Raw genomic sequence first — 57671 nt, 5'->3', positions numbered from 1 at the left:
GACCTCGTCGACGAGGTAGATCTCCCACTCGGCGCCGCTCACAGGCAGAGTATAGCGGACGGTAAACCCCGGTTGCGTGAGCCGGAACGGCAGTCAGGTCGGGCGCCGGGCGGCGGACTGTTCCGCCGCCCGGCGACCCGGCTGCCGCGACCGCCCGTCCTACTGCTGTTGGACGAGGCGGAAGGACTGCGCGGCGGTGCCGTTGCAGGCGTACTGGACGAGTTGGACGCTGTCGGCGGTGGCGGCGCCGGGCACGTCCAGGCACTTGCCGCTGAGCCGGTTGACCAGCCGGTAGTAGCCGCCGCCCTCGGCGACCGCCTGCCACTGCTGGTTGTTCCCGCCGCTGTAGGTCCAGAGCTGGATCGGCGCGTTGTCGGCGGTGGAGACATCTCTGACGTCGAGGACCCGGGTGCTGTTGTTGCGGTTGTTCACCCGGACGAAGCCGCCGCTGGTCGGCTGGAGCTGGTACTGCTGGGCGAGGCTGCCGTTGCAGGCGTACTGCTGGACGGCGGTGCCGTTGGCGGTGCCGGCGGCGCGGGCGTCCACGCACTTGCCGCTGCCCCGGTTGACCAGGGTGTACCAGGCGGTCGGGGAGACCGGCGGGTCGGTGGGCGGGGGAGTGGTGCCACCGCCGCCGCCGAGCCAGAGCAGCCCGTCGATCAGGAACCGGTTCTGGACCTCGCTGGCGAAGGTGGACGACAGCGGGACGTTGTTGGCGTAGTCCATCGCGTTGTGCCCGAAGTTGGTGTAGAGCATCTTGTAGCTGGTGTTCGTCCAGATGATCGGGTAGTAGCCGCCGTACCAGGTCTGGTTCGGGTCGGTGCCGAGCGGGAAGCTGCTCGGGTCGACCGAGGCCAGGATGTTGATGTTCGGGTTGGTCCGCAGGTCGCGACTCCAGCTGTACCACTCGCTCACCGACGAGGTGAAGGTGGCGGGCAGGCGTCCGGTCGACGGGTGGTCAGGGCCCTCGACCCGAAGTACGGCGGTGGTCGGTCCCCAGGTGTTCGACTGGAACGCGCCGGTGCCGAGGAACTGGTTGTGGTACCAGTCCCAGGCGCCCGGGTTGTCGTTCCACGCCGAGACGTGGAAGCCGAGCCAGCCGCCGCCGCCCCGCATGTACTGCTCGAACGCGGGGCGCTGGGCGGCCGGCGGCAGGTCGTCCAGGAAGATCACCACCTGGTACTGGGCCAGGTTCGCGGCGTTCAGCCGGCTCCAGTCGGTGGTCGCGGTGTAGCTGAAGTTGTGTTGGGCGGCGATCTGCGGGAACCACTGGTTGGCTTCCCGGACGAAGCTGATGTGGGCCGCGTCCCAGGTGCCGTTGTAGAAGGCGATCACGTTGAAGGCCGGGGCGGCGGCCCGGGCCGGGCCGTGGGTGGGTGCGGCGAGGGCGGCCACCAGCGCCAGGCAGAGCGCGAGGAACTGGGCCACCTTCCGGGTCACGGTGGGGCGGGTACGGGCGATCATGGCGCGTCCTCTCGGCTGTCGCCGCGCCGGTGGGGGTGTGGGGATGGCGCGGCGATCGATGACACGCTATGGCGTACCGGATCTTGCGTCAATATCGGACTTAACCGAAGTGTGCAAGTTGCGAACTGTGTGGTAATCCCCGGACTAACTGTAACGAATGTTTACTGATGCTCGCACCGTACCCGTCCGGACCGCAACCATGATCGATGCCCCGTGGATGATCACAGCCGGATTGCCGGCGGATGACGACGGCAACCCGCGGTGACACGTGGGTGTCCGGCAGGCCGACCGGAGGTGGCGAAGATCCGCCATGTCCGTGCTCCGCCACCGGTCACGGCGGTCAACCGGCCGCCCGGCCGCCGAGAATCTCCGACGGCGGCGCCGGCCTCTCGGCGATCGCCCGGAGGAAGGACTCGTTCATGCTCAGACCCATACCCGGGACATCCCGCGCGGCGGCCGCGGCCGCCGTGGTCCTGGCCGCGCTGCTCGCCGTGCCCGTCGGCGCGGCCACGGCGGCGCCGGTGCCGGACGGCGGCACCACCGATCCACTGCGCAAGGTGGACCCGGGCGTGCTCGCCGCGGCGCGCTCCGGGACAGCCGCCAGCTTCTTCGTCGAGTTGGCCGACGAGGCCAGGCTTGACGACGCGGAGCTGGACCGCGTCGAGCGCTCCGCCGCCGGCCGGGCCGGGCGGGTCGCCCGCACCACCCGGGTCTACCAGACCAAGGTGGCGCACGCCGAACAGACCCAGCGCGGCCTGCGCACGCTGCTCCGGACCCGGCACGCCGACTTCACCCCGTTCTGGATCACGAACGTCATCGAGGTGACCGGCGGCCTGGACCTGCTCACCGAACTGGCCGGCCGTGCGGACGTCGCCCGGATCACGGCGGTCGGCGTGACGAAGCTGACGGAGCCGGTCCGGACCGCTGGCGCGGAGACCGACAGCGACGAACCCCTGCTCTGGAACCTCACCGCGACCGGCGCCGACAAGGTGTGGCGCGAGTACGGCACCCGGGGCGAGGGCGTTGTCGTCGGCAGTGTCGACTCCGGAGTGCAGTACGACCACCCGTCGCTGGTCCGGCAGTACCGGGGCAACAATCGCGACGGCACCTTCACCCACGACTACAACTGGTTCGACCCGACCGGATGGTGCCTGCCCGAGACGCCCTGCGACAACCAGGGGCACGGTACGCACACCGTCGGCTCGATGGTCGGCGACGACGGTGCCGGGCACGTCACCGGAGTGGCACCCGGCGCGACCTGGATCGCCGCGAAGGGCTGCGAGGCCAACTACTGCACCAACCCGTCGCTGCTCGCCGCCGGGCAGTGGATGATCGCCCCGACCGACCACAACGGGGAGAACCCCCGCCCGGAGATGTCGCCGGACATCATCAACAACTCCTGGGGCGGTCACGAGGGTGACCCCCACTTCTACGACACGATCATCGACTCCTGGGTCGCCGCCGGCATCTTCCCGGTCTTCGCCGTCGGCAACGAGGCCGAGGACTACCCCGACCCGTGCGGTACGGCCGGCCACCCGGCCACCAACCCGCGGGCGTACGCCGTCGGCGCGACCGACCCGGACGGCGTGATCGCCGACTTCTCCAGCCGTGGCCCCGGCCCGGACGGCGGAGTGCGGCCGGACATCACCGCTCCCGGGGTACGGATCCTCTCCACCCTGCCGGGCAGCACGTACGGATACATGGACGGCACCTCGATGGCGGCCCCGCAGGTCGCCGGCGCGGTCGCGTTGGCCTGGTCGGCGGTGCCGAACCTGCGCCGGGACGTGGCGACCACCCGCGAGTTGCTGGACCGTACCGCGCACGACGTCGACGACCTGCGGTGCGGTGGTACGCCGGCCGACAACAACGTCTACGGCGAGGGCCGGCTGGACGCGTACGACCTGGTGACCGAGGCGTCGACGGCGCAGCTCGGCGGGATCGTGGTGCACGCGGAACGGGACGGTAACCCGCTGGCCGGCTCCCGGGTCACCGTGACCTCCAACCTGGTCACCCGGACGGCGCGCACCGACCCGCGTGGCACCGTCCAGTTGGGTCGCGTCCCGGCCGGGGAGTACACCCTGACCGCGACGTTCTTCGGGCAGCGGACCCAGCGGCGCACCATCACCGTGGCGCAGACCGGCACGGTCAACCTGACCGTCGACCTCTCCGAGGCCGCCCCGTGGCAGCCGGTGCAGGGCCGGGTCACCGACCCGGCCGGCAGGCCGGTCGCCGGCGCCCGGATCACCCTCGCCGACGAGACCTTCCCGGGTTTTGTCACCGACGCCAAGGGCCGCTACACCGGGATGCTGCCCGAGGCCGACTACAACCTGCTTGTCGACTACGGGCGCTGGCTCGCTCCGAAAACGGTCGGGCTGACCGTGGACGGGCCGGAGACGGTGGACGTGACGCTCGCCGCCAAGACCGACAGGTACGGCTACGCCGCCGGGGTCACCGCCGGGAAGTGGGAGAACGGCGGCGCGGTGCTGGCCCTCACCGGCGACACCGCGAGCCGGCAGATCGACCTGCCCTTCCCGATGACCTTCTACGGCACCACGTACGACCAGATCACCGTGCACACCGACGGCTACCTCACCCTCGGCGCCGACAGCGCCGCGTCGGTCGGCGCCAACGGTCCGCTGCCCGCCCCGGCGGTGTCCGCCCCGGCCGTCTACGCCTTCTGGGACGACCTGGTGCTCGACCACGCCGCCACGGTGCGGACGAAGTCCACCGGGTCGGGGACGAACCGGCAACTGGTGGTCAGCTGGACCCGGGCCGCCCTGAAGAGCGACCCGAAGCAGCGGGTCGACGTCCAGGTGCTGCTCGGCGAGCGGGGCACCGTCACCGTCCGGTACCGCAAGCTCGGCACCGGTACGGTGGCGGCCGGCGGCTCCGCGACGGTCGGCATCGAGGACGCCACGGGACAGCACGCGCTGACGTACTCCCGGGACGAGGCGGTGCTCGACGAGGCGACCGCGGTCACCTTCACGGTTCCCGGCCGGGGTTTGCTGCGCGGCACCGTACGGGACGCCAACGACCGTCAGCCGCTGGCCGGCGCGACGGTGCAGGTCGAGTCGCCCGGCGCCCGGCAGCCGGCCACCTCGACCACCGACGCCGACGGCTTCTACCAGCTGGAGGCGCCGGCCGGGGCGGCCACGGTGACCGTGCTGCAGCCCGGGTACGACCTGCCGCCGGCCGCCGTCACGGTGGTCGAGGGCAGGGTGGTCAGACACGACGCGGCACTGCGTACGCCGCTGCTGCTGGCCAACCGGAGCGCGGTGTCGGTGAGTGTCCGGCCCGGACAGACCCGGACCGCGACGGTGACCCTGACCAACAAGGGGGACCTGCCGGCCAGCTGGCTGGCCCGCGAGATCAACTCGGCCACCCCGCCCGCCGGGGTACCCGGCAGGGTGCTGGGCTCCTTCCCGGTGAAGGACTTCTACTACGCATTCGGCGTCGGGTACCGCAACGGTGAGCTGATCGTCTCCAACTCGTACCTCTTCGGTCAGCTGCAGCGCTTCTCCACCGACGGCCGGGTGCTCGGCACGGGGGTACTGGACATCGGCGGCTGGCCCTCGGACATGGCGTACGTGCCGGGGCGGGACCTGATGTGCGCGCCGACGATGTCCTTCGTCGGGGAACTGCCGATCGCCTGCTTCGATCCGGACACCCTGGAGGTCGAGGAGACCGTCACCGGGTCGTGGGCCGGCAAGCTCTACTACGGGCTCGCCTACCGCGCTGCCGACGACACCTTCTATCTCAGCGGGGACGGGGTGATCCGGCACCTCGCCGGCCTGTCGCACCCGCAGCCCGGCGCGGTGCTGGGCGAGTGCACGCCGCCGGTGCCGTGGATGACCGGGCTGGCGCTCAACGAGAAGGAGAACGTGCTCTGGGGCATCAACCAGGACAGCAAGGAGTCGATCTGGGCGATGGACCCGGAGAACTGCCGGGCGCTCGCCTCGGTGCCGGACCCCGACCCGCGCCCGCTGACCGGTGCCGGGCTCGACCTCGACGACCAGGGCAACCTGTGGGTGCTCGGCAGCGGCACCGGCCGCCCCTACGCCAGCTCCGTCTACCACGTCGACGGCTCGCTGCCCGCGTACAGCGACGTGCCGTGGCTCTCCGTCGACGGCTCCGGTGAGGTGGCGGCGGGGGCCAGGCAGGCCCTGACCGTCACGGTCGACTCCACCGGCCTGGCGCCGGGCAGCTACGTCGGCACCGTGCTGGTGAGCAACAACGGTGCCAAGAGCCCGGCCACCCCGATCACCGTCTCGGTGACGGTCACCGGGTGAGTGTCACCACGACGCGGTGAGGACGGGGGGCGTCCGCCGAAACGGCGGGCGCCCCCGCACCGACGCTCAGAGCCAGTCGTGCCGGGCGACGAACCAGCCGAGCTGCATCCGGGTGGCGCTGCCGGTCACGTCCATCAGCTGGCGCAGCCGCCGCTGCACGGTCCGTACCGAGATGCCCAACTGGGAGGCGACCGCCTTGTCCGGCAGTCCGGTCATCATCAGCGACAGGATCCGCCGGTCGGTCGCGGTCGGCACCGTCCACCGGTCGACATCGTCGAGCACCGTGCTGGCCGGGGCGAGCCGCAGCGGCGTGGCCCGGTCCCACACCTCGCCGAAGAGCGCCACCAGCACCTCGACCCAGGTGGCGCCGTGCACCACCAACGCCCACGGCTCGGTGCTCTCGCTCCGGCCGGGAAAGGAGAGCAGAGCCATCCGGCGGTCGGCGACGGCGAGCTTGCCAGGTACGTTCACCGCGACCCGGGCCTGCTCGCCCGCGGCGATGAACTGGCCGATGTGCGCGGAGGCGCCGTCCCGGTCGAGTGCCCGTCGGTCGTAGACCACCCGGAACCGTACGCCCCGGCCCAGCAGTTCCCGCTCGGTCGGGTTGTCGTTGATCCTGGCCGCGTACGGCGGACACTCGAAGCCGAGCACCTCCTCCTGCGCGCCGCGCAGGAACTGCTCGAACGTCTCCATGATCGCGGCGACCCCGACCACCATCCGGACACCCTGGTCGGCCGGCTCCGCCGCGCGTCGCTGTCGCAACCAGTCCCGCAGGCCGGTCCGGGCCTCCTCCAGTTCGCGCACCCGCTGGGTGAGCAGCGCGTCGATCGCCAGGTCGGGCGGGGCGGCGTCGACCCGGTCGCCGGCCCGGCGGACCAGCCCGGCCCGGACCAGTTCGGCGAGCGCCGTCTCGACCTCGTCGACCCCGGTGTCGAGCCGCCGGGCGAGCGCGGCCGTGCTGCCCGGGCTGCCGCCGACCAACTCGAGGTAGACCTTCTCCTCCGGCTCGGTCAGACCGAACGCGCGCAGCACCGTGCCCACCACCCTCGAGGAGCCGGCCGTGACCCGGCCGGGTGGCGCGCCGACCGGGCGTCCGACCACGCCTGAACCACGGCCAAGCAGGGTAACCGGGCAGCCGGAAGCCAGCTCGGCCGGCCCACTGGGTGGTGACGGTCGTCTGGTCGGGTCGCGACGGGTGCGCCCGGCCCCGGGCTGGTCGGCGGCGGTGGCGGCTCCGTTCGTTCAGAGCAGGTCTTCGAGCAGGATCGGGAGTTTGCGGATCCGCCGGCCGGTCGCGTGGTGGATCGCGTTGGCGATCGCGGCCGAGACGCCGACGATGCCGATCTCGCCGACCCCCTTCACCCCGAGCGGGTTCACCACCGCATCCGGCACCTCGATCATGTCGACGACCACGTCCGGCACGTCGGCGTTGGTCGGTACCAGGTAGTCGGCGAGGTTCTGGTTGGCGTACCGGCCGGTGTGCGGGTCCATCCGGGTCGCCTCCAGCAACGCCTGGCCGACCCCCCAGAGCATGCCGCCCATCAGCTGGCTGTGCGCCGTCCGGCGGTTCAGCACCCGGCCGGGGGCGAAGACACCGACGAGTCGGCGTACCTGGATCCGGCCCAGGTCGGCGTCGACCGCGACCTCGGCGAACTGCGCCCCGAAGGTGTGCATCGCGTGGTCGCTGGTCATCGGCGACACCGGCATCCAGGTGCCGATGGCCTCGACGTCCGGCATGTGGTTGCGGTCCAGCAGCTGGTGGTAGGTCTCGCCGACCTCGGGCCGGTCCCGCCGGCAGAGCCGACCGTCCCGGACCACCACCTCCGCCGGGTCGGCGCCGTGCAGCGGTGAGCCCTGGTCGGCCACCGCCTGGCCGATCAGCTGGTCGCGCAGCTGGGTGCAGGCCAGGTGTACGGCGGCACTGGTCGCGCCGGCCCCGGCCGAGCCGACGGCGGCGGCGATGTTCGGCAGGTCGCTGCTGCCGCCGACGAACCGGACCCGGTCCACCGGCAGGCCGAGCGCGTCCGCGGCGACCTGGGTCATCGCGGTCAGCGCCCCGGTGCCGAACTCGGAGATGCCGGCCTCGACCACGCTGCTGCCGTCGCCGTACATCCGGGCCCGGGCCCGTTGCGGGCTGATCGGCGCGGCGACCGGGTAGGCGGCGGTGGCCACGCCGGTGCCGACCAGCCACTGCCCGTCGCGTCGGACACCGGGCCGCGGGTCGCGGTCGGCCCAGCCGAACAGTTGGGCACCGCGCTGGTAGCACTCCTTCAGGCCCTTGCTCGACCACGGTTTGCCGGTCTCCGGGTCGACGTCGGCGTGGTTGCGCAGCCGCAGCTCCAGCGGGTCGAGACCGACCGCGTACGCCAGCTCGTCCATCGCGGACTCCAGGGCGAACATCCCGGTCGCCTCGCCGGGTGCCCGGGTGAATGTCGGAGTGATGATGTTGCCCCGGACCAGCCGGTATCCACCGGCGTAGTTCGGGCAGGCGTAGGTGACCGCGGCCGACTCCAGGGACATCTCGGCCCAGTCGTCGAAGTGTGAGGTCAGCGAGATCTTGTCGTGGGTGAACGCGGTCAGCCGACCGTCCCGGCCGGCGCCGAGCCGGATCCGCTGCTCCTGCTCCTCCCGGTGCCCGCAGGAGTGGAACTCCTGCTCGCGGCTGAGTGCGAGCCGGACCGGGCGGCCGACCACCCGGGCGGCGAGCGCGGCCACCGTGACGTGCGGCCAGATCAGCGCCTTGGAGCCGAAGCTGCCGCCGACGTAGTGGCTGACCACCCGGACGTCGGTCGGTGGCAGGCCGAGCAGTTCGGCGACGCTGAGCTGGGTCGCCTTCGGCCCCTGGGTGGCGTCGTAGAGGGTGAGCCGGTCGACGTCGTCCCAGACCGCCGTGGTGGTCGACGCCTCGATCGGGTTGTGGTGGTTGACCTCGAACCGGTACGTCAGGTCGAGGGTCACCTCGGCGTCCCGCAGCGCCGCCTCCGGGTCGCCCCGGGGCGGGTTCCGGCCGGGGACCAGCCCACCGAAGATCTTCTCCGGCTCGTACGCCCGGTCCCGTCCGGCGTCCAGCAGGGTCAGCGACGGCGTCTCCGCGTAGCTGACCCGGACCAGGGTGGCGGCGTGCTCGGCGCGTTCCAGGGTGTCGGCGACGACGACCGCGACCGGCTGCCCGGCGTAGTGCACCACGTCGTCCTGCATCGGGAAGAAGCTCTGGCCGTGCGCGATCAGCCCGGCCAGCCCGGGGAAGAGTTTCGGTTGCGCCGCGATCCGGGGCAGGTCCAGATGGGTCAGTACGGCGATCACGCCGTCCGCCACCATCGCGTCGCGGCAGTCGATTCCGATGATCCGTCCACTCGGCACCTGCGCGCCGACCAGTACGGCGTGGGTCAGGTCGGGAAGGTTGACCTCGGCGGAGTAGCGGGCCGCCCCGGTCACCTTGGCCCGTCCGTCGACCCGGTCGAGGGTCGCGCCGATCGCCGGACTCATGACGTACCGCCTCCGTCCCCGCTGAGCATTCCCGGCGCCGTGCCGTCGTGGATCTGCGGGTCGCCGAGGACCATCCGCAGTGCCCGGACGATGGTCCGTCGAGCCAGCTCGATCTTGAAGTCGTTCATCCCGTACCCGACCGCGTCGGCGAGTTCCTCGGCGGCGGCGGCGGTGAAGGTCTCGACGGTGGCGGGGGCGCCGCGCAGCACCGCCTCGGCCCGGTGGGCCCGCCACGGTTTGGTCGCCACCCCGCCGAGGGCCAGCCGTACGTCGCCGATCGTCTGCCCGTCCAGGCTGACCGCGACCGCGGCCGAGGCGAGCGCGAACTCGTACGACTCCCGGTCCCGGACCTTCAGGTAGAGCGAGCGGGTGGCCATCGGGTTCGGCGGCACCTCGATCGCGACCACCAGTTCGCCGTGCGCGGTCGGGTGTTCCCGCTCCGGGGTGTCGCCGGGCAGCGGGAAGAAGTCGTCGACACCGATCCGGCCGGCCCCGCCCGGCCCCTGGGTCAGCACCACCGCGTCGAGCGCGACCAGCGCCACCGCGACGTCGGAGGGGTGGGTGGCGATGCACCGTTCGCTGGTGCCGAGGATCGCGTGGCCCCGGTTGATGCCGTGGACGGCGCTGCACCCGGTCCCCGGTTCGCGCCGGTTGCAGGGCGCCGCCACGTCGCGGAAGTAGCCGCAGCGGACCCGCTGCATGAGGTTGCCGCCCATCGACGCCATGTTCCGCAGTTGCGGGGAGGCGCCGAGCAGCAGGGCCTGGGAGATCACCGGGAACCGGCGGCGGATCGGCAGGGCCTGGGCGACCTCGCTCATCCGGGCCAGCGCGCCGATCCGTACCCCGCCGCCGGGCAGTTCCTCGACCTGGTGCAGCGGCAGGTCGTTGATGTCGACCAGCCGGCGGGCCGGGGAGACGTAGCTGCGTTGCAGGTCGACCTCGGTGGTGCCGCCGGCCAGGAAGGTGCTCGCCGGGTCGGCGGCGACGGTGCCGACCGCGGTGGCGACGTCGGCCACCCGGGAGTAGCGCAGCGGCCTCATCCGACACCCTCCACCGCCGACGGTCCGTCGCCGCCCGGACCGGTGGCGGGCCGGCCGGAGCCGCCCTCCGCCGCCGTTTCCGGGAGCCGGTTCGACGCCTCGTCGCGGACCTGCCGGATCGCGGCCCGGATGTTCGGGTACGCCGCGCACCGGCAGAGGTTCCCGCTCATCCACTCCCGGATCTGGTTGTCGTCGTCGGCGTGCCCCTCGGCCAGGAACGCCACCGCCGACATGATCTGACCCGGGGTGCAGTAGCCGCACTGGAACGCGTCGTTGCTGACGAAGGCCCGTTGCATCGGGTGCAGGTCGACGCCGCCTGCGAGGCCCTCGATGGTGGTCACCTCGCGGGACTCGCAGGTGATCGCCAGGGTCAGGCAGGCCAGCACCCGGCGCTTGTCCACCCAGACCGTGCAGGCCCCGCAGGCACCCTGGTTGCAGCCCTTCTTCGTGCCGGTCAGGTCGAGCCGGTCGCGTAACGCGTCCAGCAGGCTGACCCGGGGTTCGACGAGGACGTTGCGCGGGGTGCCGTTGACGTGCAGCCGGACCACCACCGAGTTCGGGCCCCGCACGACGGCGCTGTCGGCGCTGCGTACCGCGTCGGCGGTCTCCGTGTAGGACTTCACCCGATCACCCCGCTGAGGTTCGACGGTCGGTGCGGGTACGCCGCGCGGACCGGAACGGCCCACCCGGGCGGATCCGGGTGTTGCCCACACGGTACCGCCGATCAGGGCTTATCGGGCATACAACTCAAAAGGGCTGGGGGTTCGCCGGTGCCGTCCCGGCCCTCCGCTCGGCCCGCCACCAGCGGGCCCCGAGCACCGTGGCGGCGACCAGACCGAGCCCGGCCGGTGCCACCGCGAACCAGTTCACCTCGTCGGGCGAGACCACCGCCGCCCCCACCGCGGCGTAGCCGAACGCCGAGGGGGCCGAGGCCAGCACACTGCCGACCAGGAACGGCAGCAACCGGGCGCCGGTGGTGCCGTAGCCGTAGCTGACCAGCCCGAAGCCGCCGACCGGCAGCAGACGTACCGAGACCACCCCGAGCACGCTCTGCCGGGCGAACCAGTGGTCGAGCCGGGCCAGCCGGCCGCGTACCCGTTCGGCGACGAAGTCCCGACCGAGCAGCCGGCCGACCGCGAACCCGGCCCCGGCGGCGAGCAGCGCGGCGGCCAGCGTGTAGCCGGCCCCGCCCAGTGGACCGAAGACCGCTCCCCAGACCACGGTGATCGCGGTCCGGGGGACCAGGGCGAGCATCAGCACCGCGGCCACCGCCACGGCGACCACCGGGGCCAGCGGACCGAGCCGGTCCGCCAGCCCGGGCAGCCCGGCCAGGTCCGGCCGGGGAGCCACCAGCAGGCTCAGCCCGAGCAGCCCGAGCAGGCCGAGCAGCAGGGCGAACCGCGCGACCGACCGCTGTCGCAGCAGCCGTCGGACGCGCCCGATCACGCCCGGGCGGCGGCCAGCGCGGCGGCGCGTTCCGCCCGCAGCCGCTCCGACCAGGTGTCGTCCAGCGGCGGCAGTTGGTGCGCGCCGGTCGCCCAGCGCAGCAGCAGGTCGGCCAGGGCGGGGTTGCGGGCCAGCGCCGGACCGTGCGAGTACGTGCCGAGCAGCTTGCCCCGCCACGCCCCCTCGGTCGCGCCGTCGTTGCCGATGCCGGTGGTGACCCTGGCCAGCGGGGCGACCCCGGAACCCAGGTGGGTACGACCGCCATGGTTCTCGAAGCCGCTCAGCGGCGGCAGCCCGAGCCGGATGTCGATGTCACCGGCGAGCTCGCCGACCGCCCGGCTCGGCCCCCGGTCGGAGTGCAGGTCGAGCAGGTCCAGCCCGGCACACTTGGCGCCCTTGGCGAAGAACGAGCCGCCGAGCAGCTGGTAACCGGCGCAGACCGCGAAGACCACCGACCCCTGGGCGACCGCGCGGTGCAGCCCGCCGTCGGCGAGCAGCCGCTGCGCGCCGAGCGCCTGCGGACCGTCCTCGCCACCACCGATCAGGTAGATGTCGGCGGTGGTGGGCAGCCGCTGGTCGGAGCGGACCTCGATGGTCTCGACCGGCATCCCGCGCAGCTGGGCCCGGCGGGCCAGGATCAGCATGTTGCCCCGGTCGCCGTAGGTGGAGAGCAGGTCCGGGTAGATCCAGACGATGCGCAGCACACTCTCGGAACCGTGGTGCACCGGATATCCCCTGTCAGTTGACACGGTCCAACTCCGCTCGGATGTCCTGGAACGCCGTGTAGTTGGCGATCACCTCTAGCCGGCCCGGCGGCACGCTGGCGACCGCGTCCGCGAAGGCCCGCACGTGCTGGAACGGTACGCCGTTGACGTCGAGCCGGACCGCCAGGTCGTACGCCCGGTCCCCGGTGATCAGCACCTGGCGGCCGCGCAGCGGCGAGAAGTCGACGTCGAAGAGCCAGGAGGTGTCCAGTCCGTCGGGGTCCCGGGCGTTGATCGACAGCAGGGTGGGCGCCTCCTCGGCCATGTCGAACGCCTCGAGCCAGCTCGCCGGGTTCTTCGCCAGCAGCAGCCGGATGGTCCGCCCGTCCCGGTTCACCTGCGCGTACCGGCCGGCGACCGAGGCGACCCCGGCCAGCCGGGAGACCGCGTCGTTGGGGCGTACCCCGAACTCGGCCGCGACGGCGAGCGCGGTGGCCGCGTTGCCGAGGTTGACCCGGCCGGGCAGCTGCAGCACCACCTTGTGCCAGGCGCCGGCGGGGTCGAGCACCCCGTCGTCCTCGACCACCCACTGCGGCTCGGGCCGGCGCAACCAGCAGCCGGTGCACCACCACTGGTCGGACATCCGCTCGATCGGGGAGCCGCACTCGGGGCAGACCCAGGAGTCGTCGTGCCAGCGCTGGCCGGCGCTGAACCAGGTGACCGGGGCAGGGCGGACCGCCTCGCTGCGGTTCGCCGGCGGGGTCGCCGCCCAGACCACCATCGGGTCGTCGGCGTTGGCCACCACCCGGACCTGTGGGTGGCGCACCAGCGCGGCCCGCCACAGCTGCGCCATCATCGCCACCTCCTTGGCCCGGTCGAGCTGGTCCCGGGAGAGGTTGAGCAGGGCCACCACCCGTGGCTCGGTCGCCTCCAGGACCTGGGCCAGGTAGTGCTCGTCGACCTCCAGCACCGCGTACGGGGTGCTGCCCGCCTTGGCCAGCGCGGAGGTGTGTCCGGTCGGCATGTTGGCGCCGAACGAGTTCGTGGCGACCGGGCCGAGTACGCCGACCGCGGCGGCGGTCAGCCGGGTGGTGGTGGTCTTGCCGTTGGTGCCCGAGATCAGCGCGATGGCGCGGCCGGCGGCCAGGTGTGCCAGCAGATCAGGATCGATCTTGAGGCCGATCCAGCCGCCGATCACCGAGCCGTCACCCCGGCCGGCGGCCCGGGACAGGGCCGCCGCGGTGCGCGATACGGAGCTGGCCACCTTTGCCCGAAGGGGCATCTTCGCGTCCGTCACGCGAGCGAGGTTACCGGACGGCGCGGCGCGGCCGACCGTCGCACGAGGGACCCGTCCGGGGCGGGCGGCGGGTCGGGGTGCGGGTCGGGATCGGCCACCGGGTGTCGGCGACCGGGGTGGAGTGGGACCGGACGGGCCGTTTCCTCCACCTCGCGCCACCCGTCGGAAATTTTTCCTCCACTTCCCTCCCCGGCGGTCGTCACAGGCGGTCGAGGCGCCTGGGAAAAAAGGGGCGAAGCTGCGCGATTGACGCAGGGCTTGATGGTGTCGGATAACGGACCCGTGGGGCCGGGGTCCCGTTCCCCTCCACCTGACGCCACCCCGTCTGACGTGCGCTTTCATCCGGACATCGGGCGCGTTTCCCGGGCGATTCCGGTTGCGGGTGGAGGGAAGTGGAGTAGAGTGGGGCGCGATGGGGGGCCAGGAGGGCCCGCCGGCCCGGGGGGCAGCGGTGCCGCGAACACCGCTGAAAAGGGCAAGGGGGTTGGGCCGGTGTTTCTCGGCACGCACACCCCGCGCCTGGACGACAAGGGCCGGCTGATCCTTCCGGCCAAGTTCCGGGATGAGCTGGCGGGAGGTGTCGTGATCACCAAAGGGCAGGAGCGCTGCCTCTACGTCTTTCCGATGCCCGAGTTCCAGCGCATCGCCGGTCAGCTGCGCGAGCAGCCGATGACGCACAAGGCCGCCCGGGCCTACAGTCGGGTCTTCTTCGCCAGCGCGCACGACGAGATCCCGGACAAGCAGGGTCGGGTCACCATCCCGATCCACCTCCGGGAATACGCCGCGCTGGACCGGGACCTGGTGGTGATCGGAGCGAGCACCCGGGTCGAGATCTGGGACAAGCGGGCCTGGGAAACCTACCTCGCGGAGAACGAAGAGGAGTTCGCCGACATCGAGGAGGGGGTGCTGCCGGGCGGACTGTAGGGCGGCGCGTGCCGACTCCCGACGTACTGCGAGATCTCCACCCGCTCGAGGTTCCTGGCGCCTCTTCCCCGGTGCCAGGCGCGAACCGCCGGCAGGTCCGAAGGTCGGGCCCGGTGGGCAGAGCGGATGGGGATCTGGCGGTATGACGAGCAGGGGACAGACACCGGGCACGTCCGGACGAGACAGGGGTCAGTGGGGGGTCGACATGGGGGAGCTACGCGGTACGCACGTACCGGTGCTGCTTGAGCGGTGTCTCGAGCTGCTCGCCCCCGCGCTGGACCGTGACGACCGGCCGTCCGTGTACGTCGACGCGACACTCGGGCTGGCCGGGCACGCCGAGGCGGTGCTGGCGGCCCACCCGCGCACCGTCCTGATCGGACTCGACCGGGACACCGAGGCGCTCGCCCACGCGCGGGCCCGACTCGCCCGGTACGCCGACCGGATCCACCTGGTGCACGCGGTCTACGACGAGTTCGCCGAGGTGGTCGAGCGGCTCGGCTACGACGGCGTGGACGGTGTGCTGTTCGACCTCGGTGTCTCCTCGCTCCAACTCGACGCGCCCGACCGCGGGTTCGCCTACGCCCAGGACGCGCCGCTGGACATGCGGATGGACCAGACCACCGGGACCACCGCCGAGGAGGTCCTCAACACCTACTCGCACGGGGAACTCGCCCGGGTGCTGCGGGTGTACGGCGAGGAGCGGTTCGCCGGCCGGATCGCCTCGGCGATCATCCGGGAACGGGAACGGTCCCGGTTGACCTCCTCGGCCCGGCTCGCCGAACTGGTCCGGGAGTCGATCCCGGCACCGGCCCGACGAACGGGCGGACATCCGGCGAAGAGAACGTTTCAGGCTCTACGGATCGAGGTAAACCGGGAGCTGGCCGCGCTGGAGACGGCGTTGCCGGCCGCTCTGGACGCACTGTTCCCGGGCGGTCGTGCGGTGGTGCTGTCCTACCACTCGTTGGAGGACCGGATCACCAAACAGGTGTTCGCCGGCCGGGCCCGCAGTACGGGCCCGGTCGACCTTCCGGTCGAGCTGCCCGGCACCGGGCCGATGCTGCGGTTGCTCAGCCGGGGGGCTGAGCTGCCGGGCGAGACGGAGGTCGCGGCCAATCCGCGCGCCGCCTCGGTGCGGCTGCGGGCGGCCGAGCGGATCGACCCGTCCGACGACCGGACCCCGGCGACGACATCGAGGAGGACCGCCCGCGAACGGTCCCGCCGCGGTGCCGCGCCCGGGGCGTCGAACGGCTCGGAGAGAACTGAACGGGACCTGCCGCGATCGCCGGTCGACGGCGGCGGCACGACGGTACAGGGGGAGGGAACATGAACGTCAACAAGCGCGAGCGTCGGGTCGAACCCGACGTGACGCGCGGCGCTGGACAGCGCACACCGCGGTCGGGGGGCCGGACCACGGTGCAGCGGGCCGGACGTACGGGTGGCGGCCGGTCCAACGCGGCACCGGCGAGTCGGGTGCGGGGGGAACGGGAGTACCCGACGCAGGGTAGCGCCGCCCTGCGGGCACGGAACTGGGAGCCGTCGGTCGAGCCGGACCGGCCGGTACGGGTCTGGGACAGTTCGGCGGAGCGGCCGGAGCGGCCGGCCGAGTCCGGCTCCGCCACCCGGGCCGGCCGGCGGACCCGGCTGCGGGTCGCGCCACCGCTGCCGGTGGCCCGACCCCGGGTCTCCTTCGTGGCGCTGATCCTGGTGCTGGTGGTCGGCGGGATGCTCGGCATCCTGGTGGTCAACAGCAAGATCAACGAGAACGCGTTCCGTCAGGAACGGCTGCAGCAGCAGCGGTCCGTCCTGGACATCCAGCAGCAGGAACTGCAGCAGAAGATCGACGACGCGGAGGTGCCGGGCAACCTGGCCGCCCGGGCCCGCAAGCTGGGCCTGGTCGACTCGGGTCCACCCGCCTTCATCCAGCTGCCCGACGGCCAGGTGATCGGTGTGCCGCAGCCGGCCGGCGGCGAACCGGCGATCACCAGTCCGCAGGGTGCCGGGGGATAGTCGGTGGCCTCGCGGTCCGACGACCCGCGCCGGGACACCTCGGTGTCCCGGCGCGGCGCGTCACGTACCGGCGACGGCCGCAGAGCCGGCGCCGACGGCCGGGACTCCGGTGACGGATCCGGGCGGGACGGGGCCGGGTTCGCCGGCATCTCCGACGCCCGGGCCTACACCCCGCGCGGCCGGACCGTGCGGGACAACCCGGAACTGTCCCGGCGCTACCGCGGCGGTCCCGACGATCCGGTCGAGGTCACCGGGCGCCGGGGCGCCGCCGACCCGGGGCGGGGCCGGCGTACCCCACGCAGCAGCCGGTCCGGTGATCCGTTCCGGCCGGCGCTGCAGGTGCTCGACGGCGGCCGGGCCGGTACCCGGACCGTCCGCCGGGCCGCGTCCGGCACCGGCCGGACCGTCACCGCCCGGCCGGTCCGTGGTGACACCGAACCGCCGGCGGCACCGGCCCGGCGGCCGCGCGGCGACGGACCGACCCACGGCGGCGGCACCGGCGTACGTCGACCCCGACGCGGTCCCCGCAAGCCGCTGCGGCTGGCCGACTCGCACCGGCGGCTGCGCCTGGGCACCCTGCTCGCACTGGCCATGTTCACCACGATCGGCATCCGGCTGGTCGCGCTGCAGGTCGTCGACGCCCCGGAATACCAGGGCAACGGTCTGCGGGACCGGCTCCGTGAGGTGGTACTGCCGGCGCCGCGCGGCGCCATCTACGACCGCTACGGCGCGCCGCTGGTCCGCAGCGTCGAGGCGCGGTACGTCTTCGCCGACCCCACCCTGATCGAGGATCCGGCCCGGACCGCCGCCGCGCTGTCGCCGCTGCTCGGCATCCCGGTCTCCGAGCTGACCGAGGGGATGAAGCCGAAGAAGCGGCCGGACGGACGGGCCTCCCAGTTCGAGTACCTGGCCCGGGGGGTGGAGACCGCCACCGCCGAGAAGATCCTGGCGCTCGAACTGGACGGCATCGGCACCGGTCGGGACGAGCGCCGCGAGGTGCCCGGCGGTGACCTGGCCGCCAACCTGCTCGGCTTCACCAGCGACGACCTGCACGGCCTGGAGGGGCTCGAGGCGCGTTACGACGACCTGCTGCAGGGGGTCAACGGGAAGCGGGTGTACGAGGTCGGCAAGGGCGCGCTCGCGGCGGAGATCCCCGGTGGCTACAACCGGGTCACCAAAGCCCGGCCGGGCAGCTCGATCCAGCTGACCATCGACCGCGACCTGCAGTACGTCGTGCAGCGGATCCTCGGCCAGCGGATGCAGGAGGTCGACGGCAGCACCGGGGCGGCGCTGGTCCTCGACGTACGGACCGGCGAGGTCCTCGCCCAGGCCAGCTATCCGACGTACAACGCGGCGGACTGGAAGAAGTACAAGGCCGAGGACCGCGACGACGCGGCCACCAGCTTCGTGGTGGATCCCGGCTCGGTGCACAAGGCGATCGTCTTCGGCGCCGGGCTGGAGGAGGGGGTGATCACCCCGCAGACCGCCTGGCCGATCGCCAACGGCATCTGGAAGGGCGACCAGTACTTCGCCGACACCCATCCGGTCGGCGGTCGGAAACTGAGCGTGGCGGGCATGCTCGGCTACTCCTCCAACGTCGGCACCATCAAGATCGCCGACGCCCTCGGGGCCGAGAAGGTCTACCAGTACCAGCTCAAGTTCGGGCTGGGTAAGGCCACCGGGGAGGGGGTGCTCGGCGAGGCCTCCGGGCGGGTGCTGAAGCCGCCGACGGAGTGGAGCGGCTCGACGTACGGGTCGGTGCCGATCGGGCACAGCGTCGACGTCACGCCCCTGCAGATGGCCGCCGTCTACGCGGCGATCGCCAACAACGGCACGTGGGTGCAGCCGCACCTGGTCCGGGAGATCCTCCCGTCGGACGGCTCCCGCCGGGACGGCCCGGCCCCGCAGACCCGGCAGGTGCTCAGCCCGGCCACCGCCGCCGCCCTGCGGCAGCTGATGGAGGCGCCGGTGACCATCGAGGGCGGCACCGCCGGCAAGGCGGCCATCCCCGGTTACCGGGTCGCCGGCAAGACCGGCACCGGCTCCCGGGTGGTGGACGGCCGGTACGCCCCCGGCGAGGTCGCCTCGTTCATCGGGATGGACCAGGCGGACGACCCCCGGTACGTGATCGCGGTCTTCGCGCACACCCCACAGGGCGGCGGCGGGGACATCTCCGCGCCGGCGTTCAAGGAGATGATGGAGTACACCCTGCGCCACTACCGGGTGCCGTCGACCGGCACCGCGCCGCCGAAGTTCGTGGTCTATCCGCGTTGACCAGGCCGAACAGGACATCATCGGTAGGTGCGGGCAAACCACCGGGGCGGCTGTGCGGGGTGGACCCCCCGACGGGGTAGGGTCTGACGCCGTGCCCGGCAATCCCCGTCCCCAGGCCGTGACGCCGATCCGGCTCGCCGATCTTGCCGCGCGGGTCGCCGCCGGCCCCGCCACGCGGGCCGACCTGGCCAGCGCCGAGTTGCCGCCCGGCGGGGCCGAGGTGACGGTCACCGGGATCACCCACGCCAGCGGCGAGGTACGCCCCGGTGACCTGTACGCCGCGTTGCCGGGCGCCCGCCGGCACGGCGCCGAGTTCGTCCCGGCGGTGGCGGCGGCCGGTGCGGTCGCCGTACTCACCGATCCGGCCGGGGCGGCGGCGGCCGCCGAGGCCGGGCTGCCGGCCCTGGTCGTGCCGGACCCCCGGGCGGTGCTCGGCGAACTGGCCAGCGCGATCTACGGCGACCCGACCGCCGGACTGACCGTGATCGGGATCACCGGCACCGCCGGCAAGACCAGCACCAGCTACCTGATCGAGTCGGGGCTGCGGGCCGCCGGCCACGTCACCGGGCTGATCGGCACCGTCGAGTGCCGCCTCGGTGACCTGGTGGTGGACAGCGTCCGGACCACCCCGGAGGCCACCGACCTGCACGCCATGCTGGCCGCCGCCCGGGAGCGCGGGGTCACCGCGGTGGCGATGGAGGTCTCCAGCCACGCGCTGGTGCTGGGCCGGGTCGGCGGGGTGCGGTTCACCGTCGGCGGCTACACCAACTTCGGTCACGACCACCTCGACTTCCACGCCGACGTGGCGGACTACTTCGCGGCCAAGGCGCGGCTCTTCGACGGCCGGTGCGCCGCCGAGGTGCTCAACCACGACGACCCGGCGCTGCGCCCACTGCGTAAGCCGACGACGGTCACCTACTCGGCGGCCGGTGACCCGGACGCGACCTGGCGGGCGGAGCGGATCACCGACGTCGGCTACACCCAGACCTTCACCGCGTACGGCCCGGACGGGGTGGCGGTCGAGGCGGCGGTCGCGCTGCCCGGCCGGCACAACGTCGCCAACGCGCTGCTGGCGATCGCCACCCTGGTCGCCGCCGGGGTGGACCCGGCGGTCGCGGCGGCCGGGGTGGCCGCCTGCCCCGGCGTGCCCGGCCGGCTGGAACTGGTCGACGCGCCCGGCCCGGTCCGGGGCGTGGTCGACTTCGCGCACACCCCGGACGCGACCGTCGCCGCGCTGACCGCGCTGCGGGAGCTGACCGGCGCCGACCACCGGCTGATCTGCGTACTCGGCTCCGGCGGCGACCGGGACCAGGGCAAGCGGGCGTTGATGGGCGCCGCCGCGGCCCGGGGCGCCGACCTGGTGGTGGTGACCGACGACAACCCGCGCAGCGAGGACCCGGCCGTGATCCGGGCCGCGGTGCGCCGGGGGGCCGAGGAAGCCGGCACCCCGGCCCGGATCGTCGAGGTCGGCGGCCGTCGGGCCGCGATCACGGAGGCGGTCCGGCTGGCCGAGCCCGGCGACGTGGTCGCGGTCCTCGGCAAGGGGCACGAGCGGGGCCAGGAGATCGGCAACCGGGTCGAGCCCTTCGACGACCGAGTCGAACTCGCCACCGCGCTCGCCGCCCGGTTCGACACACTGGTGGAGCAGCGATGATCCCGATGACCCTGGCCGAGATCGCCGCCGTCGTCGACGGCCGACCGGTCGCCGACGATCCACGGCTGACCGTCACCGGTCCGGTCGAGTTCGACTCCCGCAAGGTACGCCCCGGTGGGCTCTTCGTGGCGTTCCCCGGGGAGAAGGTCGACGGGCACGACTATGCGGCGGCGGCGGTCGCGCAGCGGGGCGCGGTGGGCGTACTCGGCTCCCGGGCGGTCGACGGCGTGCCGATGGTGCTGGTCGACGACGCCCGGGTGGCGATGGGTCGGCTGGCCCGCGCGGTACTGGACCGGCTGCCCGAGCTGACCGTGATCGGGTTGACCGGCTCGTCGGGCAAGACCACCACCAAGGACCTGGTCGGCCAGCTCACCGCCCGGCTCGGCCCGACGGTGGCGCCGGCCGGATCGTTCAACAACGAGCTGGGGCATCCGTACACCGCGTTGCAGGCCAACGCCGACACCCGCTACCTGGTGCTGGAGAAGGGCGCCCGGGGGATCGGGCACGTCCGGTACCTGTGTGAGATCGCGCCGCCCCGGATCGCGGTGGTGACCAACGTCGGCACGTCGCACATCGGCGAGTTCGGCTCGGTCGAGGCGATCGCCCAGGCGAAGGGGGAGCTGGTCGAGGCGCTGCCGGCCGCCGGGCTGGCGGTGCTCAACGCCGACGACCCCCGGGTGCGGGCGATGGCGGACCGGACCGCCGCCCGGGTGGTGCTGGTCGGTGAGGCCGGCGACGCCGACGTACGGGCCGAGGACGTCACCCTCGACGAGCGCGGCCGGCCGTCGTACACCCTGGTCACCCCGAACGGTCGGGTGCCGGTACGGCTCGGGGTCAGCGGACGGCACCAGGTCGGCAACACGCTGGCCGCGGCGGCGGTGGCGCTCGACCTCGGCATGCCGTTGGCGGAGCTGCCGGAGGCGCTCGGCGCGCTGGTGCTGCCCTCGACCCGTCGGATGGACGTCTTCGACCGGGCCGACGGGGTGACGGTGATCGACGACTCGTACAACGCGAATCCCGGCTCGATGGCCGCGGCGCTGCACGCGCTCGCCGCGATGGGCCGGGGCCGACGTACGGTCGCGGTGCTCGGCTACATGGCCGAGCTCGGCGAGTTCGAGCGGGACGGTCACGCGCAGGTCGGTCGTCTCGCGGCCGAGCTGGGTGTCGACCGGTTGTTGGTGGTCGGTGAAACGGCCGCCCCGATCCGGGACGGAGCGGTGGCGGTGGCGGATTGGGGAGGAGAGTCGGTGCTGGTTACCGATCAGCAGGCGGCGATCGGGCTGCTGCGGCGCGAGCTGCGGTCGGGCGACGTCGTCCTGGTGAAGGGTTCGCGTTACCGCACCTGGGACGTGGTCGACGCGCTGCGTGAGGCGGCCGTCGGTCCCCAGGGGGGCGCCCGATGAGCCACGTGACGGACGTGTCGGTTCCGGCGGAAGGCGTCGCGGCGTGAGGGCGGTTGTCGTCGCCATCTTCGTGGCGTTCCTGATCTCGCTTTTCACCACACCGATCGCGATCAAGGTCTTCACCCGGTTGAAGGCCGGTCAGCCGATCCGGGCCGAGGGCCCGATCATGCACCAGGGCAAGAAGGGCACCCCGACGATGGGCGGGGTGGTGTTCATCGTCGCCACGGTGATCGCGTACGTCGCCGGTCACCTCGCCCTGACCACCCTGCCCCACCAGCAGATCGCCCAGGTCACCCCGACGATCACCGCGTTGGTGCTGCTGGGTCTGATGGTCTTCTCCGGTGCGGTCGGCTTCCTCGACGACTTCCTGAAGGTCCGCAAGCGCAACAGCGCCGGGCTGAACAAGCGCGGCAAGCTGCTCGGCCAGATGCTGGTCGGCGCGGTCTTCGGGGTGGTGGCGCTCTACTTCCCGAGCACCGCCGGGGTGACCGTCGGCAGCACCGCGCTCTCCTTCATCCGCGACATCAACGCGCTGGAGGTCGGCAAGATCGCCTCGGTGGTCATCTTCATCTTCGTGGTGATGGCGACGACCAACGGCGTGAACCTCACCGACGGTCTGGACGGCCTGGCCACCGGCGCGTCGGTGATGGTGCTCGCCGCGTACGCGCTGATCGCGTTCTGGCAGTACCGGCACTGGTGCGCGGACGAGGCGTACGCCGCCGGCGGGGCGTACTGCTACGTGGTCCGGGACCCGTTGGAGATCGCCCTGATCGCCGGGGCGGCGGCCGGCGCCTGTGTCGGCTTCCTCTGGTGGAACACCTCACCGGCCCGGATCTTCATGGGTGACACCGGCGCGCTCGGCCTGGGCGGGCTGATCGCCGGCATGGCGATGGCCACCCGGACACTGTTCCTCCTGATCATCCTCGGCGGGCTCTTCGTGATCATCACGATGTCCGTGGTGATCCAGATCATCTCGTTCCGGACCACCGGCAAGCGGGTCTTCCGGATGTCTCCGCTGCAGCACCACTTCGAGTTGGCCGGCTGGAGCGAGGTCAACATCGTCGTCCGATTCTGGATCATCGCCGGGATCGGGGTGGCGATCGCCCTGGCCCTCTTCTACAGCGAGTTCCTCACCGCGGTCAGCTGATCCTCCGGCCACTCCGGCCAGCGGACCGGCACCCCGCCGGCCGGACGCCCCCTCTCCGGTGCCCGGTGCCCGCCCGCCGGTCGGCGTCCCGTTCGCGGCCCGGCGCCGACACGCCGGTCGGGTGATTACCCGGCGGCGGGCCCGGGCAGCGTCGATGATGGGCGGAACCGGGAGGACGAAGGGGTGGCGCGGTGACGGACGAGGCGCCACGGCGACCGGCGGGGAACGGCGGCCCCGGCGGTGGGCGTGCGGGTGCGGGCGGCCCTGACAGCGGACGTGCGGGACCGGGCGGTGCCGACGCCGCAGCACCGTCGGCCGACGGCGGCGGCCCCGACGGCGGCGGAGGACGGGCGGGCGCCGGTGCGCGTACCGCCGGTGGCGTCGCGGACCCGGCCCGGACGGGCGGCGGCGATCCGGCGTATCCGCCGGACGGTTCCGGCGTCGGCCTGGCCGGCGGCCTGGCCGCGCTGCGTGGGCTGCTGGCCCGACCGCTCGCCTCCTACTACCTGCTGATCTCCAGCACGGGGCTGCTGCTGCTGATCGGCCTGACCATGGTCTTCTCGGCCACCAGCGTCCAGGCGCTCGCCACCGACGGCAACCCGTTCACGATGTTCGCCAAGCAGGCGCTGTTCGCGTTGATCGGGCTCGGCGCCTTCTGGGCCTGCCAGCGGCTGCCGGCCAGCACCTTCCGGTCCATCGCGCTGCCGACCCTCGGCGTCGCGGTGGTGCTGCTGGTCCTGCTCGACGCGCTGCACGCGCTCGGCAGACTCACCGGCAACGCCACCCTCGGCCCGTTCCGCGCCGAGCTGCTCTGGCTGGTCATCGGCCCGATCCAGGTGCAGCCCTCCGAGCTGGCGAAGTTCGGCCTGGTCCTCTGGGGTGCCGACATGATCGCCCGGAAGGGGGCGGCGCTGGGCTGGTGGCGGGAACTCGCCACCCCGCTCTTCCCCGCCGTCGGTCTGCTCTTCGTCCTGGTCGGCTACAACGACCTCGGCACCATGCTCTGCCTGCTCGCGATCGTCGTCGGTCTGCTCTGGGCGGCCGGGGTCCGCAAGCGGGTCTTCGCCGTGCTGTCGCTGCTCGGACTGGTCGGCGTCGGCCTGCTGGTCGCCGCCGCCTCGCTTGGCGCCGGCTCCGGCGAACAGGGCGAGCGGAACTACCGGCTGGCCCGGCTGACCATGTTCATCAACCCGCCGCCGCCCGACGAATGCGGCCTCGACGGCTGCTACCAGTACCTGCAGGCCCGGTACGCGATCGACAACGGCGGCTGGTTCGGCGTCGGACTCGGCAAGAGTGTGCTCAAGTGGGACTGGCTGCCCGCCGCGCACAACGACTTCATCTTCGCCATCCTCGCCGAGGAACTCGGGGTGGTCGGCTGTGCGGTGGTACTCAGCCTCTTCGCCGTGTTGACGTACACCGGGCTGCGGATCGCCCGCCGGGTCGCCGACCCGTTCCGGCGGCTCGCCGCCACCGCCGCCACCGCCTGGCTGGTCGGCCAGGCCGTGATCAACATCGGCGGGGTGGTCGGCCTGCTGCCGATCACCGGCCTGCCGCTGCCGTTCATCTCCGACGGCGGAAGCGCCCTGGTCGTGACGATGGCCGCGGTCGGCATGCTGGCCTCCTTCGCCCGCGCCGAACCGGAGGCGGCGCGAGCCCTGCACGCCCGTCCGGCGCCCCGATGGGTCCGACTAGTCTGGGCCCCGTTGCCGCCGCTTCCCTCGGCGCGCCGACGCGGGCCGCTGCCCGCCCAGGCCCGCCGGGAACCCGGATCCGAGACCGGAAAGCGGCGGGAGACCGGGGCCGGGCCAACGGGTGGCCGGGCGAGGAGAGGGCGCGCCGGTACGACGGCGGCCGAGAGGAGACGCTGATGGGTTCGCTGCGGTCGGTGGTGCTCGCGGGAGGCGGCACGGGTGGGCACGTCTACCCGCTGCTGGCGTTTGCCGACTGCCTGCGCCGACACGACCCGGGGGTACGCGTCACCTGCCTCGGTACGCCGAAGGGAATGGAGAACGACCTGATTCCCCCGCACGGCTACGATCTGCGGCAGATTCCGGCGTATCAGCTGCCCCGGTCCGTCAACATGAACCTGATGCGTACTCCGGACCGGATGTGGAAAGCTGCCCGGGCCGCCGGAAAGGTGATCGACGAGGTACGCGCCGACGTCGTCATCGGGTTCGGCGGCTACGTCTCGGTGCCCGCCTACCTCGCCGCCTGGCGTCGTGAACTGCCGATCGTGATCCACGAGGTGAACGTGCCGCCGGGCATCGCCAACCGGCTCGGCATGCGGTTCACCAAGAACCTCGCGCTCGGCTTTCCGCACCAGCCGCAGCAGGCCGAGTCGCTGCGCAACGGCCGGGTGGTCGGAGTGCCGCTGCGGCGCGGCATCACCGGACTGGACCGGATGGCCCAGCGGGCCGCCGCCCGGCAGCATTTCGGCCTCCACCCGGACCTGCCGACCCTCTTCGTGGCCGGCGGCTCGTCGGGGGCCCGGTCGATCAACCTGGCGCTCGCCGGGGCGGCCAAGTCGCTCGCCTACGCCGGAATCCAGGTGCTGCACGTGATCGGCGCCCGCAACGAGCCGGTCAGCATCCCCCGTGACCTGCCGGTGCCGTACGTGACGCTGCCGTACCTCTCCCAGATCGAACTGGGCTACGCCGCCGCCGACCTGATGCTGGCCCGGGGCGGCGCGATGACCTGTGCCGAGGTGGCGGCGGTCGGCCTGCCCACGGTCTACGTGCCGTACCCGCACAGCAACCAGGAGCAGCGACGCAACGCGTTGCCGGTCGTCGAGGCCGGCGGTGGCGTGCTGGTCGACGACTCCGAGATGACCCCCGCCTGGGTGGAGCAGAACATCATCCCGCTGATCCGGGACCCGCGGCGGCTCTACGCGATGGGTAATGCCGCCGCGGCGTACGGCCGGCGCGACGGCGACGAGGCACTGCTCGACTTCGTCTACGAGGCGGTGACCCGGTGAGGCGACACGACGACGTCACGGTGGGACGGATCCGGTCCCGGCGCGCTGACCCGATGCCCGGGTCCGACCGGCCGACGAGTGGAAGGCTGGGGTCATGAACACCGCGCAGTTCAGTCCGGTCGGCACCCTGGCCGCCGAGGACCTGGGCACCGTACACCTGATCGGGGTCGGCGGGGTCGGGATGAGCGGGTTGGCCCGCCTGCTGCTGACCCGGGGCATCCGGGTCTCCGGCAGCGAGCTGCGGGAGTGGCCCGCGCTGGCCGGGCTGCGGGCCCTTGGCGGCACCATCCACATGAGTCACGACGCGACCAACCTGGACGGCGTCGACACCGTGGTCTACTCGACCGCGATCCCGCAGGACCATCTGGAGCTGGTCACCGCCCGGGAACGTGGGCTGCGGGTGCTGCACCGGTCGGAGGCGCTGGCCGCGGCGATGACCGGCCGGCGGACCATCGCGGTCGCCGGCACCCACGGCAAGACCACCACCACGTCGATGGCGACGCTGATCCTGCAGCGGGCCGGCCTGGACCCGTCGTTCGTGATCGGCGGGGAGATCTCCGAGGTGGGCTCCAACGCCCACCACGGCAGCGGCGAGTACTTCGTCGCCGAGGCCGACGAGAGCGACCGCTCCTTCCTGCTCTACCGGCCGTTCGTCTCGATCATCACCAACATCGACGAGGATCACCTCAACACGTACGGGGACTACGCCGGTCTGGAGGCGGCCTTCGCCGACTTCGCCCGGCTGACCGACCCGGACGGGTTCGTGGTGACCTGCGCCGACGACCCGGGCACCCGGCGGATGGCCGAGGTGCTGCGCGCCGAGGGTCGGACGGTCTACACCTACGGCACGGCGGACGACGCGGACCTGCGGCTGACCGACCTCGCCTCCTCGGCCGCCGGGCTGCGCTACCGGGCGACGATGGACGGGGAGTCGCTGGGCGAGATCCGCCTCCCGGTCCCCGGCAGCCACCTCGGGCTGAACAGCGCCGCCGCGGTGCTCACCGCCCGCAAGCTCGGGATCGGGCTGGACTGCGTGGTCTCCAGCCTCGCCGCCTTCCCCGGGGTACGCCGTCGCTTCGAGCGCAAGGGCGCCGTCGACGGGGTCCAGGTCTACGACGAGTACGCGTACCACCCGACCTCGATGACCGCCGCGCTGAAGACGCTGCGGGAGGTGGCCGGCGACGGGCGGCTGATCGTGGTCTTCCAGCCGTACCGGGTCTACCGCACCCGGGACCTGCAGGCGGAGCTGGCCGAGGCGCTGGCCATTGCCGACGAGGTGCTGGTGCTGGAGGTCTTCGGCCCGGGTGAGGTCCGGGCGCCGGGCGAGGGCGGGGTCGCGTTGACCGACGCGATCGCCCTGCCGCCGGAGCGCAAGATGTTCGTGCCGTCCTGGGAGGACGTGCCGGCCGAGGTGGCCCGGCGGGCCGCCCAGGGTGACGTGGTGGTGACGATGGGCGCGCCACCGATCTCGCTGATGGGTGACGAGCTGCTGGCCGCGCTCGCCGACCGGCCGGCGGGCACCGGCCCGGACGTGGCGACCCCGCACGCCGGATGAGTCCTGGGTCGGGCGGCCGGTCCGGCGGCCCCGGTTCGTCCCGGGACCGGTCGGGGACCCCGTCGGCCCGACGCGGCGGTCCGGCCCCGGCCGGCCGGGCGCCGCGCCCCCGGGCCACCGGCGGCCGGGGCGGGTCGGCCAGGTCCGGTGCCCGGGGTGCCGAGCGGGGCTGGCGGCTGGTCCGGGCCGGTAGCGACGCCGTACCGCCGTCGGTGCGCCGGTTCACCCAGCGGGCCCGGCAGCGGCGGTTGCGTGCCGCGCTGCCGTGGACGGTGCTCGCCGGGGTGCTGGTGCTCGTCCTGGCCGGCGCCTGGCTGGTGTACGGGACGGCGGTCTTCGGGGTCCGCAACGTCCGGGTGGTCGGGGTCGCCCTGCTGACGCCGGAGCAGGTCCGGCAGGCGGTCGGGGTGAGCGGCGACACGCCGTTGGCCCGGGTCGACCTCGCGGCGGTCCGGGCCCGGGTCGCCCAACTGCCGCCGGTGGCCCGGGTGACGGTCTCCCGGGGCTGGCCGGGCACGCTGGTGGTCGAGGTGGTCGAGCGGACCCCGGTCGCGGTGGTGCCGCAGGACCGGCGGTTCCTGGTGGTCGACGGTTCCGGGGTGGTGTTCCAGACCCGGGCCGACCGACCGGCGGAGCTGCCGGTGGCCCGGGTCGCCAGGCCCGGACCGGAGGACGTCTCGACCCGGGCGGCGCTGGAGGTGCTGGCCGCGTTGACCCCGGAACTGCGGGAGCGGCTCGCCGAGGTGGTGGTGGAGGCGCCGGCCCGGATCACGGTCCGACTGCAGCGCGGTCGTACGCTGCTGTGGGGCGACTCGTCGCGCAGCGACACCAAGGCCCAGGTGGCCACGTCGTTGCTGGGTGAGAAGGGCGACACCATCGACGTCCGTACCCCGGACGTGGTGACGATCCGCTGATCCCGCGACGCGCCGGGGGTGGCCGCCCCGGGGGTGGATTGTGGGCGGGCGCGCCGACACGCCGCGCAGGTCCTTGGCTCCCGCCGCGCGTACGCATACGTTGCCCGGAGAGGATCAATGGTTGACATAACTGTAGACCTCTAGTAGAGGGTGAGGGTTACCCTTCGCCTCCTCGTACCGAATGGTTGTCGGCCTCGCCCCGGCCGGATCGCCGGGCGGGGTGGCGCCCCCCGCCGAGATCGAAGGAAAGGACCCCGATGACACCTCCGCACAACTACCTGGCGGTCATCAAGGTCGTCGGCATTGGTGGCGGCGGAGTCAACGCCGTCAACCGGATGATCGAGGTCGGGCTCAAGGGCGTCGAGTTCATCGCGATCAACACCGACGCCCAGGCACTGCTGATGAGCGACGCCGACGTCAAGCTCGACGTGGGCCGGGAGCTGACCCGGGGGCTGGGCGCCGGCGCCAACCCCGACGTCGGCAAGAACGCCGCCGAGGACCACCGCGACGAGATCGAGGAGGTACTCAAGGGCGCCGACATGGTTTTCGTCACCTGTGGCGAGGGTGGCGGCACCGGCACCGGCGGTGCGCCGGTGGTGGCCAACATCGCCCGTAAGCTCGGCGCGCTGACCATCGGTGTGGTCACCCGGCCGTTCTCCTTCGAGGGCAAGCGGCGTCAGGTCCAGGCCGAGGCCGGTATCGACGAGCTGCGCAACCAGTGCGACACGCTGATCGTGATCCCCAACGATCGGCTGCTCGCCCTCGGCGACCGGGGGATCAGCATGATGGACGCCTTCCGGCAGGCGGACCAGGTGTTGCTCTCCGGTGTGCAGGGCATCACCGACCTGATCACCACCCCTGGTCTGATCAACCTGGACTTCGCCGACGTGAAGAGCGTGATGAGCGGCGCCGGCAGCGCGCTGATGGGGATCGGCAGCGCCAGGGGGGACAACCGGGCGGTGGAGGCGGCCGAAGCGGCCATCTCCAGCCCGCTGCTGGAGCAGAGCATGGACGGGGCCCGGGGCGTGCTGCTCTCCATCGCCGGCGGCTCCGACCTCGGTCTCTTCGAGATCAACGACGCCGCCCAGTTGGTCACCGACGCGGCTCACCCGGACGCCAACATCATCTTCGGTGCGGTCATCGACGACGCGCTCGGCGACGAGGTACGGGTGACCGTGATCGCGGCCGGCTTCGACGGCGGCGCCCCGGCGTACAAGCCGGTCGACGCGGCGCGTAAGCCCGGGCAGCCGGCCGTGCCGCATGCGGCGACCCCGGTGTCGTCGCCGCCCGTCGCGACGCCGAGTCCGCAGCCGCGCCGGGTCCTCTTCGACGACGTGGACGTCCCCGACTTTCTCAAGAACGGCTCCTGACCACACGCGATGGCCCCACCACCCCTTCCGGCGCCGGACGCGCGCCGGGCGCAACTCGCGGAGAACCTGACCTCGGTACGGGCCCGGATCGACCGGGCCTGCGTCGCCGCCGGCCGGGATCCGGCCGAGGTCACCATGGTCGCGGTGACCAAAACGTACCCGGCTGACGACGTCGTGTCACTGGCCGGGCTCGGGGTCACCGACGTGGGAGAGAACCGGGACCAGGAGGCGGCCCCGAAGGCTGCCGAGGTCTCGGCGGCCGGGGTGGACGTCCGGTGGCACTTCGTCGGCCAGGTGCAGCGCAACAAGGCCCGTTCGGTGGTGCGGTACGCCGACCTGGTCCATTCGGTCGACAGCGTCCGGCTGGCGGTCGCCCTCGGTGAGGCGGCGGACCGGCACCGGGACCGGGACCGGCCGCTGGCGGCGCTGGTCCAGGTCAACCTGGACGGTGCCGCCGACCGGGGCGGGGCGCTGGTCGGCGGCGGTGACCGGGACCGGGAGGTCGGGGCGGTGGCCGCCGCGCTCGCCGGCCGCCCGGAGCTGCGACTGTCCGGGGTGATGGCGGTCGCGCCGCTGGACTGGGAACCGGAGCGGGCGTTTGCCCGGCTGGCCGAGGTGGCCGCCGGGCTGCGGGCCGACCATCCGGACGCCGTCGTGGTCTCGGCGGGGATGAGTGGTGACCTGGAGGCGGCGATCCGCCACGGCGCGACACATGTGCGGATCGGTAGCGCGTTGCTCGGAATGCGTAGCACGCTGCGGTAGCCTGACAACCGGACACCAAACTACATCAGTGTTGTTTGAGGCGGCATCCCCACTGTCGGGGGGCTGGGTGTGGCCGGATCAACGGCCGTGCCGGGGTTGACGTCTCAGGCCGGTGGGCACTGCAGTGTTCACGCGCGTGACAGTGGCACGGCACGGGGGTGTGTCGCAGGCGGCGGACGGAGGGGCGCGGCGATGGGTGCACTGCGCAAGGCGGGGGTCTGGCTCGGACTCGTGGAGGAGGACGACGAGCGGACCTACGACGACGGTGGTTACGAGAAGGGTGGCTACCGCGAGTCGCGCTACCGGCAGAGTCGGTACGCCGACGAGTTCGCCGACGACGACGACGAGCAGGACAGCCCGCCGCCGCCCCGGTCCCGGGTCGGTGAGCGCGGCCGGCTCTCCGAGCGCGGTGTGGGCCGCGGCACCGACCACGACCGGTCGGAGTCGGACCGTCCGGAGCGGACCGAGCGCGCCGAGCGATCGGAACGGACCGAGCGGGCCAGCGTCCGCTCGATCAGCCGCTCCGGTTCGACCGACGGGTCGAGCGGACTGACGTACCCCACCCGGGACAACCTCGCCCTTGCTCCGCAGGCCCAGGTGCGGGAGCGGGTGGTGCCGCCGGAGCCGGAGCAGCGCTACCAGATCACCACTCTGCACGTCACCACGTACCGGGAGGGGCGCACCATCGGTGAGCACTTCCGGGACGGTGTCCCAGTGATCATCAACCTCACCGAGATGGACGAGGCGGATGCCCGCCGATTGGTCGATTTCGCGGCCGGCCTGGCCTTCGGGCTGCGGGGTACGATCGAGCGCGTGACCAACCGGGTGTTCCTGCTCTCACCGGCCAATGTCCAGGTCACCGCGGAGGACAAGGCCAAGATCGCTGAGGGCGGGTTTTTCAGCCTGAGTTAGCCCAACCGAGGGATCACGTTGCTGAACATCCTGTTTCAGGTTCTCTACCTGGTTCTGTACGTCTTCCTTGTGGTGCTTTTGGCCCGTTTTGTCTTAAGTGCCGTCCTGCAGTACGGTCGCCGTTGGCAGCCGGGCCGGGGTGCGTCGGCCGGAATGGAGTCGGTGTGGAGCGTCACTGATCCGCCCCTCAAGGCGTTGAGGCGTGTGATCCCTCCATTGCGAATTGGTACCGTGAGCATCGACCTGGCCTCCCTTGTGCTCCTGGTTATCCTGTTCGTGCTGATGAGATTCGTGCTAGAGCCGCTGATCAGGTCCACGATTTGACCAGCGCGCTACGCGGCCGCAACTGACCCGAGGAGTTTCGATGCCGCTGACCCCGGCCGACGTCCACAACGTCGCCTTCAAGAAGCCGCCGATCGGCAAGCGGGGGTATGACGAGGAAGAAGTCGACGCTTTTCTGGACGAGGTCGAGCGCGAGCTCGCCCGTCTGATCGAGGAGAACAACGAGCTTCGCGCCCAGGTGGAGCGCGGCGGCCGCGGCGGCGCGCCAGCCGGGCCGGGCGCCGACCCGCGACTGGCCGCCGAGCTCAACGACGTCAAGGCCCAGCTCGACCGGGTGCAGCGCGACAAGGCGGCGGCCGAGCAGGCGGCCCGGGCGATGCAGGCCGAGCTGGAGCAGGTGCGGGCCCAGGGCGGTCCGGCGGTGACCGGCGACGGCGAGCAGCAGGCCCTGCGGGTGCTGATGATGGCCCAGCGGACCGCTGACGACCATGTCTCGGACGCCCGCCGGGAGGCCGACAAGCTGCTCTCCGACGCCCGGACCAAGGCCGAGGAGGTCACCCGGGAGGCGCGGGCCAAGGCCGACGCGCTGGAGCGGGACGCCCGCCAGCGGCACCAGGAGGCGATGGGTGGCCTCGACGCCAAGCGGACCGCGCTGCAGAAGCACATCGAGGAGCTGAAGCAGTTCGAGCGGGAGTACCGCACCCGCCTCAAGGCGTACCTGGAGAGCCAGCTGCGGGACCTCGACGGTCGCGGCCAGGGCCTCGAGGTGGAGATGACCCGGACCGACGGCAATCGGTCCGGCGGCTCCACCCCGGGTCTGGCCACCGCGGGCCTGGCCAACTCCTACGGCGCGGGCGGACGCTCCGGCGCGCTCGAGGCCGGTCGCTGACCCCGGTCGGCACCATGGTTGATTCCGGGTCGACAGCAGGGGCGTCGTCCCGTATGACAACTGGAAACGATGTGTCGGGGGTGAGCGGTGATAGTCGGCAGTCTGTTGCTCATCCTCGTCGCCGTCACGTTGCTCGTGCTCGGCCTGGCGATCGGGTCGAGTGGGCTGCTGATCAGCTCGATCGCGGCGAGTCTGCTGGCCGCGGTCGCGCTGGTGGTGGGGGCCCGGCAGGCCGCGACGGGTCGGGGCGGACTTGTCGGTGACGAGCCGTTCGGTGACGACGGAATGGCGGTGGGTGGCGACGGCGAGGTGCCCGGCGGGGCCCGCCCTCGCCGGCCCCCGACCAACACCCGGGTCGCGCCGACCGACGCCCGGGTGGCTGGCGGTCACTCCACCGGCCCGGCCGCGACGGTGCTGACCGAGCCACTACAGGTTCCGGTGCCCGCCCAGACGATCCGGTCCGGCGCGGCGCTCGACGACTCCGGCTGGCGGCAACCGGCCGGCGGGTCGGCGCCGACCGGCACCGGACCGGACGGGCAGTCGGCGGAGGACGATCCCGGCGACGAGCCGGCGGCACAGCGGGTCTCGCCGGTTGACGCGGCAGCGGTGGCGACGCTGACCGCCGAGGTGTACGTCGTCGACGGCCGGCCCCGCTACCACCTGGCGGACTGCCCCCACCTGGACGGCCGGCAGAGCGAACCACTGCCGGTGGGTGAGGCGGCCGAGCTGGGATTCACCCCGTGCGGCCGCTGCGAGCCGGCCAGCACGTTGCTCGCCGACGCGCCGCCACGCTGAGCCGGACGGAACGTCGATGGCCGAGGTGCCGACCACCGGTACGACCCTGGCCGGGCCGCCGTGACGGCGGCCGGCCCGCGCACCGTCGCGGTACGGGTCAAACCCGGTTCGTCCCGGGCCCGGGTCGGTGGCCGCTTCGACGGTCCGTACGGTCCGGCCCTGGTGATCGCGGTGAATCAGCCCGCGGTCGACGGCCGGGCCACCGAGGCGGCCCGGCGGGCGTTGGCCGAGGCGCTGCGGCTGCGCCCGGCCGCGGTGACGCTGCGCACCGGCGCGGCGAGTCGCGACAAACTCTTCGTGGTGGACGGGCCGGCCCAGGAGGTCGACGCGCGACTGCGCGAACTCCGGGACGGATCCGTTCGGTGACGGCGGGGCCCCGGGTGGGGCAGCCGTGACCGAGCGGCTCGACGCCGCCCTGCTGATCGGTGCGGCGGTGCTGCTCGTCGCGGTCGGCGCGGTCCGGGTCTCCACCCGGCTCGGGGTACCCAGCCTGCTGGTCTACCTCGCGATCGGGGTGGCCATCGGCGAGGACGGCCTGGGGATCCGTTTCGACGACGCCGAACTGACCCGGGCCCTGGGCTTCTGCGCGCTGATCGTGATCATCGCCGAGGGCGGGCTGACCTCCCGGTGGAGTGCGCTGCGACCGGTGCTCGGCGTCGCCGGCCTACTGGCGACGCTCGGCGTGGTGGTCAGCATCGCAGTCGTGGGCGTGGTGGTCCATTTCCTGCTCGGGGTGGACTGGCGGCTCGCGTTGCTCTACGGCGCGGTGCTCTCCTCCACCGACGCGGCGGCGGTTTTCGCCACCCTGCGCTGGTTGCGGCTGCCACCCCGGCTGGTGGCGACGCTGGAGGCCGAGTCGGGGATGAACGACGCCCCGGCGGTGCTGCTTGTCGTCCTGCTCTCCACCTCGACGTTCAGCGGACACGCCTGGTGGCAGGACGCTCTGCTGCTCGGCTACGAACTGGTGGTCGGGGTCGGCTTCGGGTTCGGTGTCGGGATGCTCGGCCGGTGGACCCTGCGCCGGGCCGCGCTGCCGTCCTCCGGGCTCTACCCGATCGCCGCGGTGGGACTGACCGTGCTCGCGTACGGGGTCGCCACGGTGCTGCACGCCTCCGGCTTCATCGCGGTCTACGTCGCCGGGGTGATCCTCGGCAACTCCCGGTTGCCGCACCGGCAGGCGATCCTCGGCTTTGCCGACGGCCTGGCCTGGATCGCGCAGATCGGGCTCTTCGTGCTGCTCGGCCTGCTGAGTGCGCCGTCCCGGCTGGCGGACGCGGTGTGGCCGGCGGTGGTCACCGGCCTGGCACTGGTCCTGCTGGCCCGACCGCTGGCGGTGCTGGCCTGCACGGTCTGGTTCCGGGCCGGTCCCCGGCAGCAGGCGTTCCTCTCCTGGGCGGGACTGCGCGGTGCGGTGCCGATCGTGCTGGCCACCATCCCGCTCTCCGAGGGGGTGCCCGGGGCGGTGCCGCTCTTCGACGCGGTTTTTGTCCTCGTGGTGATCTTCACGTTGTTGCAGACCGGTACGCTCGCCCCGGCGGCCCGCTGGCTGCGACTCACCGCCGCGGCCGAGCCTGCGGAACTGCGGGTGGAGACGGCGCCGTTGGAGCGGATGCAGGCCGATCTGTTGCAGTTGGAGATTCCGGCCGGGTCCCGGCTGGTCGGGGTGCACCTCGACGAGCTGCGGCTGCCGGTGGGGGCGTCGGTGACGCTGGTCGCCCGGGACGGGGTGGGATTCGTGCCGGCGTCGGACACCCGGTTGAAGGTCGGGGACAGCCTGTTGATCGTCGCCACCGCCCGGGTACGGGACGAGGTCGAGCGCCGGCTGCGGGCGATCAGCCGACGGGGTCGACTGGCCCGCTGGCTCGGCGAGTACGGCGAGGAGCGCGACGACTAACCCGCTGTACCTTTTGCCTGGTTGGTGGGTTATTTCCGGTGGAAAAGCGTAACATCGGTGCGGCATGTTGTCGGACGCCTGTACGTTCCGTATTCTTGCCAACCTCCGGAGTGTGCGGCGGGTCCGCCGCGCGCCCGTTTCTGCACTGGGGGACGCCATGGCCGAGCGGGCGAGGGCCGCAGGCGATATGACCGGTACATCCGGTTTGTCGTCGGTGGCCGGTGGCCCGAATCCGGCCGGTGGCCGCCAGCACACTCCCGGCGCTCCGGCGCCGGACGTGCCGGCGGCCTCGCCACCCGGCGTTTGTGCAGTCCGGCGTTGGCGACCTGTGCTGCCGACAGCATCCCACTGGTCGCACCCGCCGGAGCGACCGCACCGAACAGGTCCACCGGCTCCGTCGGGGTGACGGCGCGACGAACCTGTCCAGGCACGGCCGACCGCCGCGGGGTCCGCGGCTGAGGGAGCGACGATGGCAAAGCCAGCCGACACCAGGACCGCCGGCCGTAAGTCGGCACCGAAGACCGCGCGCAGCAGCGCCGAGACCGAGAAGATCCGGGCGGCCCTGGCAGCCCGCCGCGACGAACTGCGCGGCGAGTACGATCAGACGCTGAGCGAGATCACCGAGCTGCAGCGCGAACGGCTGACCGACTCGGCCGGGGACGACCAGGCCGACACCGGCACCAAGACGTTCGAGCGGGAGCAGGAGATCTCCCTCGCCAACAGCATCCTGGAACGCATCACCCAGGTGGAGCGCGCTCTGGAGCGGCTTGACGAGGGCAGCTACGGCTGGTGCGAGCGGTGCGGCAACCCGATCCCGGTGGAGCGGCTCGCCGCGTTCCCGTCGGCCACCCTCTGCGTCGCCTGCAAGCAACTGGAGGAGCGCCGGTGAGCGGTCCGGGGTCGTGACCGGAGGAAGGGACTCCTGCTGAACATCGACGACGAGCGGACGACCGAGGCGCGGCCGGCCGGGGCCGACCCGGAGGGACCGAACCGACCGCGCGTACGGCGGCTCGCCGTCTCGGTGCTGGTCGGTGCCGCCGTACTGGCCTGGCTCGCCGACCTCGGCACGAAGCACCTCGCCCTGGCGACGCTCGCCGACCGGGAGCCGGTACGCCTGCTCGGCGGCGCCGTCTACCTCACCCTCACCCGCAACAGCGGCGCGGCGTTCAGCCTCGCCTCCGACCACACCTGGGTCTTCCCACTGGTCACCGCCGTGGTGATCGGCTGGATCGGCTGGCTGGCCGGCAGACTGCGTTCGCTGCCCTGGGCGATCGCGCTGGGACTGGTGCTCGGTGGTGCGATCGGCAACCTGACCGACCGGATCTTCCGGGCCCCCGGCGTGTTCGTCGGGCACGTGGTCGACATGGTCAGCCTCTTCGACCCGTACGGGCGGGTGTGGCCGATCTTCAACCTCGCGGACAGCGCCCTGGTCACCGGGGTCTGCCTGGCGGTCCTGCTGGAACTGACCGGTCGGCAGCGCGACGGGACCCGGATCCGGGCCCGCCGGGCTGCCCCGGAGAACGCCCCGGACGCGGCCGTGGCCCCGGGAACCGACGCCGACCGACGGGACGACCAGGCATGACCTCTGCGTACAACGCCGGACAGGTACGTCCGGCCGGGGAGACCCGTACCCTGCCGGTGCCGGAGGGACTTGACGGGATGCGGCTGGACCAGGCGGTCTCCCGACTGCTCGGGCTCTCCCGGACGACCGCGGCGGCGCTGGTCGAGGCGGGCGACGTAACCGTCGACGGGACCGCCCGGCCCAAGTCCGACCGGGTGGCCGCCGGTTCCTGGCTCGAGGTGGTGCTGCCCGCACCGGCCGCGCCGCCGACGGTCATCGCCGAGACGGTCCCCGGACTGCGGGTGATCCACGCCGACGACGACATCGTGGTGGTCGACAAGCCGGTCGGGGTGGCCGCCCACCCGAGCCCGGGCTGGACCGGCCCGACCGTCATCGGCGGGCTTGCCGCCCTCGGCCACACCATCGCGACCAGCGGTGCGGCCGAGCGGCAGGGGGTCGTGCACCGACTGGACGTCGGGACCACCGGGGTGATGGCGGTGGCCAAGAGCGAACGGGCGTACAGCCTGCTCAAGCGGGCCTTCAAGCTCCGCGAGGTGGAGAAGCGGTACCACGCGGTGGTGCAGGGACACCTCGACCCGCTGCGCGGCACCGTCGACGCGCCGATCGACCGGCACCCGACCCACGACTACCGGTGGGCGGTGATGGCGAGCGGGAAACCGAGCATCACCCACTACGACACGTTGGAGGCGTTCCCGGCGGCGAGCCTGCTCGACGTACGACTGGAGACCGGCCGGACCCACCAGATCCGGGTGCACCTGTCCACCCTGCGGCATCCGTGTGTCGGTGATCTGACGTACGGGGCGGATCCCACCCTGGCCACCCGGCTCGGCCTCAGCCGACAGTGGCTGCACGCCCGCGAGTTGGCGTTCGCACACCCCGGGACGGGTGAGCCGGTTCGGTTCGTGAGCGACTACCCTGACGACCTGGCACATGCACTTCGCATCTTGCGCGATTGACCGCCAGCCAGCCGACGAGGGGAAGTTCCGCCCGTGCGCCCCGGTGACCTGTTGCGTCAGTTGGACCGGCAGCTGCTGCCGCCGCTGGCCCGTGGCCTGACCCGGCTCGGACAGGGGCCGCTGCGCCTGCGGCTGCGGCTGTTGACCAGTGTCGCGCTGCTCTGCTCGGTGGCCGTACTGGTCACCGCGGTCTGGGCGGCGGACCGGCCGCCGGCGATCGACCCCACGCTCGGCGACGTCACCCGGGTCGGGGTGGTGCAGGGCGAGTCCATCCCCGGCTACGTCGCGGCCAGCCGCGGCGAGCTGGCCGCGCTGATCGCGGCACCGCCGGCCGGCGCGGCGCCGCGGCCGTACGCGCTGGTGACCCTCGCCGCCTACCTGGCTCCGGACCGCTTGCCGCCGGTCCTGGCCGGGGTGGAGATCTCCGAGGTGTACGCCCGGCTGTGGCGGCCGGGCAGCCAGACCCAGATCGTGCGTATTCCGGCGCTCCGCCTGCCCGACGACGTGACCGCAGGGATGCTGGAGGTCGCCGAGCGCAAGGACCAGGAGGTCCGGGACTACCAGGAGCGCAGTGCGGCGGTGGTCGGCGACAGCCCGGACGCGCAGGAGCTGCGCCGGTTCTACGACAGCGGCGCCCGGGTCGCCTCGGACGAGGCGATCGCCTACCGGTCCGGCTGCTCGTGCGTGTACGCGGCGGTGGTCCGGGGCGAGCCGGCGGCCCTGGGGCGGGTCGCCGCCCGGGCGGGTGTACGGGCGGTGGACCCGGCGCCGGAGGTGCGCCGACTGGACCGGACCGTCTTCACCCCGCCCCTGCCGGAGCAGGAGGACGTGGTACGTCCGCCCGCCGACTCGAGCATGCCACCGGCGCCGACCGCCCCGGGCGATCCGACCGGCCCGGTGTTGCCACCGGCCGGTTCGGCGGCCTCGGACGGCGTGCCCGGGGCACCGGGCGGTGCGCTGGATCCGTCGGCGAGCGGTGCTCCGGCCTCCGGCCCGCGACCCGCCCCGTCGTCCACCGCGCCGGCCCCTGACCCGGTCCACACCCCGCCGGCCAGCCCGGAGGGCGGGACCGGCACGACCGGGCCAGAGGAGCCGGCCACCGTCCCCAGGGACGGCGGCAGTCCGGGCACCCCACCCGACGGGTCGCCGGGCAACCCGGAGAACGGGTCCTCGCCGGACAGCGCCGGACCGGCCGGGGATTCGCCGGCTCCGCGGCTGGGTGACGCGCCGAGTGGGAACGCACCGAGCGGGAACGCACCGAGCGGGGAACCGTGAGCCGGTGACGGCCAGCGGGGCTCCGGCGGCGACGGCCACACCGATGAATGGGTGCGTGCCGCCGGTGGCCCGAATAGGGTTTGCTTCGTAGCCTGTCAGGGCGGGGACCGAGGGCGCTGGGAGGGCGAGCCGTGGACGGCACGGAGACCGGCTGGGGCCGGCCGGCGGAATCAGCACCGCGGTGGCGGGCGCTGCTCGACCGGGCCCTGCACGGCAGCCGCACCGACGAGCACCAGGTCCTCGACGAGCGGTCCGGGCCGGGGGCGGCCGGCGGTGGGTTGACCGGCGGAGGTGGGGCGGGCGGCCCCGGCCGGTCCGGCCGCACAGCACCGCCGGGCGATCCCGGCTATCCGTCCGGTTACGGTCCGCACGGCGGACCGGAACGGCCCGGAGAGTCCCGGTACGCCGCGTTGGAGAACGGCTACCGGCACGACTCCTTCTTCGGACCGGAGCCGGGGCGACCGGCCGAGGCCGGTTGGTCCGACCCGGGGTACCGCCCGGAGCCCGGCTATCCGGCCGCCCCGGCTCAGCGCCCCGATCCCGGATACCGGCCCGAGCCGGGCCGGCCGGCCGACGGCGGTCACCCCGGTGAGTCCCGGTATGCCGCGCTCGGCACCGGCTGGCGGCCGCCCGCTCCACCGCCGCCGCCGGTCAACCCGCCGAGCGGTCCGCCGCCCCTGCCCCGCCGCCCGCCGCCGCAGTCGGCCGCGCCGGCCCTGCCGTACCGCGGCCGGCCGGACGAGGCGGGCCTGCCGCACCGGGGCGTACCCGAGGATCCGGGTCCGGCCCGACGGAGCGCGCCCGAGGTCGCGGCCCCGCCCGGCCGGGTCGTCCCGGCGCCCCGGGCCGCCCTGACCCCACCGCCGGCCGCCCTGACCCCACCGCCGGCTGTCCCGGTCGAGCCGGCGTTCCGGCCGGCTCCGACCGAACCGGCGTTCCGGCCCACGCCCGCCCGTCCGGCGCCCGGTGCGGCCCCGGTCGACCCCCCGGCCCGCTACGGAACGCCGGAGACCGGCTACGCCAGGTCGCCGGTACGGCCCGCCGTCGACCCGGCGCCACCGGCCCGGGCCGGATGGCCGCGTCGGCAGCCCGACGCCGAGGTGGAACGGGCGATCGGCGTCCTCAAACGCGACCTCGGCTCGCCCCGGGTGCTGGCCTTCGCCAACCCCAAGGGCGGTGTGCACAAGACCACCGCGACCGTGCTCGCCGCGGCCACCATCGGCGGGGTACGCGGCCGGGGCGTGCTGGCCTGGGACGACAACGAACTGCGGGGCACCCTCGGCCTGCGCGCCGGCAGCGCCCGGCACGCCCGGACGATCCGGCACCTGGTCGCCGAGCTGATGGAGATCGAGGTCCTGCCCGGCAACCAGCTGACCGAGCGACTCGACGACTACCTGCGGCACGCCTCGGACGGCTCGTACGACGTCCTGGCCGGCGAGGAGAGCCCCCGGTTCGCCCAGCGGCTCGACCAGCACACCGTGAAACGGGTGCTCGAACTGCTGCGCCGCAGCCACGACGTGATCTGCGTCGACACCGGCAACAACGTGGAGAGCTCGAACTGGCAGACCGTGCTGCGCGCGGCGGACCAGCTGGTGGTCACCACCGTGCCCCGGGAGGACGCGGCGTTCACCGCCGACTGGATGCTCGACCTGCTGCACGAGATCGGGATGGGCGAGCTGGTGGAGAACGCGGTGACCCTGCTCTCCTGCCCGACGCCGGGGCAGTCGCCGCTGCTGGAGGACCTGAAGCGGCACTTCGCCACCCGGACCAGGGCGGTGGCGGTGGTGCCGTACGACCCGGCGCTGGAGACCGGTTCGTCGATCGAGTACGCCCAGCTGCAGCAGGAGACCCGGGACGCCTGGCTGCAGGCCGCCTCGATGATGATCGAGCCGTTCGCCCGCTGATCCGCCCACCGGGCGAGTCGGTCTGGAGGCGGGGAGATCAACGGACTAGGCTCGGGGACCGGCGGTCGCGCCGTCGGGGGGACCCGCCGGGCTGGTGGGCACCGGGCCGTCGCCGGCTGCAAGGGGGGCATCGGAGCTGCGCCGACGCGGGTGCGTGGGCGCGGTTGCCGTACCGTGCCCGCAGCCGGGGAACGTGTCCTGACGGGTGCCCGCCGTACGACCGACGGTCGCCGGGTGACCGGAGACCCGGTCGGCTGATCGGCCGATGCCGGGCCGGCCGGTGGCCGCGCGAGGGGAAGGGGGGCCCTGGGTGTCTGACTCGTTCGTGCACCTGCACAACCACACCGAGTATTCGATGCTCGACGGTGCGGCGCGGCTCAAGGAGCTGTTCGCCGAGACCGGTCGGCTGGGCATGCCAGCGCTGGCGATGACCGACCACGGCAACCTGTACGGCGCGTACGACTTCTTCAAGCAGGCCACCGGAGCCGGGGTCAAGCCGATCATCGGAGTCGAGGCCTACCTCACGCCGGGGACGGACCGGCGGGACCGGACCCGGGTGCGCTGGGCCGACGGCGGCGGGAACGACGTCTCCGGCGGTGGCGCGTACACCCACATGACGATGTGGGCCGCCGACGCCGAGGGACTGCGCAACCTGTTCCGGCTGAACTCCCGGTCGAGCCTGGAGGGCTACTTCTACAAGCCGCGCGCCGACCGGGAACTGCTGCACGAGTACGGCAGGGGGCTGATCGCCACCACCGGCTGCCCCTCCGGCGAGGTGCAGACCTGGCTGCGGATCGGCAACTTCGACAAGGCGTGCGAGTCGGCGGCCGAGTTCCGGGACATCTTCGGGGCGGACAACTTCTACCTCGAGTTGATGGACCACGGTCTCGACATCGAGCAGCAGGTCCGGCAGGACCTGATCCGGCTCGGCAAGCGGCTCAACCTGAAGCCGGTCGCCACCAACGACCTGCACTACACGTACGCCAAGGACGCGGACGCGCACGAGGTGCTGCTCTGTGTCCAGTCCGGGTCGACGCTGGCCGACCCGAAGCGGTTCAAGTTCGACTCCCAGGGCTACTACCTCAAGTCGCCGGCCGAGATGCGCGCGCTCTGGGACGCCGAGGTGCCCGGCGCCTGCGACAACACCCTGGAGATCGCCGAGCGGATCGGCGACTACGCCGAGGTCTTCGCCTCCCGCAACCTGATGCCGCAGTTCCCGATCCCCGAGGGGGAGACCGAGGAGTCGTGGCTGCGCAAGGAGGTCGCACGCGGGCTGGAGCGGCGCTTTCCGAACGGGGTGCCGGACGACCGTCGGCGGCAGGCCGAGTACGAGCTCGACGTGATCATCAAGATGGGCTTCCCCGGCTACTTCCTGGTCACCGCCGACCTGATCGCGTACGCCAAGCGGGAGGGGATCCGGGTCGGGCCGGGTCGTGGCTCGGCGGCCGGTGCGCTGATCGCGTACGCACTCGGCATCACCGAACTCGACCCGATGCAGCACGGTCTGCTCTTCGAACGGTTCCTCAACCCCGACCGCGTCTCGATGCCTGACATCGACATGGACTTCGACGAGCGTCGGCGCGGCGAGATGATCCGCTACGCCACCGAGAAGTACGGCGACGCGCGGGTCGCCCAGATCATCACGTACGGCACGATCAAGGCGAAGGCGGCGATCAAGGACGCGGCCCGGGTGCTCGGCTACCCGTTCGCGATGGGTGACCGGATCACCAAGGCGATGCCACCGGCGGTGATGGGCAAGGACATCCCGCTCGGCGGCATCTTCGACCCGTCGCACCCGCGCTACCCGGAGGCGGCGGAGTTCCGCCAGCTCTACGACGGCGACGGCGAGGTCCGCAAGGTCGTCGACACGGCCAAGGGTCTGGAGGGGCTCAAGCGGCAGTGGGGGGTGCACGCGGCCGGGGTCATCCTGTCCCGGGACCCGCTGGTCGACGTCCTGCCGATCCACAAGCGGGAGCAGGACGGCGCGATCATCACCCAGTGGGACATGGGTGCCTGCGAGACCATCGGCCTGCTGAAGATGGACTTCCTGGGCCTGCGCAACCTCACCATCATGGACGACGCGCTGGACGCGATCCGGGAGAACCGGGGCGAGGAACTCGTCCTGGAGGACCTGCCGCTGGACGACAAGGCCACCTACGACCTGCTGGCCCGGGGTGACACCCTCGGGGTGTTCCAGTTCGACGGCGGGCCGATGCGGGCGCTGCTGCGCTCGATGGCGCCGGACAACTTCGAGGACATCTCCGCGGTCGGTGCGCTCTACCGGCCCGGTCCGATGGGCGCCAACGCGCACAACGAGTACGCCGACCGCAAGAACAACCGCAAGCCGGTGGTGCCGATCCATCCGGAGCTCGCCGAGCCGTTGAAGGAGATCCTGGGCGACACCTACGGGTTGATCGTCTACCAGGAGCAGGTCATGGCGATCGCGCAGAAGGTCGCCGGGTACTCGCTCGGCGCCGCGGACCTGCTCCGCCGGGCGATGGGTAAGAAGAAGAAGGAGATCCTCGACAAGGAGTTCAAGCCGTTCTCCGCCGGCATGAAGGAGAAGGGGTTCTCCGACGCGGCGATCAAGACGCTCTGGGACATCCTCGTCCCGTTCTCCGACTACGCGTTCAACAAGGCGCACAGCGCCGCGTACGGGGTGGTCTCCTACTGGACCGCGTACCTGAAGGCGAACTATCCGGCCGAGTACATGAGCGCCCTGCTCACCTCCGTCGGTGACGACAAGGACAAGTCGGCGGTCTACCTCGCCGAGTGCCGCCGGATGGGCATCAAGGTGCTGCCGCCGGACGTCAACGAGTCCAACGCCCGGTTCGCCGCCGTCGGCACCGACATCCGGTTCGGTCTGGCCGCGGTCCGCAACGTCGGTGCCAACGTGGTCGAGTCGATCCGCCGGTCCCGCAAGGAGAAGGGCGCGTTCACCGACTTCTACGACTACCTGCGCAAGGTCGACGCGGTGGCCTGCAACAAGAAGACGATCGAATCGCTGATCAAGGCGGGGGCGTTCGACTCCCTCGGGCACACCCGCAAGGGGCTGCTGGCCGTGCACGCCGACGCGATCGACTCGTTCATCGCGCTCAAGCGCAACGAGGCGGTCGGCCAGTACGACCTCTTCGGCGACGCGTTCGGCGGCGGGGGCGAGGCCGCCGGCGGTGGCGGCATGGTGGTGACGCCGCCGATCCCGGACGGCGAGTGGGACAAGACCGACCTGCTCACCTTCGAGCGCGAGATGCTCGGCCTGTACGTCTCCGACCACCCGCTGTTCGGGGTCGAGCACGTGCTGGCCAACGCCGCCGACATGCCGCTCTCCGCGCTCGCCGAGGAGGGGAACGTCGCGGACGGGCAGGTGGTCACCCTGGCCGGCATCCTCTCCGGGGTGCAGCGCCGGATCACCAAGCAGGGCCGGGCCTGGGCCTCGGCCACCCTGGAGGACCTCGGCGGTGCGGTCGAGGTGCTCTTCTTCCCGAACACCTACGAACTCGTCGGGCAGTACATCGCCGAGGACGCGATCGTGGTGGTCAAGGGTCGGGTCGACCGGCGCGACGACCAGCCCCGGCTGATGGCGATGGACCTGTCGATGCCGGAGATCACCGCCGCCGACGAGGTCAAGCCGGTGGTGCTCGCCCTGCCTCCGTCCCGCTGTACCCCGCCCCTGGTCGAGCGGCTCCGCGAGGTGCTGACCAGCCACCCCGGCTCGGCGGAGGTGCACGTCAAACTGGTCAACGGCTCCCGGGCCACCCTGCTGCGGCTCAGCCCGATGCGGGTGGCGCCGACCACCGCCCTGATGGCCGACCTCAAGGCCCTGCTCGGCCCGAGCGCCGTCGCCGGCTGAGGGTGTCAGGGAACGGCCGCTCCGCGCAGCGGGGCGGCCGGGACTGACACCCTCGGGTCGGTTTCGCCGGACCGGACCGCCGACGGTCGGTCGTGCCTGAGAGGATCATCGGGTGAGTCCGGCAACCTCTCATCCCGCCGACCGGTCCGGCGGCGACGACGACCGTCCCGCCGCCGCTGCGGCTCCGTCCGCCTCATCCGCACCGCCGGCCGGTGGCGACGGTGTGACCGGCGGCGAGCCGTCCGACGGGCCGCCCACCACCGAACTGTCCGACGCCCCGCCGGCCGCCGAGCCGTCCCGGCGGCGGTTGCGCGGCGTCGCCGTCAACCTCGGGGTGTTCCTGGTGTTGATCCTGCTGGGCCTGCCGTTCGGGCTGGTCTGGTCGGCGGTGTCGCCCGGGGTGCCGGTGCTGCAGACCGAGGACGGTGCGATCCTCGCCGAGCCGTCACCGGAGGGGTTCATCGCCGCCGACGGGTGGTTCACCCTGCTCGGCTTCGGGCTCGGTGTCCTGGTGACGATCGCTGTCTGGGTGCTGCTCCGCCGGCACCGGGGACCGCTCGGCATGGTCGTGGTGGTGCTCGGCATGCTCGGTGCCGCCCTCGTCGCCTGGCAGGTGGGGCGGCACATCGGGCTGGCCGGGTACGAGCGGATGCTGGAGACCGCGCCGGCCGGCACGAACTTCACCAAGCCGCCGGACCTGCAGGCCGGTCAGTTCTACGAGGCGCTCGGTTTCATCCCGGCGATCCAGGACCTGCTGGTGCCGGCGTTCGGCGCGGTGCTGGTCTACACCCTGCTGGCCGGCTGGTCGCGCTATCCGGGTCTGCGACCCGAGGAGGAGCCGCCGCCGTGGACGCCGGACCTGTCGCCGGTCAGTTCGGGCTCAGCGGTACCGCCAGCTCCGCCAGCGGCACCGGGACCGCCCGGACCTGACGCAGCAGAGCCGCCTCGCGGTTGAGCAGGCGCAGTTCGGCGCGGAGCCGTCCGGCCGTGTCCGGGGTCGCCAGCAGCCGCTGCCGGTCGCCGAGGGTCAGCGCGGCGGTGGCCGCCACCAGGTGGGACAGCACGGTCGGGTCGTCCGGCAGCTGTTCGGCGATCTCCTCCGGGTCGTCCCGGACCAGGGCGAGGTACTGCCGGAAGACCGCGAGGACCCGGGGAGCGAGTTGGTCGGCGGCCTGTTCCTGACCGGTCGGTTCGGGCAGCCAGTCGACCTCGGCGGTCAGGTACGGCGTTTCCCCCTGGGTGACGTCGTTGATCCGGAACCGGCGTCGTCCCACCGTCACCACGTCGAGCCGGCCGTCCGGCAGCTCGGTCACCTGACGCAGTTCCGCCGTACAGCCGATGTCGTGCAGGGTGACCAGCGACGTCCGGCCGCCCGGTTCGGCGGCCGCCCGGTCCGCCGGGGTCCCACCCCCGAAGCCGGGAGCGACGGCTCCGCCCGGGCCGACCCCGCCCGGGCCGACCCCGCCCGGGCCGACGGTGCCGGGGCCCGGGCCACCGGCGACCGGTGCCGGGCCGCCGCTGCGGATGGCGACCACACCGAACTCCCGGGGCGTACCCTCCGGAAGGTCGGTCAGGTGTCGGATCAGTGCGAGATAGCGCGGCTCGAATATGTGCAGCGGCAGCACCAGACCGGGAAAGAGCACCGTCTCGAGCGGAAACACCGGTAGCCGCGCACCCACCGGACGAGCCTAACCGGTCCCGGTCGCCCTCGGCCGTACGTGGTTCGGCTGATCCGGACCCGGCTTCGGCTGACCACACCGCCGGCCGAACGGCGGGTACGTGGCCCGGCTCACCGTCCCGCCCGCTGGACGCAGCCGCTGCGCCGGCCGGTGCGACGAATAGACTGCCAAGGGTGTTGAACCGGATCGACCTGCGCGGCGGGTGGCGTGATCCACGCGCCCTGCTGCCCCGTGCCCAGCTTGACGTCTCCGTCGCGGTGGAGAAGATCCGCCCGCTTGTCGAGGCGGTCCGCGAGCATGGGTTCACCGCGATCCGGGACGCCACCCAGCGCTTCGACGGCCTGCTGCTGGACCGGCTGCGGGTGCCGGCCGGGACCATCGCCGAAGCCGAGTCGACGCTGGAGCCGGAGGTCCGGGAGGCACTGGTCGAGAGCATCAGCCGGGCCCGGCGGGTGCACGCGGACCAGCGGCGGACCGACGTGGTCACCGAGGTCGTGCCGGGCGGCGTCGTCACCGAACGCTGGGTGCCGGTCGACCGGGTCGGGCTGTACGTGCCTGGTGGCCTGGCCATGTACCCGTCGACCGTGGTGATGAACGTGGTGCCGGCCCAGGCCGCCGGGGTCCGGTCGCTGGTGGTGGTGAGCCCGCCGCAGCCGGAGAACAACGGCCTGCCCGACGCCCGGGTGCTGGCCGCCTGCGCGCTGCTCGGCGTCGACGAGGTCTACGCGGTCGGCGGGGCGCAGGCGGTGGCGATGCTCGCCTACGGGGCGGCGACCGACGCCGACGGCACCGGACACTGCGACCCGGTCGACATGATCACCGGCCCGGGCAACATCTGGGTCACCGCCGCCAAACGGCTGCTGCGGGGTGTGGTCGGGATCGACGCCGAGGCGGGTCCGACCGAGATCGCCGTACTGGCCGACGAGACGGCCGACCCGGTGCACGTCGCCGCCGACCTGATCAGCCAGGCCGAGCACGACCCGCTGGCGGCGAGCGTGCTGGTCACCCCGTCGGTCGAGCTGGCCGACTCGGTCGACCGGGAGCTGGCCCGGCAGGTTCCGGAGACCAAACACACCGACCGGATCAACACCGCGCTCACCGGCCCGCAGAGCGGGGTGGTGCTGGTCGACGACCTGGCGGCCGGGCTGCGGGTGGTCGACCTCTACGCCGCCGAGCACCTGGAGATCCAGACCCGGGACGCCCGCGAGTGGGCACTCCGGGTACGCAACGCCGGGGCGATCTTCGTCGGGCCGTACGCGCCGGTGTCGCTCGGCGACTACTGCGCCGGTTCCAACCACGTGCTGCCCACCGGCGGCTGCGCCCGGCACTCCTCCGGGCTGTCGGTGCAGTCGTTCCTGCGCGGCATCCACATCGTGGAGTACACCGAGGCGGCGCTGCGGGACACCGCCCGGCACGTGGTGACCCTGGCCCGGGTGGAGGACCTGCCCGCGCACGGCCAGGCGGTCGCCGTCCGGTTCGCCGCGCCCCCGCCGGCCGCCGAGGGGGCACCGGCGTGACCTCGCTCGACGACCTGCCGATCCGCGACGACCTGCGGGGGCGCAGCCCGTACGGCGCGCCGCAGCTGGACGTGCCGGTGCGGCTGAACACCAACGAGAACTCGTACCCGCTGCCCGAGTCGGTGGTGGACGCGATCGGCAAGGCGGTCGCCGCCGAGTTGCGTGACCTCAACCGCTATCCGGACCGGGACGCGGTGGCGCTCCGCGCCGACCTGGCCGACTATCTCGGGCACGGGCTCGGCGTCGGCAACGTCTGGGTGGCCAACGGCTCCAACGAGGTGCAGCAGCAGCTGTTCCAGGTCTTCGGTGGTCCGGGACGGACCGCGCTCGGCTTCACCCCGGCGTACTCGATGCATCCGCTGCTCGCCACCGCGACCGGCACCGCCTGGCGGGACGGTCGGCGGGACGCCGACTTCGGGCTGACCGTCGCGCACGCCGTGGCGCAGGTCCGGGAGCACCGCCCTGACCTGGTCTTCCTCTGCTCGCCGAACAACCCGACCGGGACGGCGCTGGATCCGGCGGTGCTGGACGCGGTGCTGGCCGAGGCGCCCGGCATGGTGGTGGTCGACGAGGCGTACGCGGAGTTCGCCCGGCCCGGCACGCCGACCGCGCTCGCCCTGCTGCCCGGCCAGCCGCGGCTGGTGGTGACCCGGACGATGAGCAAGGCGTTCGGTTTCGCCGGCGGACGGCTCGGTTACCTCGCCGCCGACCCGGCGGTGGTCGACGCGGTGCAGCTGGTCCGGTTGCCGTACCACCTGTCGGCGCTCACCCAGGCCGCCGCCCGGGCGGCGCTGGCCCACCGCGACACCCTGCTCGGCACCGTCCAGGCGATCAAGGAGCAGCGGGACGGGATCGTCTCCGGCCTGCGGGCCCGGGGCCGGACGGTGGCCGACAGCGACGCGAACTTCGTGCTCTTCGAGGTCGGCGCCGACCAGCGGACCGCCTGGCGGGCGCTGCTCGACCACGGTGTGCTGGTCCGGGATGTCGGCCTGGCCGGCTGGCTGCGGGTCACCGCCGGCACCCCGGAGGAGACCGACGCCTTCCTCGCCGCCCTGGACGCCTGGGCGGCCGCGCCGGCCGGATCCGGTGTGGGGGCCGGTGCCGGCGGTCCCGAATGACGCCGAGCCGGCCCGTCCTGTCATGCTGAAGCCGCGCAGTCGCGAACGAAAGGTCCTACCGTGAGCAGAACCGCCCGGGTCGAGCGGACCACGGCCGAGACCAAGGTCCTCGTCGAGCTGGACCTCGACGGCACCGGTAAGGCCGAGATCAACACGGGGGTCGGGTTCTACGACCACATGCTGAACCAGATCGCCCGGCACGGCGGCTTCGACCTGACCGTGCAGACCGTCGGCGACCTGGAGATCGACGCCCACCACACCGTCGAGGACACCGCGCTCGCCCTGGGGACCGCGTTCGACCAGGCGCTCGGCGACAAGGCCGGCATCCGGCGGTACGGTTCGGCCACCATCCCGATGGACGAGGTGCTGGTCCGGGCCGCGGTCGACCTCTCCGGCCGCCCGTACGTGGTGCACGACGAGCCGGCGCTGGCCCCGTACATCGGGCCGGTCTATCCGACCAGCATGACCCGGCACATCTGGGAGTCGTTCGGCCAGTCGGCCCGGCTCACCCTGCACGTCTCGGTGCTGCGGGCGGCCCGCCCGGGCGGCCACCCGGACGCGCACCACGTGGTGGAGGCACAGTTCAAGGCCGTCTCCCGGGCGCTGCGCGAGGCGGTGTCGATCGACGTACGCGCCGGTGGCGCGATTCCCAGCACCAAGGGGCTGCTCTGATGGGCGCCGTACTGCCGGTGCTGCTGTTCGCCCTGGGCGGGGTGCTGATCGGCGGGGCGTGGTCGATGCACCGCCAGGGCGCGTCCCGGGGCGCTCTCCTGCTGGTCGGCACGCTCGCGGTCCTCGCCACCGCCGGTGGGGTGCTGTGGCTGATCCCCGGGGGCACCTGATGGCTCCCGCGCCGAACGTCGTGGTGTTGGACTACGGCTCCGGCAACCTGCGCTCCGCACAGCGCGCGGTGGCCCGGGCCGGTGCCGAGGTCACCGTCACCGCCGACCTGGCCGCGGCCTCGGCCGCGGACGGTCTGGTGGTGCCCGGGGTGGGCGCCTTCGCCGCCTGCATGGCCGGGATCGAGGCACTACGGGCCGGTCCGGTGATCGCCGAACGGGTCGCGGCCGGCCGCCCGGTGCTGGGCATCTGCGTCGGCATGCAGATCCTCTTCGAGTACGGCGAGGAGCACGGCGTGGTCACCAAGGGGCTCGGGCTGCTGCCCGGCGCGGTGACCCGGCTCGCCGCCCGGCGGGTCCCGCACATGGGCTGGAACACCGTACGCACGCCGGCCGACTCGACGCTGTTCGCCGGACTGCCGACCGACTCGCGCTTCTACTTCGTCCACTCGTACGCCGCCACCGAACTGTCCGCCCTGACCGGGGCCGGGGCGCTGGTGACGACGGCCGAGCACGAGACCCGGTTCGTGGCGGCGGTGGAGCGGGGGCCGCTGTCGGCGGCGCAGTTCCACCCGGAGAAGTCCGCCGACACCGGCCGGGTACTGCTGACCAACTGGCTGGGGACCCTGTGAGCCGGGAACGGGCCCGCCGCCGGGCCGAACGGGAGGCCGAGGCCGAGCGGGCCCGGGCCAGACGGGCCCGGGTGGTGGCCCGGCGCCAGCGTCGTCGGGCGCTGCTGCGCCGCCTCACCCCGCGGCTGCCGGACCGGCGTACGGGTCGGCTGTACGCCCGGCGCAGCCGGGGCGAACGGGCCGGGGTGGTGGTCCTCGCCCTTATCGCGATCGGTGCCATCTGGCTTTTTGTCGACGACCTTGCGCTGCGGCTCGGCCTGATCATCCTGTTGCTGCTGGCCCTGCCGGCGATCGTGGTGATCGCGTTGGGCCGGCGCACCTGACCACCGGCCCGGCGGGGTGTCAGCCGCGGGTCCGGGCCACTGTTCCATCCGAGAAGAGGAGATCCCGTTGAGCCTCACCCTGCTCCCCGCCGTCGACGTGGCGGACGGTCAGGCGGTCCGCCTGGTCCAGGGCGCCGCCGGCAGTGAGACCAGCTACGGCGACCCGCTGGAGGCCGCGCTGGCCTGGCAGTCCGACGGTGCCACGTGGATCCATCTGGTCGACCTGGACGCGGCGTTCGGCCGGGGCTCGAACGCGGAACTGCTCGCCGAGGTGGTCGGCCGGCTCGACGTACGGGTGGAGCTCTCCGGCGGGATCCGGGACGACGAGTCGCTGCGGGCGGCGCTGGCCACCGGGGCGGCCCGGGTCAACATCGGCACCGCCGCGCTGGAGGACCCGCAGTGGTGCGACCGGGTCGCCGCCGAGTACGGCGACCGGGTGGCGATCGGGCTGGACGTGCGGGGCAGTACCCTCTCGGCGCGGGGCTGGACCCGGGACGGCGGTGACCTCTTCGAGGTGCTGGAACGGCTGGACAAGGCCGGTGCGGCCCGGTACGTGGTCACCGACATCACCAAGGACGGCATGATGCGCGGCCCCAACCTGGACCTGCTCCGGGACGTCTGCGCCCGTACCCCGGCCCCGGTGATCGCCTCGGGCGGCGTCTCCACCCTCGACGACCTGCGGGCGCTGGCCGGCCTGGAGTCGATCGGGGTGGAGGGCGTGATCGCCGGCAAGGCGCTCTACGCCGGGGCGTTCACCGTCGCCGAGGCGCTCGCCGTGCTGGCCGGGGCGGAGGCGTCGTGACCACCACCTCGCCGGACAGGTGCGACGCATGACGGTCGCGGTGCGGGTCATCCCCTGCCTGGACGTGGACGCCGGCCGGGTGGTCAAGGGCGTCAACTTCGTCGACCTGCGGGACGCCGGGGACCCGGTCGAGCTGGCCGCCGCGTACGACGAGGCCGGTGCGGACGAGCTCACCTTCCTCGACGTCACCGCCTCCTCGGACGACCGTGGCACCATGCTCGACGTGGTACGCCGCACCGCCGAGTCGGTCTTCATCCCGCTCACCGTCGGCGGTGGGGTACGACAGGTCGCGGACGTCGACCGGCTGCTGCGGGCCGGTGCGGACAAGGTGGGGGTGAACACCGCCGCGATCAACCGCCCCGAGCTGATCGCCGAGATCGCCGAGCGCTTCGGCCGGCAGGTCCTGGTGTTGTCGTTGGACGTCCGACGGTGCCCGGCCGGGGTGACCACCGACAGCGGCTTCGAGGTGACCACCCACGGCGGGCGGCGGGGCACCGGCCTCGACGCGGTCGGCTGGGCCGCCCGGGCGGCGGAGTTGGGCGCCGGCGAGATCCTGCTCAACTCGATGGACGCGGACGGCACCAAGGCCGGCTTCGACCTGGCGCTGATCGGGGCGGTGCGGCGGGTGGTCGACGTGCCGGTGGTGGCCAGTGGCGGGGCGGGTACGGTCGCGCACTTCCCGCCGGCGGTCGCGGCCGGTGCCGACGCGGTGCTGGCGGCCAGCGTCTTCCACTTCGGCGAGCTGCGGGTCGGCGAGGTCAAGGACGCGCTGCGGGCCGCCGGTCACCCGGTCCGCTGAGGTCGCCGTCGGTTCGTCGACCCGGCCTGCCGGCGTGGCGCCGCTGGCCCGTCCCCTGCCGGGATGGTGGTCACGGCCCGTTCTCCGGTGACCGGCGGGGCATCGGCAGGGTGAACCGGGCCGCGTACTCCTGCACCGCCGCGTGGTGTTCGTCCTCCTCGAGGATCCAGTCGTGGTCTCCGGGGGCGTGCCGGCGGGTCAGTACCCCGTGCACGGTCTCCACCGCGGTGCCGACCCCGCCGTGCGGCCTGGTCCGCCACAGCCGTTCGCCGGCCGTGGTGACCCGGAACCAGCCGTCGGAGACGGTGACCAGGCCGGCGCCGACCAGCCGTCGCACCGCGGCCTCGATCTCGTGTCGGGCCGGGATGGCCCGGTTGAGGTGTTCGGCGGTGGAGAGCACGTCGGCGAGGCGGACCCCCTCCGGACGTCGGGTGGTGCTCGACCGCCGGTGCCGGCCGGCACCGCCCGCGATCACCAACGAGACGAAAATCCAGGCGTCGGACCACCGCCATCCGTCATCCCCCATGGGAGAGATGATGCCGTGTGGTGCCGGTCGACGGGAAGGTCATCAGTCGTTCATTCTTCTCCGGTCAGTCCGATTCACTGTCCATTGCGGACGATCTGTGCCGACTCTGTGGCGCGGGGTCGTCGTGTCGCGCCGTGGTGTCAGACCGTTGCCGCGTCGACTTTCTCCGTGGTCGGCGGGGCGGCTCCCGGCGTGGTCGGCGGGGCGGCTTCCTGCGTGGTCGGCCGGGACCCGGCGACGTCCGTGGGCGGCACGGTGAACAGCGGGATGAACAGGTGCACCAGTGGTCCGATGCCGACCGCGTACACCACGGTGCCGATCCCCACTGTGCCGCCGAGCAGCCAGCCGGCGGCCAGCACGGTCACCTCGATCACCGTACGGACCACGCGGATCGAGTGGCGCGGGTGCCGGGCCACAAAACCGGTCATCAGGCCGTCGCGTGGCCCGGGGCCGAACCGGGCGCCGATGTAGAGGCCGGTCGCCACTCCGTTGAGCAGGACACCGGTGACGAGGAAACCGATCCGGGCGGGGAGCGGGGAGACGGTCGGCAGCAGCCACAGGGCGACGTCGACCGCCACCCCGATGACCAGGACGTTGCTGACCGTGCCGAGCCCCGGACGTTGCCGCAGCGGGATCCAGATCAGCAGGACCAGTACACCGACGACGATCGTGACGGTGCCGATGGAGGCGCCGACGAGTCGGGAGAGTCCCTGCTGGAAGGCGCTCCAGGGGTCCAGGCCGAGCGTCGACTCGATCATCAGCGCCATGCTCAGGCCGTAGAGCACCAGGCCGGCGTAGAGCTGTCCGAGCCGTCGGAGCAGTCGGTCGGGTCGGTTGCCAATCCGTGTCATGCATGCCACTCTGAGGGCCAATCTGGGAGGTATGAAGGACCAATCAAGGAGATGTGGTTATGACTGGACTGGTCCGTGGCCCCCATCTGGCTCGGATGCTCGGCCAGTGGCACTCCCTGCCCGGTCGGCGACGCGACCCCGACTACGCCGCGCTCGCCGGGGCGGTACGGGGACTGCTCGCCGACGGGCGGCTGCCGCTCGGCGTACGCCTGCCGGCCGAACGGGAACTGGCCGAGGCGCTGCGGGTCAGCCGTACCACGGTCACCGCCGCCTACCGGTCGCTGCGGGAGACCGGGCACCTGACCAGCCGGCGCGGCGCCGGCAGCTGGACCACCCTGCCAAATGGCCACCGGGTGGGCAGCACCGGCATGTTGACCCCGCTGGAGGACCTGGACGTGATCGACCTCGGCTGCGCGGCACTGCCCGCGCCGGTCGAGCTGGCCGACGCCGCCCGGGCCGCCGTCGAGGACCTGGCCTGCTACCTCGGCGGCGCCGGATACCACCCGACCGGCATCATCGAACTGCGTACGGCGGTCGCCGAGCACTACACCGGACGGGGCCTGCCGACCAGCCCCGAGCAGATCCTGGTCACCAACGGCGTGCAGCACGCCCTCGACCTGGTACTGCGACTCGCGCTGCCGCCCGGAGCCGGCGTACTCGTGGAGTCGCCGACCTATCCCAACGCGTTGGCCGCGCTGGCCGCCCGCCGAGCCCGGATCACCACCCACGGCCTGGACGCCGGGGGACCGGGCTGGGACGCCGACCTGCTGCTCGGCGGCCTGCGGCAGACCCGGCCCCGGCTGGCGTACCTGATCCCCGAGTTCCAGAATCCGACCGGTCACCTGATGCCCGCCGACCTGCGGGAGCGGGTGGTGGCCGCGGCCCAGGCCGCCGGCACCGACCTGGTCGTCGACGAGTCCTTCGTGGACCTCGCCCTGGACGGCGTCGAGGTGCCGCCGCCGACCGCCGTCTTCGACCGGCACTCGCGGGTGGTCACCATCGGCGGGATGAGCAAACCGTACTGGGGAGGTCTGCGGATCGGCTGGATCCGCGCCTCGGCGCCGCAGGTGCAGCGGCTGGCCGCCACCCGGGTCGGGGTCGACATGGCCGGCCCGGTGCTCGACCAGCTCGTCGCGGTACGCCTGCTCGCCGCCGCCGGGACCATCGTGCCGGCCCGGCGGGCGCAGCTGGCCGCCCAGCGAGACGCCCTGCTGGCCGTGCTCCGGGCCGAACTGCCGACCTGGCGGGTACGGCCCCCGCAGGGCGGGGTCACGCTCTGGGCCGAGCTGGACGGGCCGATCGCCAGCGCGTTGGCCCGGGCCGCCGAGGAGGTCGGGGTACGGATCGCTCCCGGACCGAGGTTCGGCCTGGACGGCACCATGGAACGGTTCCTCCGGCTGCCGTTCACGCTGCCGCCGGCCGACCTCACCGAGGCGGTACGCCGACTCGCCGCCGTTCGGTACGACCTCGACCGGGTCACCCGTCCACACTGGCGGGAGCCGGCGGTGATCGCCTGACCGCCGTGCCGGATCAGCGGCGGCCGTGCCGGATCAGCGGCGGCCGTGCCGGATCAGCGGCGGCCGGCGTCAGGCGTCGGTGCCGCCCGGTGCCGGCTGCCAGACCCAGTCCTGCCGGTCGTAGAGCCGGGTGAATCCCACCCGGAGCAGGTTCTCCAACGACTGGTGGCGTTCGCCCGCCGCGGGCCGGCCGGTCTGCACGACGAGTCGGCGGCAACCGGCCTCGGCGGCCGCTCGGGCCCGGGCGGCCGTCAGGGCCGACTGGGCGCCCCGGCCACGGTGGCTCTCCCGGGTGACCGCGCTGTTCAGCCCGCCGACCTCGCCGTTCAGGAACAGGTTGGCCGCGGCCACCATCTGATCGCCGTCCCAGGCCGCGAACGCCCGGAAGTCCGGCTGCCCGAGAGTGGCCCGGAACAGGGTGTCGAAGTGCTCGGGCATCTGGAACACGGTGTACAGCAGGCTTACCCACTGTGCGAAGTCGGCCGCTCCGACCGGTCCGATCCGCAGGTCGGTGCGGGCCGGTGCGATGTCGCCCACCGCGCAGCCGAGCTGCACCGTGAACGCGCCCGGGGTGAGCCCGTACGCGGCGCGGATCTCGTCCCAGTCCGGGGGAAGCAGGTCGGGGGCGATCTGGATCCGCGCCGACGGGCTGCCCTGGTCACGGTGGAACTCGATCACCTTGTCGAGCACGTCCCGGGTGACCGGCTCGGTCACCCCGAGCCCGAGGGTCTTGTTCCAGTAGCCGGCCATCGGATCGTTGCGGGTGACCCAGGTGAACGCCCCGCCGATGCGGGTGGTGCTGATGCCGAGGGCCTGCCGGGTGCGCTCCGGCGCCAGGGCCACCATCCGGTAGTTGCACTCGGCTTCGGCGGATTCGGCCAGGGCGGCGAGATTCTCTGCTGACATGGGTGGTTCCAGGGGGCGTCGAAGGGCCGGGGCGGCCCGGGCGGACTGTGCTGCCGTCGACAACCGACCGGGTGGCGGCCGGATCTGTGGGCGACGACGTCCGTCATGGAACCCGGTGATCCCTTTCCTGACCAGCCCGGGGAGGGGCAGGTGTGAGCAGGATCTACGTACCCGTGAGTAGCTGGTCGGGGGTCAGGCCGGGTAGCCGTCCCGGGCGATCAGGTCCAGGCGGGGCAGCCGCAGCCGGGCCGCTCGGGGTGCCGGCAGGGACGCCCAGACCACCTTGCCGTCGGTGCCCGGCAGCACCCCCCAGCCGGCGACCGACCGGGCCACCAGGTCCAGTCCGCGCCCGCGCAGCGCGGGCGGTGTCGCCGCATCCTCGGCTCCGTCGGGCGTGGTGGCGATCCGGGGTACGCCGTGGTGCCGGTCGGCGACCGCGATCCGAAGTCGTTGACGGTGGTGGGAGACGGTGACGTCGATCTCCGTACCGGCGTGCTCCACGGCGTTCGCCACCAGTTCGGAGACGACGAGCTGGGCGTCGTCGGTCACCTCGGACAGACGCCACCGGTCGCAGCAGTCCCGGACCAGGCGCCGGGCGGTGGCCGCCGCCTGCGCCGCCGGGGCGAGCCGCTGGTGGGCCCGCCGGACCCCCGGTGGCACCGGGTACGGCCGGAGTCGGCTGAGTGCCTCGGAGAGTCGTGGATAGAGCCGGACCCGGCGGGTCGGCAGTCGACGCAGCGCCCCGGTCAACGCCGACGCCGGGGCGCAGACCAGTACGGTGATGCCCCGTCGGCAGGACTGTCCGAGCATGACCAGGGCCGGCAGCACGGTCGGCAGCAGACCGTCCGGGGTGACCCGGGTGCAGTCCAGCGCCACGTAGGGCGGGTGGTGCGCGGTGCAGGCCTCGAACGCGCGCTGCAGGGTGTACACCTGGGCCAGACTCCACCGGCCGGCCATGGTGATCACCAAGGCGCCGGTTTCCACGTGTGCCGCCACCATGGTCGTCATCCTGGGAACCCCCTCGCCGCCCGCCCGGGCGACCACCGGCTCGTCGGTCGCTCGGATGCTGCCTCTGGTCTTACCCCGGCGAGCGGCGGACGATTCCGGGTCGGG

48 protein-coding genes and 2 pseudogenes (1 of these 50 running past the window's edge) are annotated in these 57671 nt (G+C 73.0%); 36 read left to right on the top strand and 14 right to left on the bottom strand.

Annotated elements, in window-relative coordinates; all coding sequences use genetic code 11:
- Together ABGB05_RS28435 and ABGB05_RS28430 are read right to left on the bottom strand one after the other, a co-directional pair.
- A pseudogene (locus tag ABGB05_RS28435) lies at positions 1-42 on the bottom strand (type II toxin-antitoxin system RelE/ParE family toxin); it reaches 323 nt to the left of the window's first position.
- A gap of 117 nt (positions 43-159) precedes the next feature.
- Positions 160-1464, bottom strand: a complete 1305-nt coding sequence (locus ABGB05_RS28430; RefSeq protein WP_347656983.1) for an RICIN domain-containing protein — start codon at positions 1462-1464, stop codon at positions 160-162.
- Between the two features lie 419 nt (positions 1465-1883).
- Here ABGB05_RS28430 and ABGB05_RS28425 point away from each other — a divergent pair, with 419 nt between their 5' ends.
- Positions 1884-5753: a S8 family serine peptidase gene (locus ABGB05_RS28425; protein WP_347656982.1), complete on the top strand. Its 3870-nt coding sequence runs from the start codon at positions 1884-1886 to the stop codon at positions 5751-5753.
- Between the two features lie 66 nt (positions 5754-5819).
- Here ABGB05_RS28425 and ABGB05_RS28420 read toward each other — a convergent pair whose 3' ends face one another.
- The 7 genes and pseudogenes from ABGB05_RS28420 to ABGB05_RS28390 all read right to left on the bottom strand — a co-directional run bounded on the left by ABGB05_RS28420 (position 5820) and on the right by ABGB05_RS28390 (position 13711).
- Positions 5820-6854 (bottom strand): helix-turn-helix domain-containing protein, encoded by a 1035-nt coding sequence (locus ABGB05_RS28420; protein ID WP_347656981.1) that lies wholly within the window; start codon positions 6852-6854, stop codon positions 5820-5822.
- Between the two features lie 141 nt (positions 6855-6995).
- Complete coding sequence (locus ABGB05_RS28415) at positions 6996-9239, bottom strand: xanthine dehydrogenase family protein molybdopterin-binding subunit (RefSeq protein WP_347656980.1); 2244 nt, start codon at positions 9237-9239, stop codon at positions 6996-6998.
- Positions 9236-10279, bottom strand: coding sequence for a xanthine dehydrogenase family protein subunit M (locus ABGB05_RS28410; protein ID WP_347656979.1), 1044 nt, complete (start codon positions 10277-10279; stop codon positions 9236-9238). The genes ABGB05_RS28415 and ABGB05_RS28410 overlap by 4 nt, the downstream gene beginning before the upstream one ends.
- A gap of 116 nt (positions 10280-10395) precedes the next feature.
- Positions 10396-10848 (bottom strand): annotated as a pseudogene (locus ABGB05_RS28405) ((2Fe-2S)-binding protein); the annotation flags it as partial.
- A gap of 178 nt (positions 10849-11026) precedes the next feature.
- Positions 11027-11725 (bottom strand): VTT domain-containing protein, encoded by a 699-nt coding sequence (locus ABGB05_RS28400; protein ID WP_347656978.1) that lies wholly within the window; start codon positions 11723-11725, stop codon positions 11027-11029.
- Positions 11722-12450: a glutamine amidotransferase gene (locus ABGB05_RS28395; protein WP_347656996.1), complete on the bottom strand. Its 729-nt coding sequence runs from the start codon at positions 12448-12450 to the stop codon at positions 11722-11724. The genes ABGB05_RS28400 and ABGB05_RS28395 overlap by 4 nt, the downstream gene beginning before the upstream one ends.
- Before the next feature lie 13 nt (positions 12451-12463).
- Positions 12464-13711 (bottom strand): MurT ligase domain-containing protein, encoded by a 1248-nt coding sequence (locus ABGB05_RS28390; protein ID WP_347656995.1) that lies wholly within the window; start codon positions 13709-13711, stop codon positions 12464-12466.
- A gap of 507 nt (positions 13712-14218) precedes the next feature.
- On the opposite strand from ABGB05_RS28390, the gene mraZ reads away from it, so the two are divergent.
- The 26 genes from mraZ (at position 14219) to ABGB05_RS28260 (ending at position 46004) form a co-directional block, all read left to right on the top strand.
- Positions 14219-14650, top strand: a complete 432-nt coding sequence (gene mraZ, locus ABGB05_RS28385) for a division/cell wall cluster transcriptional repressor MraZ (RefSeq protein ID WP_331215757.1) — start codon at positions 14219-14221, stop codon at positions 14648-14650.
- 205 nt (positions 14651-14855) lie between these two features.
- Positions 14856-15977, top strand: coding sequence for a 16S rRNA (cytosine(1402)-N(4))-methyltransferase RsmH (rsmH, locus tag ABGB05_RS28380; RefSeq protein WP_347656977.1), 1122 nt, complete (start codon positions 14856-14858; stop codon positions 15975-15977).
- Positions 15974-16657, top strand: coding sequence for a hypothetical protein (locus tag ABGB05_RS28375; protein WP_347656976.1), 684 nt, complete (start codon positions 15974-15976; stop codon positions 16655-16657). Before rsmH ends, ABGB05_RS28375 begins: the two co-directional genes overlap by 4 nt.
- A gap of 3 nt (positions 16658-16660) precedes the next feature.
- The gene (locus ABGB05_RS28370) at positions 16661-18931 is read left to right on the top strand and encodes a penicillin-binding protein 2 (RefSeq protein ID WP_347656975.1); all 2271 of its coding nucleotides are present in this window, start codon (positions 16661-16663) and stop codon (positions 18929-18931) included.
- Positions 18932-18983: 52 nt separating this feature from the next.
- Positions 18984-20585: a UDP-N-acetylmuramoyl-L-alanyl-D-glutamate--2,6-diaminopimelate ligase gene (locus ABGB05_RS28365; RefSeq protein WP_347656974.1), complete on the top strand. Its 1602-nt coding sequence runs from the start codon at positions 18984-18986 to the stop codon at positions 20583-20585.
- Positions 20582-21988 carry a UDP-N-acetylmuramoyl-tripeptide--D-alanyl-D-alanine ligase gene (gene murF, locus ABGB05_RS28360; protein WP_347656973.1) on the top strand — a complete coding sequence of 469 codons (1407 nt, stop codon included), beginning with the start codon at positions 20582-20584 and terminating at the stop codon, positions 21986-21988. Before ABGB05_RS28365 ends, murF begins: the two co-directional genes overlap by 4 nt.
- A 43-nt stretch (positions 21989-22031) precedes the next feature.
- A complete protein-coding gene (gene mraY, locus ABGB05_RS28355) occupies positions 22032-23135 on the top strand; it encodes a phospho-N-acetylmuramoyl-pentapeptide-transferase (protein WP_347656972.1) in 1104 nt (367 codons plus the stop codon).
- 458 nt (positions 23136-23593) lie between these two features.
- Entirely contained in the window at positions 23594-25003 is a 1410-nt protein-coding gene (locus tag ABGB05_RS28350) for a putative peptidoglycan glycosyltransferase FtsW (RefSeq protein WP_347656994.1), read from the top strand.
- Positions 25003-26109 (top strand): undecaprenyldiphospho-muramoylpentapeptide beta-N-acetylglucosaminyltransferase, encoded by a 1107-nt coding sequence (murG, locus tag ABGB05_RS28345; protein WP_347656971.1) that lies wholly within the window; start codon positions 25003-25005, stop codon positions 26107-26109. Before ABGB05_RS28350 ends, murG begins: the two co-directional genes overlap by 1 nt.
- 94 nt (positions 26110-26203) lie before the next feature.
- A complete protein-coding gene (gene murC / locus ABGB05_RS28340) occupies positions 26204-27664 on the top strand; it encodes a UDP-N-acetylmuramate--L-alanine ligase (RefSeq protein ID WP_347656970.1) in 1461 nt (486 codons plus the stop codon).
- Positions 27661-28578 carry an FtsQ-type POTRA domain-containing protein gene (locus ABGB05_RS28335; RefSeq protein ID WP_347656969.1) on the top strand — a complete coding sequence of 306 codons (918 nt, stop codon included), beginning with the start codon at positions 27661-27663 and terminating at the stop codon, positions 28576-28578. The genes murC and ABGB05_RS28335 overlap by 4 nt, the downstream gene beginning before the upstream one ends.
- 257 nt (positions 28579-28835) lie before the next feature.
- Positions 28836-29948, top strand: a complete 1113-nt coding sequence (gene ftsZ, locus ABGB05_RS28330; protein WP_347656968.1) for a cell division protein FtsZ — start codon at positions 28836-28838, stop codon at positions 29946-29948.
- Positions 29949-29957: 9 nt separating this feature from the next.
- Positions 29958-30710 carry a YggS family pyridoxal phosphate-dependent enzyme gene (locus ABGB05_RS28325; RefSeq protein WP_347656967.1) on the top strand — a complete coding sequence of 251 codons (753 nt, stop codon included), beginning with the start codon at positions 29958-29960 and terminating at the stop codon, positions 30708-30710.
- Between the two features lie 192 nt (positions 30711-30902).
- Positions 30903-31622: a cell division protein SepF gene (gene sepF / locus ABGB05_RS28320; protein WP_347656966.1), complete on the top strand. Its 720-nt coding sequence runs from the start codon at positions 30903-30905 to the stop codon at positions 31620-31622.
- Between the two features lie 18 nt (positions 31623-31640).
- Positions 31641-31946, top strand: coding sequence for a YggT family protein (locus ABGB05_RS28315; protein ID WP_347656965.1), 306 nt, complete (start codon positions 31641-31643; stop codon positions 31944-31946).
- Between the two features lie 40 nt (positions 31947-31986).
- Positions 31987-32793: a DivIVA domain-containing protein gene (locus ABGB05_RS28310; protein WP_347656964.1), complete on the top strand. Its 807-nt coding sequence runs from the start codon at positions 31987-31989 to the stop codon at positions 32791-32793.
- An 87-nt stretch (positions 32794-32880) separates the two neighbouring features.
- Positions 32881-33588 (top strand): hypothetical protein, encoded by a 708-nt coding sequence (locus tag ABGB05_RS28305; protein WP_347656963.1) that lies wholly within the window; start codon positions 32881-32883, stop codon positions 33586-33588.
- A 60-nt stretch (positions 33589-33648) separates the two neighbouring features.
- Positions 33649-33954: a DUF167 domain-containing protein gene (locus tag ABGB05_RS28300; protein WP_347656962.1), complete on the top strand. Its 306-nt coding sequence runs from the start codon at positions 33649-33651 to the stop codon at positions 33952-33954.
- Between the two features lie 25 nt (positions 33955-33979).
- Positions 33980-35482 (top strand): potassium/proton antiporter, encoded by a 1503-nt coding sequence (locus ABGB05_RS28295; protein ID WP_347656961.1) that lies wholly within the window; start codon positions 33980-33982, stop codon positions 35480-35482.
- A 469-nt stretch (positions 35483-35951) separates the two neighbouring features.
- Complete coding sequence (locus ABGB05_RS28290; RefSeq protein WP_347656960.1) at positions 35952-36371, top strand: TraR/DksA C4-type zinc finger protein; 420 nt, start codon at positions 35952-35954, stop codon at positions 36369-36371.
- A gap of 42 nt (positions 36372-36413) precedes the next feature.
- The gene (gene lspA, locus ABGB05_RS28285; RefSeq protein WP_347656993.1) at positions 36414-37064 is read left to right on the top strand and encodes a signal peptidase II; all 651 of its coding nucleotides are present in this window, start codon (positions 36414-36416) and stop codon (positions 37062-37064) included.
- Positions 37061-38020, top strand: a complete 960-nt coding sequence (locus tag ABGB05_RS28280) for an RluA family pseudouridine synthase (RefSeq protein WP_347656959.1) — start codon at positions 37061-37063, stop codon at positions 38018-38020. Before lspA ends, ABGB05_RS28280 begins: the two co-directional genes overlap by 4 nt.
- A gap of 33 nt (positions 38021-38053) precedes the next feature.
- Positions 38054-39295: a hypothetical protein gene (locus ABGB05_RS28275; protein WP_347656958.1), complete on the top strand. Its 1242-nt coding sequence runs from the start codon at positions 38054-38056 to the stop codon at positions 39293-39295.
- A 131-nt stretch (positions 39296-39426) separates the two neighbouring features.
- A complete protein-coding gene (locus ABGB05_RS28270; protein WP_347656957.1) occupies positions 39427-41199 on the top strand; it encodes an AAA family ATPase in 1773 nt (590 codons plus the stop codon).
- 310 nt (positions 41200-41509) lie between these two features.
- Entirely contained in the window at positions 41510-45049 is a 3540-nt protein-coding gene (gene dnaE, locus ABGB05_RS28265) for a DNA polymerase III subunit alpha (RefSeq protein WP_347656956.1), read from the top strand.
- Between the two features lie 112 nt (positions 45050-45161).
- Entirely contained in the window at positions 45162-46004 is an 843-nt protein-coding gene (locus ABGB05_RS28260) for a DUF2567 domain-containing protein (RefSeq protein WP_347656955.1), read from the top strand.
- On the opposite strand, the gene ABGB05_RS28255 is transcribed toward ABGB05_RS28260, so the two are convergent.
- Positions 45919-46674, bottom strand: coding sequence for an LON peptidase substrate-binding domain-containing protein (locus tag ABGB05_RS28255; RefSeq protein WP_347656992.1), 756 nt, complete (start codon positions 46672-46674; stop codon positions 45919-45921). The two genes, ABGB05_RS28260 and ABGB05_RS28255, sit on opposite strands and share 86 nt — an antisense overlap.
- A 227-nt stretch (positions 46675-46901) precedes the next feature.
- Between ABGB05_RS28255 and hisD the strand changes: the two genes are divergently transcribed.
- The 8 genes from hisD to hisF all read left to right on the top strand — a co-directional run bounded on the left by hisD (position 46902) and on the right by hisF (position 52758).
- Entirely contained in the window at positions 46902-48245 is a 1344-nt protein-coding gene (gene hisD / locus ABGB05_RS28250; protein ID WP_347656954.1) for a histidinol dehydrogenase, read from the top strand.
- Positions 48242-49363: a histidinol-phosphate transaminase gene (locus ABGB05_RS28245; RefSeq protein WP_347656953.1), complete on the top strand. Its 1122-nt coding sequence runs from the start codon at positions 48242-48244 to the stop codon at positions 49361-49363. The genes hisD and ABGB05_RS28245 overlap by 4 nt, the downstream gene beginning before the upstream one ends.
- Positions 49364-49423: 60 nt before the next feature.
- Positions 49424-50035, top strand: a complete 612-nt coding sequence (gene hisB / locus ABGB05_RS28240) for an imidazoleglycerol-phosphate dehydratase HisB (protein WP_331215783.1) — start codon at positions 49424-49426, stop codon at positions 50033-50035.
- Positions 50035-50205, top strand: coding sequence for a hypothetical protein (locus ABGB05_RS28235; protein ID WP_347656952.1), 171 nt, complete (start codon positions 50035-50037; stop codon positions 50203-50205). The genes hisB and ABGB05_RS28235 overlap by 1 nt, the downstream gene beginning before the upstream one ends.
- Complete coding sequence (hisH, locus tag ABGB05_RS28230) at positions 50205-50834, top strand: imidazole glycerol phosphate synthase subunit HisH (RefSeq protein ID WP_347656991.1); 630 nt, start codon at positions 50205-50207, stop codon at positions 50832-50834. Before ABGB05_RS28235 ends, hisH begins: the two co-directional genes overlap by 1 nt.
- Positions 50831-51157, top strand: coding sequence for a hypothetical protein (locus ABGB05_RS28225; protein ID WP_347656951.1), 327 nt, complete (start codon positions 50831-50833; stop codon positions 51155-51157). The genes hisH and ABGB05_RS28225 overlap by 4 nt, the downstream gene beginning before the upstream one ends.
- A gap of 67 nt (positions 51158-51224) precedes the next feature.
- Positions 51225-51959, top strand: a complete 735-nt coding sequence (gene priA / locus ABGB05_RS28220; RefSeq protein WP_347656950.1) for a bifunctional 1-(5-phosphoribosyl)-5-((5-phosphoribosylamino)methylideneamino)imidazole-4-carboxamide isomerase/phosphoribosylanthranilate isomerase PriA — start codon at positions 51225-51227, stop codon at positions 51957-51959.
- Positions 51960-51987: 28 nt separating this feature from the next.
- The gene (gene hisF, locus ABGB05_RS28215) at positions 51988-52758 is read left to right on the top strand and encodes an imidazole glycerol phosphate synthase subunit HisF (RefSeq protein WP_347656949.1); all 771 of its coding nucleotides are present in this window, start codon (positions 51988-51990) and stop codon (positions 52756-52758) included.
- Between the two features lie 70 nt (positions 52759-52828).
- Here the strand turns inward: hisF and ABGB05_RS28210 are convergent, their stop codons facing one another.
- Together ABGB05_RS28210 and ABGB05_RS28205 are read right to left on the bottom strand one after the other, a co-directional pair.
- Positions 52829-53284, bottom strand: coding sequence for a hypothetical protein (locus tag ABGB05_RS28210; protein WP_347656948.1), 456 nt, complete (start codon positions 53282-53284; stop codon positions 52829-52831).
- Between the two features lie 140 nt (positions 53285-53424).
- Positions 53425-54135: a hypothetical protein gene (locus tag ABGB05_RS28205; protein WP_347656947.1), complete on the bottom strand. Its 711-nt coding sequence runs from the start codon at positions 54133-54135 to the stop codon at positions 53425-53427.
- 59 nt (positions 54136-54194) lie between these two features.
- Between ABGB05_RS28205 and ABGB05_RS28200 the strand changes: the two genes are divergently transcribed.
- Complete coding sequence (locus ABGB05_RS28200; RefSeq protein ID WP_347656946.1) at positions 54195-55652, top strand: PLP-dependent aminotransferase family protein; 1458 nt, start codon at positions 54195-54197, stop codon at positions 55650-55652.
- A 69-nt stretch (positions 55653-55721) separates the two neighbouring features.
- On the opposite strand, the gene ABGB05_RS28195 is transcribed toward ABGB05_RS28200, so the two are convergent.
- Positions 55722-56558, bottom strand: coding sequence for a GNAT family N-acetyltransferase (locus ABGB05_RS28195; RefSeq protein ID WP_347656945.1), 837 nt, complete (start codon positions 56556-56558; stop codon positions 55722-55724).
- A 192-nt stretch (positions 56559-56750) separates the two neighbouring features.
- Positions 56751-57671 (bottom strand): ATP-binding protein (locus ABGB05_RS28190; RefSeq protein ID WP_347656944.1); only part of this gene is annotated, 921 nt, incomplete at its 5' end.

This window comes from Plantactinospora sp. B5E13 (genome assembly GCF_039871775.1).
Taxonomy (GTDB): Bacteria; Actinomycetota; Actinomycetes; order Mycobacteriales; family Micromonosporaceae; genus Plantactinospora.
This window is presented reverse-complemented; position numbering and strand designations above follow the sequence as displayed.

Excerpts from the sequence above, each read along its gene's own strand:
- ABGB05_RS28310 (WP_347656964.1), top strand. The coding sequence starts at position 31,987 with ATGCCGCTGACCCCGGCCGACGTCCACAACGTCGCCTTCAAGAAGCCG.
- sepF (WP_347656966.1), top strand. The coding sequence starts at position 30,903 with ATGGGTGCACTGCGCAAGGCGGGGGTCTGGCTCGGACTCGTGGAGGAG.
- ftsZ (WP_347656968.1), top strand. The coding sequence starts at position 28,836 with ATGACACCTCCGCACAACTACCTGGCGGTCATCAAGGTCGTCGGCATT.
- ABGB05_RS28210 (WP_347656948.1), bottom strand. The coding sequence starts at position 53,284 with ATGGGGGATGACGGATGGCGGTGGTCCGACGCCTGGATTTTCGTCTCG.
- ABGB05_RS28335 (WP_347656969.1), top strand. The coding sequence starts at position 27,661 with ATGAGTCCTGGGTCGGGCGGCCGGTCCGGCGGCCCCGGTTCGTCCCGG.
- ABGB05_RS28415 (WP_347656980.1), bottom strand. The coding sequence starts at position 9,239 with ATGAGTCCGGCGATCGGCGCGACCCTCGACCGGGTCGACGGACGGGCC.
- ABGB05_RS28325 (WP_347656967.1), top strand. The coding sequence starts at position 29,958 with ATGGCCCCACCACCCCTTCCGGCGCCGGACGCGCGCCGGGCGCAACTC.
- ABGB05_RS28200 (WP_347656946.1), top strand. The coding sequence starts at position 54,195 with ATGACTGGACTGGTCCGTGGCCCCCATCTGGCTCGGATGCTCGGCCAG.
- hisF (WP_347656949.1), top strand. The coding sequence starts at position 51,988 with ATGACGGTCGCGGTGCGGGTCATCCCCTGCCTGGACGTGGACGCCGGC.
- ABGB05_RS28235 (WP_347656952.1), top strand. The coding sequence starts at position 50,035 with ATGGGCGCCGTACTGCCGGTGCTGCTGTTCGCCCTGGGCGGGGTGCTG.
- ABGB05_RS28425 (WP_347656982.1), top strand. The coding sequence starts at position 1,884 with ATGCTCAGACCCATACCCGGGACATCCCGCGCGGCGGCCGCGGCCGCC.
- murC (WP_347656970.1), top strand. The coding sequence starts at position 26,204 with ATGAACACCGCGCAGTTCAGTCCGGTCGGCACCCTGGCCGCCGAGGAC.
- ABGB05_RS28290 (WP_347656960.1), top strand. The coding sequence starts at position 35,952 with ATGGCAAAGCCAGCCGACACCAGGACCGCCGGCCGTAAGTCGGCACCG.
- ABGB05_RS28390 (WP_347656995.1), bottom strand. The coding sequence starts at position 13,711 with ATGCCCCTTCGGGCAAAGGTGGCCAGCTCCGTATCGCGCACCGCGGCG.
- ABGB05_RS28410 (WP_347656979.1), bottom strand. The coding sequence starts at position 10,279 with ATGAGGCCGCTGCGCTACTCCCGGGTGGCCGACGTCGCCACCGCGGTC.
- murF (WP_347656973.1), top strand. The coding sequence starts at position 20,582 with ATGATCCCGATGACCCTGGCCGAGATCGCCGCCGTCGTCGACGGCCGA.
- hisH (WP_347656991.1), top strand. The coding sequence starts at position 50,205 with ATGGCTCCCGCGCCGAACGTCGTGGTGTTGGACTACGGCTCCGGCAAC.
- rsmH (WP_347656977.1), top strand. The coding sequence starts at position 14,856 with ATGGGGGAGCTACGCGGTACGCACGTACCGGTGCTGCTTGAGCGGTGT.
- ABGB05_RS28205 (WP_347656947.1), bottom strand. The coding sequence starts at position 54,135 with ATGACACGGATTGGCAACCGACCCGACCGACTGCTCCGACGGCTCGGA.
- ABGB05_RS28375 (WP_347656976.1), top strand. The coding sequence starts at position 15,974 with ATGAACGTCAACAAGCGCGAGCGTCGGGTCGAACCCGACGTGACGCGC.
- ABGB05_RS28430 (WP_347656983.1), bottom strand. The coding sequence starts at position 1,464 with ATGATCGCCCGTACCCGCCCCACCGTGACCCGGAAGGTGGCCCAGTTC.
- murG (WP_347656971.1), top strand. The coding sequence starts at position 25,003 with ATGGGTTCGCTGCGGTCGGTGGTGCTCGCGGGAGGCGGCACGGGTGGG.
- ABGB05_RS28280 (WP_347656959.1), top strand. The coding sequence starts at position 37,061 with ATGACCTCTGCGTACAACGCCGGACAGGTACGTCCGGCCGGGGAGACC.
- ABGB05_RS28195 (WP_347656945.1), bottom strand. The coding sequence starts at position 56,558 with ATGTCAGCAGAGAATCTCGCCGCCCTGGCCGAATCCGCCGAAGCCGAG.